This is a genomic window from Methylomonas defluvii (assembly GCF_033949435.1).
In the GTDB taxonomy this organism is placed as follows: domain Bacteria; phylum Pseudomonadota; class Gammaproteobacteria; order Methylococcales; family Methylomonadaceae; genus Methylomonas; species Methylomonas defluvii.
Genome location: NZ_JAXARY010000020.1, coordinates 57,672 through 103,745, shown reverse-complemented (window position 1 = coordinate 103,745; position 46,074 = coordinate 57,672). Strand labels below are relative to the sequence as shown.

37 protein-coding genes (1 of these 37 cut by a window edge) are annotated in these 46,074 nt (G+C 54.0%); 28 read left to right on the top strand and 9 right to left on the bottom strand.

Going from position 1 to position 46,074, the window contains the following annotated elements; all coding sequences use genetic code 11:
- Window positions 1–220: 220 nt before the first annotated feature.
- On the bottom strand, window positions 221–1,186 hold the full coding sequence (locus tag QLH52_RS19075) for an MlaA family lipoprotein (RefSeq protein WP_319962604.1): 966 nt from the start codon (window positions 1,184–1,186) through the stop codon (window positions 221–223).
- 233 nt (window positions 1,187–1,419) lie between these two features.
- On the opposite strand from QLH52_RS19075, the gene tfpB reads away from it, so the two are divergent.
- A complete protein-coding gene (gene tfpB / locus QLH52_RS19070; RefSeq protein WP_319962603.1) occupies window positions 1,420–3,201 on the top strand; it encodes a type IV pilus assembly ATPase TfpB in 1,782 nt (593 codons plus the stop codon).
- 151 nt (window positions 3,202–3,352) lie between these two features.
- Here the strand turns inward: tfpB and QLH52_RS19065 are convergent, their stop codons facing one another.
- The 5 genes from QLH52_RS19065 to QLH52_RS19045 all read right to left on the bottom strand — a co-directional run bounded on the left by QLH52_RS19065 (window position 3,353) and on the right by QLH52_RS19045 (window position 11,225).
- Window positions 3,353–3,508, bottom strand: a complete 156-nt coding sequence (locus QLH52_RS19065; RefSeq protein ID WP_165786410.1) for a hypothetical protein — start codon at window positions 3,506–3,508, stop codon at window positions 3,353–3,355.
- 204 nt (window positions 3,509–3,712) lie between these two features.
- Window positions 3,713–4,429 (bottom strand): YebC/PmpR family DNA-binding transcriptional regulator, encoded by a 717-nt coding sequence (locus QLH52_RS19060; protein ID WP_319962602.1) that lies wholly within the window; start codon window positions 4,427–4,429, stop codon window positions 3,713–3,715.
- A 190-nt stretch (window positions 4,430–4,619) separates the two neighbouring features.
- A complete protein-coding gene (locus QLH52_RS19055) occupies window positions 4,620–7,868 on the bottom strand; it encodes a bifunctional diguanylate cyclase/phosphodiesterase (protein ID WP_205450704.1) in 3,249 nt (1,082 codons plus the stop codon).
- A gap of 24 nt (window positions 7,869–7,892) precedes the next feature.
- A complete protein-coding gene (locus tag QLH52_RS19050) occupies window positions 7,893–8,522 on the bottom strand; it encodes a biliverdin-producing heme oxygenase (RefSeq protein ID WP_165786408.1) in 630 nt (209 codons plus the stop codon).
- Window positions 8,523–8,639: 117 nt separating this feature from the next.
- Complete coding sequence (locus QLH52_RS19045) at window positions 8,640–11,225, bottom strand: EAL domain-containing protein (RefSeq protein ID WP_319962601.1); 2,586 nt, start codon at window positions 11,223–11,225, stop codon at window positions 8,640–8,642.
- A gap of 547 nt (window positions 11,226–11,772) precedes the next feature.
- Here QLH52_RS19045 and QLH52_RS19040 point away from each other — a divergent pair.
- The gene (locus tag QLH52_RS19040) at window positions 11,773–12,420 is read left to right on the top strand and encodes a DUF2076 domain-containing protein (protein ID WP_319962600.1); all 648 of its coding nucleotides are present in this window, start codon (window positions 11,773–11,775) and stop codon (window positions 12,418–12,420) included.
- Between the two features lie 313 nt (window positions 12,421–12,733).
- Here the strand turns inward: QLH52_RS19040 and katG are convergent, their stop codons facing one another.
- Window positions 12,734–14,956, bottom strand: coding sequence for a catalase/peroxidase HPI (katG, locus tag QLH52_RS19035; RefSeq protein WP_319962599.1), 2,223 nt, complete (start codon window positions 14,954–14,956; stop codon window positions 12,734–12,736).
- Between the two features lie 284 nt (window positions 14,957–15,240).
- On the opposite strand from katG, the gene QLH52_RS19030 reads away from it, so the two are divergent.
- From QLH52_RS19030 to QLH52_RS18910, 25 genes are all read left to right on the top strand, one after another.
- Complete coding sequence (locus QLH52_RS19030) at window positions 15,241–16,116, top strand: LysR substrate-binding domain-containing protein (protein ID WP_033155321.1); 876 nt, start codon at window positions 15,241–15,243, stop codon at window positions 16,114–16,116.
- Window positions 16,117–16,436: 320 nt separating this feature from the next.
- Window positions 16,437–16,718: a hypothetical protein gene (locus QLH52_RS19025; RefSeq protein ID WP_240348006.1), complete on the top strand. Its 282-nt coding sequence runs from the start codon at window positions 16,437–16,439 to the stop codon at window positions 16,716–16,718.
- Between the two features lie 37 nt (window positions 16,719–16,755).
- A complete protein-coding gene (hemP, locus tag QLH52_RS19020; protein WP_033155322.1) occupies window positions 16,756–16,947 on the top strand; it encodes a hemin uptake protein HemP in 192 nt (63 codons plus the stop codon).
- Window positions 16,948–17,029: 82 nt separating this feature from the next.
- Window positions 17,030–17,815, top strand: coding sequence for an energy transducer TonB (locus QLH52_RS19015; RefSeq protein ID WP_319962597.1), 786 nt, complete (start codon window positions 17,030–17,032; stop codon window positions 17,813–17,815).
- 3 nt (window positions 17,816–17,818) lie between these two features.
- On the top strand, window positions 17,819–18,559 hold the full coding sequence (locus tag QLH52_RS19010) for a MotA/TolQ/ExbB proton channel family protein (protein WP_319962596.1): 741 nt from the start codon (window positions 17,819–17,821) through the stop codon (window positions 18,557–18,559).
- The gene (locus QLH52_RS19005; RefSeq protein ID WP_319962595.1) at window positions 18,559–18,990 is read left to right on the top strand and encodes an ExbD/TolR family protein; all 432 of its coding nucleotides are present in this window, start codon (window positions 18,559–18,561) and stop codon (window positions 18,988–18,990) included. The genes QLH52_RS19010 and QLH52_RS19005 overlap by 1 nt, the downstream gene beginning before the upstream one ends.
- Before the next feature lie 27 nt (window positions 18,991–19,017).
- Entirely contained in the window at window positions 19,018–21,234 is a 2,217-nt protein-coding gene (locus QLH52_RS19000; protein WP_319962594.1) for a TonB-dependent receptor, read from the top strand.
- A 19-nt stretch (window positions 21,235–21,253) separates the two neighbouring features.
- The gene (locus tag QLH52_RS18995; RefSeq protein WP_319962593.1) at window positions 21,254–21,985 is read left to right on the top strand and encodes a PepSY domain-containing protein; all 732 of its coding nucleotides are present in this window, start codon (window positions 21,254–21,256) and stop codon (window positions 21,983–21,985) included.
- 4 nt (window positions 21,986–21,989) lie between these two features.
- The gene (locus tag QLH52_RS18990) at window positions 21,990–23,105 is read left to right on the top strand and encodes an iron-sulfur cluster-binding domain-containing protein (protein ID WP_319962592.1); all 1,116 of its coding nucleotides are present in this window, start codon (window positions 21,990–21,992) and stop codon (window positions 23,103–23,105) included.
- 130 nt (window positions 23,106–23,235) lie between these two features.
- Window positions 23,236–23,553: a hypothetical protein gene (locus tag QLH52_RS18985; protein ID WP_319962591.1), complete on the top strand. Its 318-nt coding sequence runs from the start codon at window positions 23,236–23,238 to the stop codon at window positions 23,551–23,553.
- A gap of 84 nt (window positions 23,554–23,637) precedes the next feature.
- Entirely contained in the window at window positions 23,638–26,073 is a 2,436-nt protein-coding gene (locus QLH52_RS18980; RefSeq protein ID WP_319962590.1) for a TonB-dependent hemoglobin/transferrin/lactoferrin family receptor, read from the top strand.
- Between the two features lie 14 nt (window positions 26,074–26,087).
- Entirely contained in the window at window positions 26,088–26,333 is a 246-nt protein-coding gene (locus tag QLH52_RS18975) for a hypothetical protein (protein WP_319962589.1), read from the top strand.
- Between the two features lie 215 nt (window positions 26,334–26,548).
- Window positions 26,549–27,211, top strand: coding sequence for a VPLPA-CTERM sorting domain-containing protein (locus QLH52_RS18970; RefSeq protein WP_319962588.1), 663 nt, complete (start codon window positions 26,549–26,551; stop codon window positions 27,209–27,211).
- Window positions 27,212–27,333: 122 nt separating this feature from the next.
- On the top strand, window positions 27,334–28,335 hold the full coding sequence (locus QLH52_RS18965) for a ChuX/HutX family heme-like substrate-binding protein (protein ID WP_319962587.1): 1,002 nt from the start codon (window positions 27,334–27,336) through the stop codon (window positions 28,333–28,335).
- An 82-nt stretch (window positions 28,336–28,417) separates the two neighbouring features.
- Complete coding sequence (locus QLH52_RS18960) at window positions 28,418–28,963, top strand: HugZ family pyridoxamine 5'-phosphate oxidase (protein ID WP_319962586.1); 546 nt, start codon at window positions 28,418–28,420, stop codon at window positions 28,961–28,963.
- Window positions 28,964–29,065: 102 nt separating this feature from the next.
- The gene (locus QLH52_RS18955) at window positions 29,066–29,965 is read left to right on the top strand and encodes a heme/hemin ABC transporter substrate-binding protein (RefSeq protein ID WP_319962585.1); all 900 of its coding nucleotides are present in this window, start codon (window positions 29,066–29,068) and stop codon (window positions 29,963–29,965) included.
- Window positions 29,962–31,056 carry a FecCD family ABC transporter permease gene (locus QLH52_RS18950; RefSeq protein ID WP_319962584.1) on the top strand — a complete coding sequence of 365 codons (1,095 nt, stop codon included), beginning with the start codon at window positions 29,962–29,964 and terminating at the stop codon, window positions 31,054–31,056. Before QLH52_RS18955 ends, QLH52_RS18950 begins: the two co-directional genes overlap by 4 nt.
- 1 nt (window position 31,057) lies before the next feature.
- Entirely contained in the window at window positions 31,058–31,879 is an 822-nt protein-coding gene (locus tag QLH52_RS18945; protein WP_319962583.1) for a heme ABC transporter ATP-binding protein, read from the top strand.
- Between the two features lie 347 nt (window positions 31,880–32,226).
- Window positions 32,227–33,465 carry a hypothetical protein gene (locus QLH52_RS18940; RefSeq protein WP_319962582.1) on the top strand — a complete coding sequence of 413 codons (1,239 nt, stop codon included), beginning with the start codon at window positions 32,227–32,229 and terminating at the stop codon, window positions 33,463–33,465.
- Window positions 33,466–34,119: 654 nt separating this feature from the next.
- Window positions 34,120–35,364: an HlyD family secretion protein gene (locus QLH52_RS18935; RefSeq protein ID WP_319962581.1), complete on the top strand. Its 1,245-nt coding sequence runs from the start codon at window positions 34,120–34,122 to the stop codon at window positions 35,362–35,364.
- 8 nt (window positions 35,365–35,372) lie between these two features.
- Window positions 35,373–36,521, top strand: a complete 1,149-nt coding sequence (locus tag QLH52_RS18930) for a cupin domain-containing protein (RefSeq protein ID WP_319962580.1) — start codon at window positions 35,373–35,375, stop codon at window positions 36,519–36,521.
- A gap of 50 nt (window positions 36,522–36,571) precedes the next feature.
- On the top strand, window positions 36,572–36,817 hold the full coding sequence (locus QLH52_RS18925) for a hypothetical protein (RefSeq protein ID WP_319962579.1): 246 nt from the start codon (window positions 36,572–36,574) through the stop codon (window positions 36,815–36,817).
- A 430-nt stretch (window positions 36,818–37,247) separates the two neighbouring features.
- Window positions 37,248–37,541: a hypothetical protein gene (locus tag QLH52_RS18920; protein WP_033155337.1), complete on the top strand. Its 294-nt coding sequence runs from the start codon at window positions 37,248–37,250 to the stop codon at window positions 37,539–37,541.
- Between the two features lie 970 nt (window positions 37,542–38,511).
- On the top strand, window positions 38,512–41,295 hold the full coding sequence (locus QLH52_RS18915; RefSeq protein WP_319962578.1) for a M16 family metallopeptidase: 2,784 nt from the start codon (window positions 38,512–38,514) through the stop codon (window positions 41,293–41,295).
- Entirely contained in the window at window positions 41,282–43,390 is a 2,109-nt protein-coding gene (locus tag QLH52_RS18910; RefSeq protein ID WP_319962577.1) for a peptidase domain-containing ABC transporter, read from the top strand. The genes QLH52_RS18915 and QLH52_RS18910 overlap by 14 nt, the downstream gene beginning before the upstream one ends.
- Window positions 43,391–43,456: 66 nt before the next feature.
- Here QLH52_RS18910 and QLH52_RS18905 read toward each other — a convergent pair whose 3' ends face one another.
- A complete protein-coding gene (locus QLH52_RS18905) occupies window positions 43,457–43,702 on the bottom strand; it encodes a hypothetical protein (protein ID WP_033155341.1) in 246 nt (81 codons plus the stop codon).
- A gap of 53 nt (window positions 43,703–43,755) precedes the next feature.
- Window positions 43,756–43,965: a hypothetical protein gene (locus QLH52_RS18900; protein ID WP_319962576.1), complete on the bottom strand. Its 210-nt coding sequence runs from the start codon at window positions 43,963–43,965 to the stop codon at window positions 43,756–43,758.
- Between the two features lie 435 nt (window positions 43,966–44,400).
- On the opposite strand from QLH52_RS18900, the gene QLH52_RS18895 reads away from it, so the two are divergent.
- Window positions 44,401–46,074, top strand: the 5' portion of a protein-coding gene (locus QLH52_RS18895; RefSeq protein ID WP_319962575.1) for a TonB-dependent receptor. It continues 519 nt past the right edge of the window; the window shows 1,674 of its 2,193 coding nt (coding positions 1–1,674); its start codon is at window positions 44,401–44,403; its stop codon lies beyond the right edge, outside the window.

The window sequence follows — 46,074 nt, the reverse complement described above, 5'->3', positions numbered from 1 at the left end:
GCGCTGCAGATTTCATTGAAAACATGCGGATCGTTTTCGACGAACATCTACCGCGCTGGAACTATCGGGCTATTCCTCAAACCAACTAATTTCAGGAAGTTATTTTTGGCGGAATCCTTAGTACATCCTGGAAAAAAGGCCCTCTCCAATACGTTAACTAAACAGTCAAAAGAGCTTACCTGGATAAGACCGCGTAGCGGGCCTTATCCAGGTCTTTATCTCACCTTCTACGTCTGTGCTTACTCAGTTTATCGAGCTTGTTTGAAGCTTCCTCAAACGATTGCAGCATGTTGTCAAAGGCCTTGGTATCAGCAGTAGCGCCGACAGCAGACTGAGTGGACGGCGACCCACTCTGTTCAGTCTTGTTTGTGGTGTCTAGCGATGGCTTGAGAACTTCCGAGCTGCCGGGCTTGGGTTCAGACGCAGCGTCAACGGTGGGATCAATATCGAGATCATAGTTCGCGCTGTCGCTTTTTCCGTCATTGACCAAATTGCGCCGATATTGCAGGAAGGATTCCCGAGTAAACACATAAGGGTCTAAAGCAGCCTCATTGATAAAGTTCAACGCCCCTTCGGCATTTGCCCGATCATTAATCCCCTCGAGAATACCGGTACCCGGCACGTAGGTACCTGGGTTGGCGGCTCTATCGAGGATGCCCGCGCCGCCATCGCGGATAGTGGTGGGCCCAAAAACCGGCAGCACCAAATACGCACCTTGCCCGACTCCCCACACGGCCAAAGTTTGCCCAAAATCTTCAACATTGTTTTTTAAACCGACTTCGCTGGCGACGTCTATTAATCCACCCACGCCGATGGTGGTATTGGTTAAAAAGCGTCCGGCGTCCGAAGCGCTCTGTTGGAATTTACCCTGAAGGACATCGTTGAGCACCACGTTAATACCCTTCAAGTTGGTGAAGAAATTATTGACGCCAGTTTCCATGAAATCAGGTGTAATAAATTTATAACCATCGGAAACCGGCTTAAAAAAATATTTGTCCAGTGTCATATTAAAACCGTACATGGACCGGTTAAATCCCTCGTACGGATCAGCATGGCCCGCTTCATTAACGGAAAGCTCGTCACGCTTTTCCGTACTCGCGCATCCGGGCAGCAGCAGTGCACTGGTCAATAAACACACTTCTATCAAAAGTGCCCGGTTCTTGCCTGGATGCAATTGGGTAAACATCGCTTAAAAATCCTGAAAGTAGTTTGTTTCTGGAAGCTTTAATTGTAGGGTTAAGACTTAAACCACTCCATATTAAAGAATCGATTCGCTATTATAGCTCTTGTCGTCGTCTCACTTTGCCTTTTTGCAGTGTTCCATGCTCTGCCTGAAAATTCCACCGCCAAGCTTTAAATCTACACAGCGTCCTGCATATTTGGCTAGACTAAACCTTTATATCATAGCAAACCAGGCGTATGCGGGAAGAACACAAATCCGAAGACAGAAAGCTGGACATCAACCAGATCGTGAAGTGGCTGGAAGAAGACGGCATGTTATCCGCCAAGGATGTCGAAAAATGCCGGCAATACGCAGCCGCCAAAATCAATCTCAACAAGCATCCGTTAAAGGTCTTAGCAGAGTGCGAACTCGCCGACCAAAGCCAGCTCGGCACGCCGTTGACGCAAGAAGACTTGACCCAATGGCTGGCGAAAAAGCTGGCTATGCCTTATTACTATTTCGACCCGCTAAAAATCGACGTACCTACGGTCACTGCCTTGTTCAGCAAGGCTTACGCCGGCAATTATAATATTTTGCCGATCAAGATCGACGCCGATGAAATCGTGGTAGCCACCGCCGAACCCTTCATCCGTGCCTGGCAACTCGACCTGGCGAAGATGCACCACGGCAAGATTCGCTGCGTGTTTGCCAATCCGGACGAGATCAAACGCTATCTGGACGAGTTTTATAACTTTTCCAAATCGCTGAAAGGCGCGCAAACCCACAATGATGGCCGCACTGCGGAAGGCCAGAACTTCGAACAGTTGGTCGAGCTGAGTAAAAGCGCCGATTTGGACGTGAACAATCAGCATGTGGTGAATCTGGTCAACTGGTTGCTGCAATATGCCTTCGACCAGCGCGCCAGCGATATTCACATCGAGCCGCGCCGTCAGCAAGGCAATGTGCGATTCAGGATCGACGGCATTCTGCACAAGGTTTATCAACTACCGATGCCGATTATGAATGCGGTCTTAAGCCGCTTGAAGATTCTAGGCCGGATGAATATCGCCGAGAAACGCCTGCCGCAAGACGGCCGGATCAAGACCCAAAATAGCAACGACAAAGAGATAGAACTAAGGCTTTCCACCATGCCGACTGCGTTTGGCGAGAAGCTGGTGATGCGAATTTTCGACCCGGAAGTGCTGCTGCGCGATTACGAGCAGTTGGGCTTTAATAAACAGGAGCTGGGGATTTGGAACCGGATGACCAGCCAGACCCACGGCATTATTCTGGTGACAGGCCCGACTGGCTCCGGCAAAACCACTACCTTATATTCCACGCTGAAGCGTTTGGCCACCTCGGAAATCAATCTATGCACCGTGGAAGACCCCATCGAGCAAATAGAGCCGGCTTTCAATCAAATGCAGACTCAGGCCAATATCGGCTTGGATTTCGCCAGTGGGATTCGCACCCTACTTCGGCAAGATCCCGACATTATTATGGTCGGGGAGATTCGCGATTTGGAGACGGCGGAAATGGCCGTGCAAGCTTCGCTGACCGGACATTTAGTGATTTCCACCCTCCATACCAATAGCGCACCAGCTGCGGTGACACGTTTGTTAAATCTTGGCTTGCCAGGCTATCTGATTCAGCAAACCATTTTGGGGGTAATGGCTCAACGCTTGATAAGGGTGCTATGTGGGCAATGCAAAACCGCGACAACCGTAGACCAAGCTCAGTGGCAGGCATTGGTGGCGCCGTTTAAAGTCGCTACCCCTAAACACATTTATAAAGCTGTTGGTTGCAAGACCTGCCGCAATACCGGCTTTGCCGGCCGTATCGGCATCTACGAAATTTTCGAAAACCAGCCGACCCTGCAAAAATTGATCGTGGAAGGCTGCGACACACTGTTGCTGCAACGCCAAGCGATCAGAGAAGGTATGCGCCCGTTGCGACTAAGTGGCGCGGAAAAAGTTGCCGCCGGCATTACCACCATTGAGGAAGTGTTGCGGGTGGCGCCGGAGCGGATAGATTTTTAAATCTGTCGACCAAATGCAAATTTATTGATCGCCTAGATTAGGATAAAGCCGAGAAGAGACAGCAGACTCCGGAAAAACCCGGCCTAAGCCGATGCCTTATTTCCCTGCTAAAACGATATAGGCCAATATAACCGCCCTATAGTAAGCCAGCTTAATCCTGGCGCTTTTTCCGATTTGCGTTGATGTTGCTCGCAACAGTCGTTGAAGCAAATAGTGCCGATGAAAGAATAAATTCGCCTGACATAAAACCGATCACGCCGGTGATAAAAGCCAAACCGTTCAAAATATCTTTTTGTAAGTCATTCATTTTTGTTACTCCGTAATAAACACGCTTACACTATAAGATAGATATAATTTATCAACAATGCCCTCTAATACATATTGTTTGTTTTACAAAAAGAAACAATAGCCGCGTTATCACGCTAAAACAAGCAATGGCAATGCACTTTAGTGGATCAGGAACGCTGAGGTTCCTGAATGCAATATCTCAAATTACCGAACGGTTTTGCCCTTAATATTCGGCATCATGGAAAACATTTTGCACGTCATCCAGGTCGTTCAACATATCCAAAAACTTTTCGAACATCACCACATCGCCGCCGCTGATAGGGGTAACACTTCTAGGCATAAACTGAATTTCATCCACTTCAAAATCGATCTCGCCCAACAAATCCGTCAAGGCCTGCTTGGCTTTCGCGTAGTCGGCATGAGGGGTAAACACGGTCAACTTGCCGTCCTCGTTTTCGATGTCGGACACATCCACATCCGCACTGAGCAGGGCTTCCAACACGGCATCCTCGTCGTTGTGTTTAAACGCCAGAATTGCCGAATGATCGAACATATGGCTGACAGCACCTTGCGTACCGATCTTGCATTTGGTTTTGGTAAAACACAGCCGTACATCGCCAAACGTGCGATTCGGATTGTCGGTCAAGCAATCGACAATCACCATACAACCGCCAGGTCCAAAGCCTTCATAGCGGGCAGGCGCAAAATCTTCCCCGCCGCCGCCCTTGGCTTTATCGATGGCTTTTTCGATGACATGCGTAGGCACTTGGTCTTTTTTGGCTCTATCGATCAACCCCCGCAAAGTCAAGTTGCCGGATGGATCGATACCACCGGATTTGGCGGCCATATAGATTTCCCGACCATATTTGCTGTAAACCTTGGCCTTGGCGTCAGCCGTCTTGGCCATGGAAACTTTACGGTTTTGATACGCTCTACCCATTCGACTTTTGCTCCCCGGATCGCTTGGCAAAAAAACCGCGATTCTACAGATAAGTATTTGCCGTGGGAATTTTTTGACCTGTATATGCCAGGTCGGGCTCTGCGAATGATGCTTGGACTCGCTCCAAAACTAATCGAGCAAGCTCTAAGGAGGCTCTTATCAAATCCGTCCTCAACTAGTTAATAACCCCCTAGGGTAACAAGCGTTCAAAGCTATCTAACGGTAAGGGTTTACTGTAGAGATAGCCTTGAAATGTATGGCAGCCATGGTTTTCCAGAAAACTACGTTGCTCTTCGGTTTCCACCCCTTCGGCTATCACGTCCAACCCCAAATTATTGGCCATGGCAATAATCGTTTGGACGATCACGGTATCGTCCGGATCGACAGAAATATCTCTTACAAAGCTTTGATCAATCTTCAATTGATCGATAGGCAGTTTTCTAAGATTAGATAACGAGGAATTCCCGGTGCCGAAATCATCCATTGAAAAACGCACGCCAATTTCCCTTAACGCATGCATTTTGCGGATGGTCTCATCAATATCGTCGAGCACCAGACTTTCAGTTAACTCCAACTTCAAGCGATTGGGATTGATATCGCTCTCTCGAATGATTTGCCGCACCACGTCGACGAAATCAGTTTGCCTAAACTGCCGCGCACTGACATTTGCAGCCAGTTGCAAATGTTGAGTATGTGTGCTGCTTTCCCAAATCTTCAGTTGTCGGCAAACGGTTTCCAGTACCCAACGCCCTATCGGCACAATCAAACCAATATCCTCGGCCAAAGGTATAAACTCAGCCGGTGAAATCAAGCCGCGTTCGGGATGTTGAAAACGGATTAAGACTTCAGCACCGATAATATCCAAACCCTGCGAGACTTGCGGCTGATAATACAGTTGGAATTGCTTATCCGCTAAAGCACCGTGTAAATCCGCCTCCAATTTGACCCGAGCATTGATACTGGCCTGCATCGCAGGGTCGAAGAAACGTATGGTATTCCGCCCGGCTTTTTTGGCCTGGTACATGGCAATATCGGCTTGTTTCAGCAAGCTTTCTATGTCCGAATCATGGTCGTTGAATAACACCGCGCCGATACTGGGCGAATTGCGATATTCGTGGTCGGCAAGCCGGTAGGTTTGCGTCAAGGCAGTAAGGATTTTATTCGCTATCACTTCGGTCTGCGCGCCGGCATCCAGCATTTCATCGCTCAGATCCGTCAACATCACCACAAATTCGTCCCCGCCCAGGCGCGAAACCGTGTCGCCTTCGCGCACGCAAGCCACCAAACGTTGTGCCACCAATTGCAACAATAAATCACCCATGTCGTGACCGAGGGTGTCGTTTAAGGTCTTGAAATTGTCCAAATCGATAAACAGGATGGCCCCCTCCCGCCCGCTACGCGCACTGGCAATCAGCGCTCGTTTCAAACGATCTTGCAGTAATCGGCGATTCGGCAAACCGGTCAACGGGTCATAAAACGCCAAGCGCTCAATTTCCTCGGCAGCGGCTTTAATCGAGGTAATATCTACAAACGTGGCCACATAATTTTTGATGCAACCCGTCGGGTCTTTCACCGTACTGACGGCCAAATGCATGGGAAACACCGCACCGTCCTTGCGTTTACTAGAAATCTCACCTTCCCAGACCCCTGAGTTATTGACCCTTTCCCACATCTCCTCGTAATAGACCAGACCCTGCAAATCCAATTCCAATACCCGCGGATTCTTGCCTACTACTTCCTCGCTGAGGTAACCGGTAATACGGGTAAACGCCTGGTTTACCCGCAGTATCAAGCGATTCTCGTCCAAAACCACGATGCCTTCCTGCGACTCGAAAGCGGTAGCGGCAATCCGCAGCTCCGCGTCCAATAACTGTTGCTGTCTCAGCGCGTGCTCCAACCGGCTTTTTTGTGCCAAGCCCTCGGGTAAGGTCATCGCCAACATCCGGGCAATATCAATTTGTACAGGCGACCAAGGTTCGCTGCGACCCCGCCATAATTCCGTCCACATTTCAAATGACTTACGCGGTGTCAGTTGGTAGTTTCCGCTTTTGTCCATCACCAAGCCTTTCTCGGCCTTGCCCGCCCAGCTTACGGTGCGCGGCTTTTCCTGTCTGAACCAAACTATGACATTGCGCATATCGCCGGGCAGCGGTGTGGTCAATATCCCTGAGGCTATTTCCTGGTATTTTTCTGCCGGTAAAAAATCATTGGCAAGATGATCAGAACTAAATATCTGGCCGCTGGCTTGTTTGCCCAGCCAGAGCAATAATGCCCCTAGATCTGCAGGTTTCAACACCTCGCCGTAAACATGCCGCTTACCTTCCACCACAGCTAATATCCCGGTTGCATCCAGCAACGCCATCAATGGCGGTAGTAACCTTTGCAAGACCCGTTGCTCGTGATCGGTAAAAATATAATTCAGCAACTCACCGATCACATGGTTAGCGCTGGCAACGCAGTTGTACTGCTCCAAGGCCTCAATCGAGGATAATTTCGACGACACCATCCGGCTTATAAACGTCACCGCTTCGCGTTGAGCAATCGACACACGTTTTGCCGTGAAGTGATGACAAGCTATCAATCCCCACAATCGGCCGTTTTGCAGCAAAGAAATCACCATTGAGCCCTGCACACCGATATTGCGCAAATACTGGATATGTATCGGCGACAGGCAACGCAACGCCGAGTAACTCATATCCAAGGGCCTTTCGGTTACGGGATTGAGGCCAGGTAAAATGGGCACCGGCTCGGCATCAATATCGGCAACCAAGCGTACCAGATTACTCGTGTAAAGGCGCCGCGCTTGTGGCGGAATGTCACTGGCCGGAAAGTGCAACCCAAGGTAGGATGGCGCATGATCCACGCTATTTTGGCTGATCACTTGACCGTTCCAATTAGAGTCAAACCGATAGATCATCACGCTATCGTAGCCGCTCATCCGCCGCACCAACAGCGCGACATCATCGAAATAGCGCGAGAAATCGCTATTCGCGTCGTATCTCAGCAATGATTCCTGCATTTCCATTAGCAATTCGGACAATCGCCCTTCCTGGTCGGCGTCGTGATCAGGCACGAGTTCCAGCACAAATAGCCCGTCACTCAAATAAGCATGGGCCTGTAGATCAAAAGGGCCCTGGCGCTGGGGAATGCTGAGTTTCCCGGCGGCAGTGTTTTTACTCTGCGCCGATTGAAACATTTGCTCGATTTGCCCGGCAATTTTTTCGCCGACCAACTCCTGAAGCGGTTTACCGTAAACATCGCCGGTCAATTCGCTGAAAAATTCGCTAATATTGGCGCTCGCCTGCAATACCGTGTAAGGACGATCAGCGCTTAAAACCAACAAGGCGCCATGCGGCTGAATCTGCCCGATTTGTTGAATGGGCTCTGCCGCGCACTTTTCCAGGGCTTGTTGCAACGCCTGTTGATCAATATCATCCATTAGACCGGGCGGAGAACGTGTAACTTACGAATAGGCATAATCATCCAGTACTTGAATAAAAAATTGAAAAGTTTGGCAGGCCGCGTGCTCGGCAGCCGAACGCTGGTCATCGTCACCGGCTAGGTTTTCCGCAAACCGCAGAAAATCTTGCCACATAGGCCCGGTGTTCTGACCATAACCGCGGAAAAAGCAAGCGCCGGCTTCGCCATTTAAACCGTGGTAGGCCTCAAGGCTACGCGAAATAAGCTGTCCACCCAACATCGATCCCTCTATCACGTATAAAACCCCGGTATATTCACCCATGCTGGCTACCTGCGGTGCCGGCAGGTTTTGCGCCATGTTGTATTCCCTAAGCGGGTCTATCCCCAAAAACGCCAGATCGCGGCAAATCCAAGGCAACTTAAGGCGTTGAGAATAGTCGAATTGACAGTCTTGAGAAGACTGAAAGGCAATTAACCGCTGTTCCAAAGCCTGATAGAGATGGTAGTAAGCGGACAGCAGCTTTCGGTATTTAGCCAGCGAATAGTCTGGTTGGGTGATTCCGACCAGCAAACTATGCTGATTTAACCGGTTGTGATAGTCATTGCTTGCTGCCTTCAAAGCCTCGCGGACTGCCAGCCGGGAATTGTGCGGATGTGTATCGGACGATTTCATTCGGAGCCCCGGCAAACCCAATTTAGTAAAAACGGCAGTAAACAGGAATATACCAACAATTCCGCGAAAGGCCAGGTGCATGCCTGATAGCCGGAGCGGCTACATTAACAGGCTGGGTCAGCACTTGGGCAAACGCCGACTCCAGGCCATAAATTCGTCTATCGGCACCGGCTTGCTGAACAAAAACCCCTGACAGGCGTGGCAGCCGTGCTGTTCCAGAAACAAGCGCTGCGCTTCGGTTTCGACGCCTTCGGCAATGACTTCTATCTCCAGATTGTGGGCCATGCCGATGATGGTTTGCACGATCACCGCATCGCTGGTTTTGATACCGATGTTATGCACAAAGGAGCGGTCTATTTTTAACTGGTCGAACGGCAACTGCGTCAGATAGGAAAACGACGAGTATCCGGTCCCAAAGTCGTCCAACGAAAAGCGCACGCCCATCTCTCGGAGCGCGTGCATTTTAGAGATGGTGTCGTTGATATTCTCAAGGACCAGACTTTCGGTCAGTTCCAGTTCCAGCAAGTCCGGGTTAACGCCATGGCTATCCAGCGTCCGCCGCACCTGCTCGACAAAATCCGCCGCTCTAAACTGGCGCGCACTGACATTAACGGCTAGCCGAAATTGCCGCGAACGCGCATGCTGCTCCCACTGCTTCAGTTGCGTGCAAGCGGCTTCCAACACGCATTGGCCAATCGGCAAAATCAAACTGGTTTTTTCCGCCAAGGCAATAAACTCCAACGGCGATACCAAGCCGCGTTGCGGATGCTGCCAACGCAACAGCGCCTCGGCGCCCACTACTTGGTGGTTTCGGTAGATCTGCGCTTGAAAATACAGCTTGAACTGATTTTGAGACAGCGCAAGGCGCAAATCTTTTTCCAAATCGGCGCGAGCAGTCGCCAGCGCCTGCATGCTCGGGTCGAAGAAACGCACAGCATTACGCCCGGCCATTTTGGCTTGATACATAGCAAGATCGGCGTGCCGGAGTAGCTCCTCCGCAAGCTCGTGATCACGGTACAAGCGAATGCCGATACTGGCCGAACAATGGAACTCATAGCCGTTTATGTCATAAGGATGAGCCAACGCATCCAGCAATTTTTCGCCGACTTGCTTGGTTTGCATGGCGGCAAGCTCGACATCGGCGCTCAAATCTGAGAGCAACACCAAAAACTCATCCCCACCCAGACGGCCGACGATGTCGCATTCGCGCACGCTAGTACGTAAGCGCCGCGCCACCTCTATCAATAATTGGTCACCGGCCTCATGGCCGCGCGTGTCGTTAAGCGTCTTGAAATTATCCAGGTCCAAGAACAGGATAGCGCCATACAAGCCGTTGCGGGCGCCGGCAACCAACTCCTGGCCCAAGCGGTCTTGCAGCAAACGCCGGTTAGGCAAATGGGTTAAAGGATCGTAATAGGCCAATCGGTGGATTTCCGCCACCGCGTCCTTGTTCTCGGTAATATCCGAAAATGTACCGACGTAATGGGTAATGCGGCCATCGGGCGCGACTACGGCGGCAATGGTCAGCCATTGCGCAACAATCAGGCCATTCTTATGCCGATTCCAGATTTCACCTTGCCAGTGGCCGGTTTCCTGTAATGAAGTCCACATGGCGGTAAAAAATCCCTTGTCGTGCCGACCGGAGTTGAGCATCTGCGGCGTTTGCCCCATTACTTCTTGCGCTTCGTAGCCGGTCAGCGCGGTAAAAGCTCGATTCACCCGCAGGATTATCGCGTCCGGGGAGGTGACGATCATCGCCGCCTGCGATTCGAAGGCGATGGCGCTGATACGCAGCATTTCTTCCGCCTGCTTACGCTCGCTGATGTCCCGAATAATCGCAATACCGCCAACAATCTTGCCGGCGCCGTCGCGGGACGGCGCGCAGCTCATGTCTATCACTATGCCGGCGGCATCCGGCGCCGGCCTGAAATTGCCTTCATAACTCACCTTTTCACCGTTCAACGCCTGATGCAAAGCGGCAAGTATTGAACCGTCGTTAAAACCCTTAATATCCAATCCGACCACGTTATCGACGCTATTCTGCAAAATAGCGGCAAACGGTTCGTTGCAATAAGTGACGATCAGGTCGGTGTCGTAATGAAAAATTCCGATGGGCGAATGTTTCAGCAACAAGCGATAGCGCTGCTCGCTGATACGCATGGCCTCTTCTCTTTCCGCGGCGTCGAGATGCAAGACAATATTCTCGGTGATGCTTCGATTGATACGACGCAAGCTGATCACCATGAAGCACAGGTATAAAAACCCTGCCACGCTCATCGCCACAAACAACCCATTGCCGGACATGAACAAGCGGACAATGATGGGCAGCAGCGAGCTCAAAGAAAATAGCACCGCACTAAGCAGATCGGCGGAAAAAGCCACCACGCCGCCGGCGGACAAGCCTGCCAGCATGAAAACCAAAAAGAGTTGGTGCTGCGAACTGTTGGTCGGGAACATTAGAAAACCGGCCGCTCCCCACACCAAGCCCACGGCAAGCACCCCAATCCGAAACCTTTTCATCCAGAACAGAGTGCTTTCGCCCACTTCCGGCGCGGCGGACCGATAAGCCTTGACCAGCAAAGTGCGGGAAACCGCCACCAACACGATCAGCGTCAACCAACTGAGCACCACATGAGCCGCAATCATGTCGCGCTGCATATAAGCCAGAATCGCCGCCAGTAGCGTACTGCTGATCAATGACACATTGCTTGCTGCAAACAGTTGTCGAAGCTGTGCCGCTTGAATTGCTGCTTGTTTGTTCGAGTTACTGATCACGTATGATTTAGCGGCCGGCTACTAACTAACGACTGAAATGGGTTTGAAACGACTAGCGAAGCACTCTGGATTGTACGCTAACCGGACTAACAGGCAATGCTGTTTTTGGCTGGCTGCTTTAACCGCGACCTAGCCACTGCCCTTACAATTTTGGTTTTATGATGCCCTACCCCCGACCATTTCCCGGAAAGTGCGAGAACCCATATTCCGAAATTTGCAATGCCAAAGATAAAGCAGCAATTGCAGCACCAGGCGCCGAAGCATAGTCTATCGCGCCGTTGGAACAGGACCGGCAGTGATTGAATACGTTGCCCTTTGCTGCTAGAAAGAAGCAATTTACGCCATCAACTATTTCACCCGGACTATTGAAACTTCCTAAACCACACCCAACTGTTAAAGAAACTTTGCAGCGATTTTGCAGTCTTTGCCCATGCCGGCGTTTAGCCGGGTTATATCTCACGATAGGAGTTATTGAATGAATTCACAGGAACGCAACCAGCTCAGCCAGTTTCTGAATCAACTGAACGAAGTAAAGCTCGCCCAAAAAGACGCCGAGGCCGAAGCCTTGATTAGAGATGCGGTGGCCAAACAACCCGATGCCGCTTATCTGCTGGTGCAACGCGCCTTGTTGCAGGATCAAGCTTTGACTGCGGCTAAAGCACAAATCGCCGAGTTGCAAAATCAATTGCAAGCCGGTGCAAGCCCACAACGTGGCGGGTTCCTGGGGAACGATCCGTGGGCTCAACCTGCCAACAATAGCGGAGCGGTGCCCGGTGCCGGTAATTATCAAATGCCGCGCGGCGCCGCTCCCGCGCAAGCGCCCGGCTTCTTCGGTGGTGGTGGCGGTAGTTTTTTAGGTAATGTCGCAACCACGGCAGCGGGCGTCGTCGCCGGTTCGTTTTTGTTCCAAGGCATCGAAAGTCTAATGGGTCATCACGGCTCCAGCGCCTGGGGCCAGCAAGCAATGGGCGAACACAGCGGCCTTCAGGAACAGACAGTAGTCAACAACTATTACGGCGACGATGCCATCCAGCAAGCCAACTTGGATAATAGTGACGATTTTTCACTTAGCGACGCAGACTACAGCGTGCCGGACGACAGCAACGATTCCGACTGGATTTGATTCACCTTGAGTTCTCCCTCTTTGGGCAGTCTTTGCACTGCCCTTTTTTTTGACTTTTCTCTGTGAGGGACCCTGGCACCACTGGGCACAAACTGAGGTGTTTGCGGCTTGCCACCAGCCTGGTATTAACCCGACGCAGAAAACCGTTCTCCCCATCGAAGAACACAGCAGCCACGGCTTTGACGGGCTCAGCCCAAACAGCATGCCCGTGACAACTAGGACCGGGTTAATAAGTTGACGATGAAAGGCATTTTTGCGCAAGGCAGCCAACTTGACCCAGTTTCGGCCAAATTGGCTGCCTCGCAAGCCAAGCTTAGCGCTTATCGAATCGATCCAGTTCCATCACTTTGGCCCAGGCATTGGCAAAATCCTGCACGAACTTTTCCTTGCCGTCTGCCGAGGCATAGACTTCCGATACTGCCCTTAACTCGGAGTGGGAACCGAAGATCAAATCCACTGGTGTGGCAGTCCATTTAACTTGATCGCTGGCCCGGTCCCGTCCTTCGTAAATGCCTTCAGTAGCTGACTTGGTCCATTTCGTGGACATATCGAGCAGATTAACGAAGAAATCGTTACTGAGCGTGCCCGGACGACTGGTGAACACCCCGTGTTTGGCATGGCCGGCGTTCGCATCCAAAGCCCGCATGCCGCCCACCAGCACCGTCATTTCCGGCACGCTCAAGGTCAGAAAATTCGCGCGTTCGACCAGCATTTCCGCAGGCGAATGCGCATTATCTTTGCCAAAGTAATTTCGGAAACCGTCAGCTTTGGGCTCCAGCACCGCGACAGAATTGACGTCGGTTTGCTCTTGCGCCGCATCCATCCGCCCCGGTTTGAACGGCACTTGCACCTTATAACCGGCTTTTTTGGCCGCCTCCTCCACCGCTGCCGAACCGCCCAGCACGATCACATCGGCCAGCGACACTTTTTTGCCGCCTTTCAAGGAGCGGTTGAATTCGGTTTGGACGGCTTCCAGTTTTGCCAGCACTTTGCCCAGTTCGGCGGGATCATTGACCTCCCAGTCTTTTTGCGGTGCTAACCGAATCCGCGCACCATTGGCTCCGCCGCGCATGTCGGTGCCACGGAACGTGACTGCCGAGGCCCAGGCCGTTTTCACCAACTCGGGAATCGTCAGATCCGCAGCCAAGATGGCTGATTTCAATTTGCCAACATCCTTGGCGTCAATCAATTTGTGATCAACTTTGGGAATAGGGTCCTGCCAGACGAAGTCTTCGGCCGGTACTTCCGCACCGATATAGCGGGCTTTGGGCCCCATGTCGCGGTGGGTCAGCTTGAACCAGGCCTTGGCGAAGGCCGCCTCGAATTCTTTTGGATTATCCAAAAAGCGTTTGGAAATTTTTTGGTAATCCGGGTCCATCTTCAAAGCAATATCGGTGGTGAACATGATCGGCGGATGACGTTTACTCTGGTCGTGGGCATCCGGTACAAAATTATCGCCCTTGCCGTCTTTAGGTATCCATTGCGTCGCACCGGCCGGGCTTTTGGTTTGTTGCCAATCGAAAGTGTATAGCCAGGTCAGATAGTCGTGGGTCCAGCGCGTAGGGTTGGTCGACCAAGCGCCTTCCAGGCCGCTACTGACGGTATCGACGCCGTTGCCGGCACCGCATTTATTCGCCCAGCCCAAACCTTGTTCTTCAATACCGGCAGCGGCCGGTTCCTTGCCCACGCATTCGTCGGGTTTATGCGCACCGTGCGCCTTGCCGAAGGTATGGCCGCCGGCGATCAGCGCCACGGTTTCCTCGTCGTTCATCGCCATCCGGCCGAAGGCTTCGCGGATATGTTTGGCCGCGGCCAAGGGGTCAGGATTACCGCCAGGGCCTTCCGGGTTGACGTAAATCAAGCCCATTTGCACCGCCGCCAAGGGCTTCGCCAACTCACCTTTACCGTCGTGGCGCTCATCGGCCAGAAATTTCTTTTCCGTGCCCCAATTGACCACTTCAGCTTCCCAATCATCGGCGCGGCCACCGGCAAACCCCAGAGTTTTGAAGCCCATATCTTCCAAGGCCACATTACCTGCCAGCACCATCAGGTCAGCCCAGGATAGTTTGGCGCCGTACTTTTGTTTGACCGGCCACAATAGGCGGCGGGCTTTGTCCAGATTGACGTTGTCCGGCCAGCTGTTGAGCGGCTCAAAGCGTTGTTGACCGCCGGACGCACCGCCGCGACCGTCGAAGATGCGATATACGCCGGCACTATGCCAGGCCATGCGAATGAAAAACGGCCCGTAGTTACCATAATCAGCCGGCCACCAAGGTTGGGAGGTGTGCAGCACGCCGGCGATGTCTGCTTTCACGGTTTTCAAGTCCAGGGTTTTGAATTGCTCGGCATAATTGAAGGCTTTGCCCAAGGGGTTGGATTCGGCGGCGTTCTGGCGCAACGGTTGCAGATTCAGTTGCTCCGGCCACCAGAAGCTGTTCATGGTCGGTTCCGGCTCGGCCTGCACCGGTGTGGCGGTCAATGCCGCTGATATGGCTAGTGCCAATGTGGAAGCCAGGAAAATTTGCTTGCTTGTCATGGTGCACCTCTGTTCCTTGTTGTGATTTAAGATAAAAACCAGCCGTTGTTTTTTTCGTTTTAAAGACCGCACGGGATTAACTGTAGCGGCATTTAGTTGTAACGGCACCCTATCCCTTCAGAAAACGGGTTCGGTAGACATATTCAACGGGAGATTGGCCGCAAACTGAAATTGATTTCTTCGATGGACCGATAGGCCAAGTCAATAATAGGCGCTTCCGAGCTGGTATGATTCCGGTCCGGGTGCGCTTTCGGAATACTTAACTCAACAGCGGATAACAGTCGATGAACTTGCGGGATTTAAGCTACCTAGTGGCCGTAGCGGAATTGAAAAACTTCAGCCAAGCGGCTGAGCATTGTTCGATTAGCCAGCCGACGTTGAGCACGCAGATTAAGAAACTTGAGGATTATTTAGGCGTGGATTTATTCCTGCGCGAAAAAAATGCGGTAGAAACCACCGACACTTGCCGGGAAATTTTACCGCTCGCCCGCCGTATACTTGACGATGCCCGCTCCATTCGCCAAATCGCCGCCCACGCCAGTGATCGACACCGCAACATGTTGTCGTTGGGGGCTTTTCCTTCACTAGCAAGCTACGTATTGCCGGAATACGTATTTCGCATCAAGCAGCATTACCCCGAGCTGAAACTCCAACTGGTCGAGGAAAAAACCAACGCTCTTGTAGCCTTACTGCTCGACAAAAAGCTGGATGCTGCCTTGCTGGCCTTGCCTGTCGAACAGGCGAACCTGGAATCGCGAACCCTATTCGAAGACCCTTTCACCCTGGCGGTGTGCGCCGACCATCCACTTGCCGAGCAGGCGGAAATTGACCTGAACACGGTGGCCAAAGAAAATCTGCTGTTGCTGGACGAGGGCCATTGTTTGCGGGATCAGGCGCTAAAATTATGCCATCCGTCGCGCTTCGTGGAGCACGACTTCCGGGCATCCAGCCTGGAAACCTTGCGTTTCATGGTCAAAAACGGCGTCGGCGTGACGCTGATGCCTTCGGTCGCCGTGCAGCCGGACGATCATGACATTCGTTATATCACCATACGCCAGCGGCCCAGCCGGCAAATCGCGCTGGTCTGGATCAAAAATCATCCCCGCAGCGAACTCCTGGAAACGCTGGCCGGACTGCTGGCTTATAAACCGCTGCCCTAAAACTAAAAAAAGCCGAAGCCGCGCTATAAGCCTGACCAAGGGTGGCGACTTCCGCTGCGATTTGCAGCCATATTCTCAAATCATTTACCACAAACAAAACACCTCTATCGTCTTCCCCACCCCGTTGGCCCTGCCAATTGCTTCCCGACAAATTCCCAAACCACCCACAGCAAAATACTTTTTCTTGACATATAGATGATAATCATTATCATTTGTATCCGACAGTCATCTCTCGTGCTGTCATTGCCGCACCTGCACAGCCTCCTAAGTTATCCAGTGTGCGGCAATTTAACTTATAACTTATGCAACCCGAGGTCATCATGTTTGAAGACAAATCTATCGGCGCGCCGAGAAGCCGCGATGTGGCGCAAATTCATGCCGCGACCTGCGTGTTAATGACCCAATTCATCAACGGCCATCACAACCCCAAGTTGGCACATCTCATCGTGCAGCAATTGGGGCGCCTGCTAAGCCACCCGGAACTGGCACATAGCGCCTCCAGCCGCGATATGTACCTGCAATTGCTGGAACACTGGCAAACCGTTACCAACCTGTTATTAGAGCGAAAAGCGGCTCGCCAGCAACCGGCAACAGCGCATTGAGCGGGTTTGGCATTTATTCGTCACCATTTTTAGTCCCATGAAAAATCCGTCTAACCCAGTGCGACTTAGCCCGTCAACCGCCGACACGCCGCCGGAAATACCGCAAGCCAGGCAGCGGGTGAATAGCCGTTTATTGTTCGGCACCCAAAACGAAATTGTCATCGAACATCAAGGCGACGAGTACCGCCTGCGTATTACCAGCAACGGTAAATTAATTTTGACCAAGTAAACCGTAACACCCGACAACACCAGCCAGCCAACCCCAGGGTAGCCAGCCAATCGTTTTCAGCTCAGTTAATCGAGAGGCCTGTATGTTACCGACCGCCAGTTTCCGCCAGCTTGCCTGTCTGGCCCCCATGCGCCTCGTAGCCAGCGAAGAGCCGTATAAATCGATAGCCACAATCCAAAAAGCCGAATATAACGAACGTGGCCTGGGCTTGCTCATCGCGCTCGGCTTGCATTTGGCCTGGTTCGGCCTGATGCCGAACAGCGAGAAACCGCAGCCCGTCACGCCGCCGCAACCTATCATGGTGCAGTGGATCGGCGACGCGCAAACTCAGCAGGCACCCGCCAAACCGCCGGTGCAGCAAGCCCAGCAACCGGTTGAAAAAGCCGTCAGCAAACCCAAAACGCCGCCCAAACCGGTTAAAAAACCGAATCTCGTATCGACCGCCAGCCAAGCGCCGGCGGCAATGGCGGCGCCCGAACCGACGCCGGAACCACCGCGCGCCGAACCTACACCAACGGCCGCTGCGGCGGCGCCTGCTCCGGCACCCAGTTCTACCAGTACCAGCGAAGCGTCGTCGGCGCCGATGACCTTGCCCAACCTGAACGCCGATTATTTGAACAACCCGGCCCCGGCCTATCCCAGCGCATCGCGGCAACTCGGCGAACAAGGCAAGGTATTGCTGCGGGTACTGGTCAATACCGACGGTGCGGTCGAACAAGTCACGCTACGTAAATCCAGCGGCTACGAACGCCTCGACCAAGCCGCCCAGGAAACCGTCCAAAAATGGCGTTTCGTCCCCGCCCGCCGCGGCGAACAGGTGGTTTCCGCCTGGGTCGTGGTTCCCGTTTCATTCTCTCTCGAAGGATAAATCATGGCACTCAATCAAAGTCTCGACCATTTCCTGGCGCAAACCGACAGTGTCGGCGCCTTCCTGTTTAGCTTACTGCTGATTATGTCGGTAGCCAGCTGGTATTTCATCGTCGTCAAAGCTTGGCACGCCATCCAGGTCCGCCGTCGCGCCGAGCTGTTTTTACAAAAATTTTGGGCCAGCGATACGCTGAGCGAGGTAGCCGGACACCTACCCGATGGCTCCCAAACCGACCCTTTCTCGAATCTGACCCGCCACGCCTTAGCCGCCTCGCAACATCATGCCCGCCACGGTAGCCATGGTCTGCAACAGGCCGGCTCGACTGCCGAGTTTCTGACCCGCTCGATGCGCAGGGTCATCGACGAGGAAACCGCGCAACTGGAGTGGGGCTTGACCGCGCTGGCTTCCATCGCCAGCACCGCGCCCTTTATCGGCTTGTTCGGCACGGTCTGGGGGGTTTACCACGCCCTGGTCAATATTGGTCAAGGCGGATTGGGCGGTTTGGATCAAATCGCCGGACCGGTCGGCGAAGCGTTGATCATGACCGGCTTAGGTCTCGCTGTCGCAATTCCGGCGGTACTAGCCTATAACGATTGCGTGCGCAGCAACCGCTTGTTGTTAGCCCGCTTGGACGGCTTCGCCCACGATTTGTTTGCGTTCCTGACCACCGGCGCCACCATCGCCAGCGCGCCAGCCGCCGCAATCGCCGGCGTCGAACTTGCCTACGCCAACGGAGAACACTAATGGCATTCGGCGGCTTCGATCAAAACAAGGCCGGTGGCCACACCGTCGCCGAAATCAACATGATTCCGTTAATCGACGTCATGCTGGTGCTGTTGGTCATTTTTATGATCACCGCCCCGCTGATGACGCATGCGGTGAAAATCGACCTACCCAAGGCCAGCAGCGTACCGCAACCACCCAGCGACGATCCGGTGGCGCTGTCGGTGGATGGCGAAGGTAAATTGTTCTGGAACCGGGAGCAAATCGACCGCGCGGTCTTGAATCAAAGGCTGGCGGACATCGCCCAAGCGCCGCAGCAGCCGGAACTGCATATCCGCGCCGATCAAAACGTGCCGTACCACTTCGTCGCCGAAACGCTGGCGGATGCGGCCAAGGCCGGGGTCAGTAAAATCGGTTTCGTCTCGGAGCCGGAAGCCGGCGCCAAGCACTAGTCCTTACCTACATATTCAACAAATGTTATGACACGACCCTACTCATCCCTGTATTGGCCCAGCTGCGCACTATTACCGATCGGCATCGTTTTGGCCGCACCGGCCGGCGCCGAAACCCTGGCGCCCGGCAAGGCCGAAGTCGAGCTTCGCGAGGCGGAATTGGAAGACGACAAGGAACAAGTGCTGGCCGAGACCAAAGTCAAATCGACCGCCGTCCCACAAAATCCGCGCCTGGCCGATCCTGTACCGAAAACTGGCGTCAGCCGCGACGAATTCGCCAATCGCAATAACCGCCGTACCGGCGAAATCGTCAAACGCATGAGCGGTAGCGTGGTCGACGATCCCGGCGAAAGCAAGGACATCAAATTGCGCGGTCTGGATAAGGAATACACCCGGGTGCAAGTCGACGGCGTGCAATTACCCAACGGCGGCGAAAAGCGCGAATTTCAAGTTAACCAGCTGCCATCGTTCATGGTCGGCCAGGTCAACGTACTGCGTAACTCCAGCGCCGAATACGAAAACGACGGCATCGCCGGCCGGGTGGAGATCAAAACCAGGGAAATACCCACCGAACCGAAACTGGAAGCCCGCTTCGGTTACGGCGGCCGTAACAATATGGACGGCGATCTGCTGCACGGCCAGTTCGGCTTCGGCTACAAGCCGGTGGACTGGTTCGGCGGCATGGGCGCCTTCGACCACCTGGACAATCTGATCGACCGCACCCGCGACAAGCGGTTTTCCACTCGCAAGCGCGAACTGGAACACGAAACCGAACGCAGCCATTCCGACAACGTGTTCTCTGATTTGGCCCTGTTTTACGACGGCGGCGAATTTCATGCCAAACCAATGCTGCTGAATCTGGACAAACTCAAAGTCAAAACCAAATTGACCACCGAACCGGCCAAAGCCGGCTCCGGGGAAACCGAAACCGAAGACGCAGTGGTCAGTACCTCTGGCGCTACCTTCACCCACCGCCACAATTTTAGTGGCGGCCCGGTATGGGAGTCCTTGTTCGCTTACCACTCGTCCACCGAAGATAAAGACAAAAACAAGGTCGCCACCAAGGAATCGGCAGTCGGCAGCGGCCGCTTCAATCTCGACAAAACCACACTGGAGCGAGAAAACAAGGAAGACGAAACCTGGACGCTGAACAGCGCCTTGCGAGTCCCGTTCACGCTGGGCCTGCGTCAGGAACTCAAGTTCGGCGGCGCGGTGCGGGAGCGGGTGCGCTTCCGCGATAAAAACGCCCGTGAAATCAGTAAAACCGGCGTGGTCCGCAGCACTACCACGGCAAAAGACAACTACTACATGACCGAAAACTATTACGCCGGATTCGTGCAGGACAATGTTTGGTTGAACGAAGCCTTCAGCGTGATGCCGGGTGTGCGCGCGGAACACGTCGATCTGCAATCCAGAACCGGCGACGGCAGCCAAGCCGACAAGACAGTCACCGATTTGAACCCGTCGTTTCATGCCCTGTACCGGGTACGCGACGACTTGAGCCTCAGGTTTGCGTTTTCCAAATCGGTCAACCGGCCGAAGTTCGACGAACTGTCGCCCTTCGCCGTCGATAACGGTACCACAATCGTCATAGGCAGTCCGCAGTTGGACCCGGCCAGAGCCTTGAATTACGACCTTGGCGGCGAATACGCCAGCGGCAATCTGTTTTTGGCCTTGAACCTGTTTCATAAAGCCATCACCGACATCATCGAAGAAGTCGATACGGGTGTGGACCAGGGCGGCAAAGACGTCTATCAGGTCCAAAACGTCGGCGACGGCTGGACCCACGGCATCGAACTGGAACAGCGCCTGAGCCTGGCCGGCCTCGGCATCCCGGCCCTGCAAGGCGCACAACTATGGGCCAACCAGACCTTGCTGGATTCCAAGGTACGCGATTTCGCAGGCAACAACCGCCGCTTCAAACAACAACCCAGTTTCACCGCCAATGTCGGCATCGACTTTTCTTACGCGCCGACCGGCACCATCGTTACCGCCGCACTGAACTATCTGGCCGACCGTCCGGAATATAAAGCCAACGGCGACGTGACGATGATCGAGTCGTCGCTGACCTTGGATTTATCGGCTCGCCAACAGCTATATAAGGGTTTGTCGCTGTTCGGCGAAGTCGATAACGTCACCAACCGCGAACGGGTGGACGTCGAAAATCTGGCCAACGGCACCAACACTCGTAAAGTGGAAAACTACGGCCGCACCTTCATGGCCGGCTTGACGCTGCAGTTTTGAACGTGACCGGGAGCAAACCATGAAAAAAATAGATTGGCGCCACTGGCACGCATGGCTAAGTGTTCTGTTAAGCATCCCCGCATTTTTGGTGGGCATGACCGCAATTCTGATTGCACACAACAAAACCCTGGGCTTGAACGGCGTCTCGGTCGATGTCGGCTGGCTGCCGGGTTTGACGCCGAACGCGCAAGCGGCCCCGGATATCAGAAGCACACTGTCGTTGGCCGACGGCCGTCGATTTATCGGCGGCAAAGCTGGGCTATTTGTATTGGAAAACAATAAGCTAACAGCCGTATCCGAGTTGGCGGGTTATGAAATCCGCAGCTTGGCTGCTAATCCAAATAACGTTGCCGCGGCCGGAAATCGCGGTGTCTGGCTAAACAGCGGGGGCAATTGGCGGCAAATTTACCGCCAAGCCGCACATAGCGTACAAATAGGCGACGATGGAATAATTCGAATCGCCACACAAAATAGCGGCCTGTTATTCAGCGATAACAGCGGCGCCAATTGGCGGCCCGACGCCGCGACTTTGAAGGCGTTCGAGCAATTGCCGGCCGAGGCTTTGCGCGAGGATTACAGTGTGGGTAAGCTGATTCTGGACGTACATACCGGTAAAGCCTTTCTCGGCAAACATTGGGAATGGTTATGGATAGACCTATTGGGTGGCCTGCTGGTGTTTTTATGCTTGAGCGGCGTCTATTTGTGGTGGCGCGGCCAACAACGCAAAGCCGCATTGCTGGGAAAGGGCTGACAAGATGTTTTTGTCAATCTTGGCCGGCATAGTGGTTTTTGGGCTGGGCACGTTGGCGCTCTGGCTTTGCGACGGCCTGCGCCTGGCTTGGCATTGCCGGATCACCCGCAATAGAGCGAGCAGCACCACCCCGCTGCAGGTCGTGATCGAGAGCCGCGAAGATTACACCGCCGATTTATTCGGCTTGGTACTGCGACCTCTCGGCGGCGGTCAACTCCCGGCATTTCAGGCCGGCCAGTACCTGACCGTCAATCTGCCGCGAGCCGGGCTGCCACCGTCACGCCGCTGCTACTCGCTGGCGGCCTGGCAAACGCAGCCTCGGCACTATCAGCTCGGCATTCGCCGCGTGGCCGGCGGCGGCGTATCGGAACATCTGTACCAATTCGCCCAACCCGGCACCCGTTTGGAAATCCTGCCGCCGCGCGGCGGGTTTACGCTGCAAACTTCCGGCGGCGTCAAAGTGTTGATTGGCGGCGGCATCGGCGTCACGCCGTTGCGGGCCATGCTGCACACTTTGTTAAACGATCGCGACAACCCTGGAAGCACCGTGTATCTGTTCCATGCGGTGCGGCATGCCGAAGAGCTGTGCTATCACGCCGAATTTATCGGCTTTCAAAATCGCCATTCCCGGTTTCGCTATCGGCCTATTGTCTCCCGGCCCAACGCATCTTGGCCGGGAGAAACCGGCCGGCTGAACGGTAAACGCATTGTCGATGCATTGGACGCTGTGGCAAACGCTGAATTTTATTTGTGCGCCAACATCGAAATGACCGCGATGTTACGGGCCGATTTAACCGATTTGGGCATCCCCCCCGACCGCATTTTCAGCGAAGGGTTCGGCGGCTTGGTGCCATCGACGGATGATGCGGTTTACCAGATCAACATCGTCGGCAAAACCGCGTTCGATTTCCAAGGCCGGCCGACATTAATGCATGGCCTGGAGAGTGCCGGCATTGCTATCGATAGCGATTGTCGAGCGGGGCATTGCGGCGCTTGCCGGGTGATAGCGGATAGCGGTGACTATCGCTGGTTGCTGCCTCCGTCGATGGCGCTCGGCGAGCGGGAAATTTTAGCCTGCTGTACGCTTCCGCTCAGCGACATGACCTTGAGCAGGGTTTGAACGGTAGCGGCAAATGCCATACCCGGCTCGGCGTAATCCGGACAAAAAATTAAATTACTGATAGACCGCCACCCAGCCTCCCGCCAGGTAGCCATGACTTAACCGACATCGCTAACCCAACGGAGCAAGCATGCCCCAACCGAATTTACGCCGCCGCTCCAATCCGGCGGCTACCCGAGCATTGATGGCGATAATGCCGCTGGCCGTTGCGCTGATCTGCCTTAGCGCCTGCCGCAGCAAAGGATACCGACAAGGATTCGTCGGCCGACAAGGACGTCACCCTTTCCACCGTCGCAGTAAAAAACAAAGCGCACGCTGCGACCTTGGCTTTGTGGCGACTGCCAACAACAAAGGTGCGCAATTGGAAGCGCGACAAACGTATCAGACCACTTTTTTTAAGCCATTACCCAAAATACAAATCTCAGCGACCGGCGCTTACTCGGTATAGAAACACCAGCTAACAACTGATAGCAATAACCCGCCAGCCCCCCTAGCCATCGCGCCAGGCAGCCAGCAGTAACTACTGTATGCCATGGCAATTAAACCGACTGATTTAGTACCCACTCTGCACAGCCGCCCCAAGGCGACCTGCTTCGGAATTTCAGGTGACTGCCGGCGCGCCCTGCTTGGCGCGCTGCTGTGTGTGCTGGCCGGCACGGCCTTGGCTGCCGAACCCGAGGAGCTTGAAATGCCCGAGGACCTGGAACTTGAAACCGTCACGGTCAAAGCTCAAGCCGACAAACCGGCCGCCGCACCGCCCGGCACTCAATCGACGATAGACGACAAAACCCTAGAGCAACGCATGGTGCGCAACATCAAGGATTTGACCCGCTACGAACCCGGTGTCAATGTCGGTAACGACCCGCAGCGCTTCGGTGCCGGCGGCTTTACCATACGCGGTCTGGGCGGCAATCGGGTGTTGATGCAGATCGACGGCGTGCGCCTGCCGGAAGCCTTCCGCATCGGCTCGTTTGCCAGCGCCAACCGCAATGCGGTGGACATGGACGCCTTAAAAGCCGTGGAAATCGTCCGTGGTTCGGGGTCGGCCTATTACGGCGGCGATGCGATGGGCGGTACCGTCAACTTCGTCACCAAGGACCCGCGCGATTACTTGAACGTATTCGGCAAGGATTACTACACCGGCCTGAAACTGAACTACAACACTACCGACAACGGCTTCGTGCAAACCGCAACCTTGGCGGGTGCCTGGGGCGGCTGGGAAAGCATGGCGCTATTCACCCACAATCAAAGCAACGAAACCGATAACAAGGGCACGGCGGATTTTGCCGACGGCCGCCGCACCACGCCCAGTCCGCAAGAAAACGGCAGCTACAATCTGCTGGCCAAACTGCTGTATCGCTTTAACGACGACAACGTGTTGCGTCTGACCGGCGAATGGCTGGACAGTCGAGCCGATATTGACGCCCTATACCTGCGCGGTGCCGACATCAGCCTGCGCAACGTCAACAGCATGCTCACCACCGATACCCAATCGCGCTGGCGGCTGACGCTGGACCACACCCTAAAGCATCTGGATACGCCGCTGTTCGACGCAGTGCTCTGGAAGTTTTACACGCAAAAATCCGCTACCGGGCAAGTCACTTTGCAAGATCGCACCACCAACGTGGACGGCAACACACTCACCGAGCGGATTTTCGATTTTGCCAACGACGACTTCGGCGGCGAACTGCAACTGGGAAAGGACTTTGTTTTAGGCGAGACGGCGCATGCGCTGAAATACGGCGGCCAGATCAGTAAAAACAGCATAGCCCAACAACGCGACGGCAGCTACACCTGCGTCAGCGGTTCCGTCAATCCGCGCACCGGACGGCCCAATAACATTTGTCCCAAAGGCCGGATCAACAAGACCGTGACGCCGGATGAGTTTCCGGTCCGCGACTTCCCGCTCTCCACCGTCACCAAGGCCGGCGCTTACCTTGAGGATAGTATTGGCCTGTTTGATAAACGCATCGAGCTGATCCCCGGCGGCCGTTGGGAATATTTCCGCTTATTGCCCAAGCCTGATTATTTGTTCGATAAAGCCTCCGCGGCAGCGGTTGCGGAAGGCGCCAATCCGGTAATACCCATCATCATCGACGCCAACGCCTTTTTACCCAGATTTGGCGCCTTACTGCACCTCAACGAGATATTCACGGTGCACGGCCAGTATGCGCATGGCTTTCGCGGCCCCAACTTCAGCGAGAGCAATCTCGGTTTTACCAATATCACCGGCGGATACACCAACCTGCCCAATTACAACATTCAGCCGGAAACCAGCGTTGGCGCGGAAGTGGGTTTGCGCGGCCAGGGCGCCGCCGGGAGTTTCGACATAAGCCTGTTTCGTAACGATTACGACCACTTCATCTATAACGCGGTGATTTGCAACCCGGCGACCGCCGCCTGTCCGCCGTTGGGTTTTACCACCTATCAAAACATCAATAGCCCTGACCCGATCCGTATTCAGGGTATCGAAATCAAAAGCCGGTTTTATCTGGACTGGCTAAATCCCTATTTACAGGGCGCCAGCCTGCTGTTCAGCGGTGCCTTTACTGAAGGCATGAATCTAAAAACCCAACGCAATGACGACGACGCCCTAAGACAAATCAGCCCGATGAAAGCCGTCGTCGGCCTGCGCTACGACCAAGCCAGCGGCGACTGGGGCACGGAATTAAACCTGACCTTGGTCGGCGCCAAACAAGCCAATACCGCCCCGGCTGACGCCCTATTTCTGCCCAGCGGTTACGGCGTCATCGATTTCAATGCCTACTACAACGCCGGCAAGCATCTCTCGTTCAATGTCGGGGTATTCAACCTGCTGGATAAGAAATATATCGACTGGGAAGACATCAACACCCGCGCTGGCGATCCGCATACCACGCTGGGCAATTTCGCCGACGCCCGCTACTGGGCCGACCGCTATTCGCGGCCCGGACGCAATCTCGGCGTCACGGTAAAACTGGCTTTTTGACGGAGAACAATCTGATGACCAAGGGCTACAGGGCCAAGAAAGAGGCCCGGAAAAAACTTGAAACGCTGTTCGACGAATTGCTGGAACACGAGGGCTTCGGCGAATTGCGGATGGAAATGCGCTTGTTAAAACGCGGGCAAAAGGAAGTGATCATCCATTGCGGCAAACAGTACCGCTACGTGCTGGACTTTCAGGTGCAAGGCACGCTGAACGGCAATCGCGATGGCAACGCACTTCCGGAATGCCGCGAGCCGCACTGAGTTTTAAATCTCCGCCACCGCAAAGGCCAAAGGCCTGCGCGGATAGCCGGCATGGGGCCGAAGCGGCGGACGCTATTTTAGACCAAAGCAACGGATCGTCTTCGCGGTGAAGAGATGCGTCAATTTATTTACATAGGAAACCAACCAAGAAAACTGCACAAAAACTGACTTTAATCGCCGGCCTGTTAGCCGTTTCCGGCAGCGCTTCGGCTGACTTGACCAATGGTCCCGACCCTTACGCAGCCGGCTATGGCTTCGACACCCCAAGCGAAGCCAGTTGGGGCAACTGGAACCGGGGCGATGCCGGTACGCTGTATGCGGAATGGGACAGCTTCGTGGATAACTCTTATCCGGGCATCCGTACCGCAGCCCCGGATGTGGGCAGCGCCGGCACCACCGACGCCAATATCGGCTGGAACGCCGGCACATTCGCGGCCGGATCGGGAAATTTGTACAGCTTCAGCGTCGTCGAGAATTTCACGGCCTCACTGAGCGGTGCTACCGACAACCAACCCTTAAGAGCAGCTTTGCAATTCGAAACCTGGGGCGTGCAAATGGACTACACCAGCCTGTTACTGAATGGCGTAGCGCCTACCTTTACGACGCAAACTTTCTACGATGGCAACTACGAAAGCTCATTCGGCCCGGTCGAGCTGGTGCAATACCTGGCTTATTGGGATTTATCCGGACCGGCTAGCAATTATTTGTTCTCGTTTGGCAGCGCCGAACATAGCTTGAGTTTGGGTCAAGTAGCTATCGACATCGGTCCCGCCGCCACTCCCGTAACCAGCGTGCCGCTGCCCGCGGCGGTATGGCTGTTCGGCGCCGGCTTCATGGGCTTGCTGGGTTTAAATCGTAAAAAAGGCCTGGCGGCATAAGCGCCGGCCTTTAACCGCTTTGCAGCCCGGCCGCGTGGCCCGGCTGCAAAGTCCCTTACCTGCGCTTCCCTGGAGATTCGCAGCACATTCACTTAACGGAGCTCAGCGTAATGGCAAAATCCATGACTAAACATCCCGTATCGATTGCGGACACTTTGAAACAAGCGTGGCAAGACCTGCTCGCCGATCACCCGCATATGCGGATTCGCGATGCGGCAGCCACTTTGGGCGTCAGCGAAGCCGAACTACTGGCAACCGACTGCGGCAACCGCGTCACCCGATTGCGGGAACACTGGCCCGCGCTGCTGAGCGCGGTCGGCAAGCTGGGGCCGGTGATGGCCTTAACCCGCAACGCTTTCGCGGTACATGAAAGCACCGGGCTCTACGAGGATATACGCCCTTGCGGCGACGCCATTCTGATAGCCGGACACCATATCGCCTTTTGCCTATTGGTCGGTATTTGGCATTCGGGTTTCGCCGTGACCGAAGAATCGCATCGCGGCCCGCGCCACAGCCTGCAATTTTTCGACACAGGCGGCGAGGCCGTGCACAAAATCTATTTGACCGAACATGCCGATGCCGGCCTGTACCGGCGCTTGGTCGACATCTTTCGGGCCGACGATCAGTCGCCCAATCCGGTATTGCCCGCGCATGGCCCTAATTCGCCGCTTGGCGACCTTAAACAATGCGCGAAGTTGCCGGAATCCTGGCGACGCCTGCTACTGGCCGACACTTCCGAGGCTGCCGTCACCGGCCGGATCGGCATGCCGGCGCTACGCGCGCTCATGCAGCAACTGGCGGAACTGATGTTGCCGATACAAGTGCTGGTCGGCAATCCCGGCGCCATGCAACTGCACGACGGCCCTATTCAAAACCTGAAGATTACCGGACCCTGGTTCAATATCCTGGATCAGCGTTTTAATCTGCACCTTAACGAAATGGCCGTGGCCGGCGCGGACATCGTCCAACTTAGATACCGGCAACACGCTTTAACCGGCCTGCTGGTGCGCGGCCAAAACCAGCAGAGCATCTTGACCATTGCCGGCCAATTCGACGAAGCCGCCGGCGAAAGTGCTTTGTGGCGCGACTTGCTATTAGCCCTACCGGTTATAGGGCGTGTTTAGCGTAAAGACGCAAAATTTTGCGTCTTTACCTAGGGCCATAAGCCACTGATTTTTATTTATACCCTCAAAACAGGAAACCCGCATGAACGACAAGACCATCGATCTCGAACAAGTCAGAGCCGCTTATACCGCTCTGCCGCAAACATTTTCCTCCGCGCTAATGGCTACGGTCAGCGCCTCCGGCGAACCCGAAGCCAGTTACGCCGCCTATGTAAGGCACGACGGTCATTATTACGTGTATGTCAGCGAACTATCGGCGCACACCCAAAACCTGTTGCACAACGGCCGGGTTTGTCTGTTGTTCGTCGAGGACGAGGACAAAGCCGCGCATTTGTTCGCCCGGCAACGGGTTACCTATCGCTGCTCGGCCGGCGAAATCGACCGCGATACCGACGCTTTCGAATACATCATGGGCTTATTCGAGGAAAAATTCGGCGCGTTCATGAAACAGTTACAAAACATGCAGGACTTTCATCTGTTTTGCATCCGTCCGCAACGCGGCAGTTTCGTGCAAGGCTTTGCCAAGGCATTTTCGATTGAAGGCGACGATCTAGCGCAAATCCGCCACGTCAACGATGTCGGCCATAAACAGCGGAAAGCCGAAGCGGAAGCCGATGCCCCGGCTTAATTGCAAAACCAGGTAATGCACGGAGGCTAGGCATTCGGTAGGAAGCGCTTGGTCGCGACCCGTGCCGACTTTTGATTTGTAGAGAGCATCTAAAACCCCAACATGAAACAGACCACATCCCTAAGCCATAAACTTGCGCAAGCTGCATGTGCGGCCGTCCTCTGGCTATCGGCCGTCGTGCCGGCCGCCGCCGGGCCGGGCCGCATCGTCTCGGTCGGCGGCGCGCTGACCGAAATCGTTTACTCGCTGGGCGGCGCCGAGCGCCTGGTCGGCGTCGACAGCACCAGCCTGATGCCGGCCGCCGCCCAGGCGCTGCCGCAAGTCGGCTACATGCGCACACTGTCGGCCGAAGGCTTACTGTCGCTGCGTCCCGACCTGCTGCTGTCCAGCGCCCACGCCGGGCCGCCGGCGGTGCTGGAACAATTGCGCGCGGCCGGCGTGCGCATCGAAACACTACCCGAAGACTATTCCGCCGCCGGCATTGCCGCCAAAATCGGCACTATCGCCGCCTTGCTGGATAAGCCCGAGCAAGGCCGGGAACTGGCCGGCCAAGTGCAAGCCGACTTCGACCGGCTAGCGCAATGGCGTGCTCAACAGGACGAGCAACCCAAGGTGCTGTTTTTAATGGCAGTCGCCCACGGCGCGCCGCTGGCTTCAGGACACGGCACCGCCGCCGACGCGGTGTTAACGCTGGCCGGCGCCGCCAATGCCGCCGGAGAACTGCAAGGCAACAAACCCATCAGTACCGAGGCGATGGTCGCCGCCGCGCCGGACGTGATTTTGTTAACCGACGTCGCCACTAACGCCATCGGCGGTCTGGAGGCGTTCTACCGACAACCCGGCATCGCCCAAACCCCAGCCGGCCGGCAGCGTAAAGTCTTGGTGGTCGATACCCTGGCCTTGCTCGGCTTTGGCTTGCACAGCGGCCAGGCCTTGCTGGAACTGGCCAAACGGCTGCACGGCGAACCGGCAGTTGCCGCCGACGCGGGGGCCGGGCGATGACGGTCCATGCCGCGACCGCGACAGCCGGACCACGATTTCGGCTGAAACCGGCCTTGAGCCGCGCCGGCCTGTGCTGGCTGCTGGCACTGCTGCTGGCCGTCGCAACCTTGGCTGCGCTGGGCAGCGGCGCGGTCGCGATCTCGGCCGGTCAGGCCGCCGCCATCGTCGCCGACCGCTTCGGTATCGCCCTGCCCTGGCCGTTCGGCGGCGACCAGCAAGCGGTGTTGCTGGCGATTCGCGCGCCGCGCCTGGTGCTTGGCTTATTGGTCGGCGGGGCCTTGGCCGCGTCCGGCGCGGCGATGCAGGGTTTGTTCCGCAATCCGCTGGCCGATCCGGCCTTGATCGGCGTTTCCAGCGGCGCGGCGCTGGCCGCGGTGGCGGTCATCGTGCTGCGTGACAGCCTGTTCGGCGCCGTGGCCGGCGCATTCGGCGCCTATTTATTGCCGGTCGCGGCCATACTCGGCGGTTTTGGGGTCAGTTGGTTGGTGTACCGGCTGGCCGACAGCGGCGACCGGCTGGACGTGGCCTCGCTGCTGTTGTCCGGCATCGCCATCAATGCGCTGGCCGGCTCGGCCACCGGCTTGCTGGTCTATCTAGCCGACGACGATCAATTGCGCAGCTTAACCTTCTGGAGCCTGGGCAGCCTGAACGGCGCCGGCTGGGACGGCGTCGCCATCGGCGCGCCGTTTTTACTCGCCAATCTGCTGCTGTTGCCGTGGCTGGCCGATGCCTTGAACGCCTTGCTGCTCGGCGAAGCCGAAGCCGGCCACCTGGGATTTCCGGTCGAACGCATCAAAACCGGCGTGGTGGCACTGGTCGCGCTCGGCGTCGGCGCGGCGGTGGCCTTGTCCGGCGTGATCGGCTTCGTCGGCCTGGTGGTGCCGCATCTATTGCGGCTGGCGCTGGGGCCGGACCACCGCTGGCTATTGCTGGCGTCGGCGCTGCTCGGCGCCTTATTGCTGATCTGCGCCGATTACCTGGCCCGCAGTTTGGCGGCGCTGGCCGAAATCCCGATCGGCATCGTCACCGGCCTGCTCGGCAGTCCGTTTTTTCTGTGGCTGCTGTTCCGGCAAAAACTGATGGGCCATTAACATGCTGCAAACCATCGACCTGAGCCTGCGCGCCGGCGCGAAAATCTTGCTGGACGGCGTGACGCTGGAGCTGCGCCCCGGCGAAGTACTGGCCGTGGCCGGCCCGAACGGCGCCGGCAAATCCAGCCTGTTGCGGGCCATCAGCGGCGAGCTGGCGCCTTTCGCCGGCCAGGTGACGATGAACGGCCGGCCGCTGGCGGAATGGCCGCCACAACAGGCGGCCTTGCTGCGCGGCGTGTTGCCGCAAAGTTCCGGACTGGCGTTCCGTTTTACGGTGCGCGACGTGGCCCTGATGGGCCGCAGCCCGCAGCGCAAAACCCACAGTGCTGCGCAAAACCGGGCCATCGCCGAACACGCGCTGGCAATGACCGATACCGGCCATCTGGCCGAACGCATCTACACCACGCTGTCCGGCGGCGAACGCCAACGGGTGCAACTGGCGCGGGTGCTGGCGCAAATCTGGGAACCGCAAGACCCACTACACCGCTATCTGTTGCTGGACGAACCGACCTCGGCGCTGGACCTGGCCCACCAGCATGCGGTACTGGCCATCGCCCGCCGCTTTGCCGACGAACAACAGGCCGGGGTCCTGGCGGTGTTGCACGACCTGAATCTGGCCGCGTTGTACGCCGACCGCATCGCCCTGCTGTACCAAGGCCGGCTGGCCGCCATCGGCACCTCCGCAAAAACCCTGAGCAGCGAGCTGATCCGGCAAGTGTTCGCGTACCCGGTCAGCATCACCAGCCATCCGCAAATCCCGGACGCGCCGTTGGTGATTCCGCGGCGGCAAGTAGCGCCGGGGCATGACGGCGCAATGAGTTAGTCGGCCATGCGGCAGGCATTCGATTACCCCGGAATACCCGGTTTAGCGAGTTCGGAGGGATGCGTTAACAAAAGCCACCAGGGAGGGCGGCACCTTACACAGATTTTCCGGCATGGCGATGGTGTTGTTGGGAGAAAAATCGAATAAACTGGCTGCAGACACTAGCCCGGCTGCAATTGGTCGATCCAGTGATTCAATGACGCCGATTACTCTTTTACCGGTCATTAGTTTTGATTGCCGAATGGTATACAGACAGGAAAATTCCATGCTAACCAATCAGTTACTCCAAAAATGAGTATTAGCTTGGTGATATACGGAAACCGCTTAATAACTAGTTAGGCATTCCTATGGGCGAAGAGAACCTTTCCATGCTCCGCTACTACAAGCGGCATGTGATTCAACTGAAAAAGATGCTCAATGAGTTGAAGCCTGAAGTTACTGACCTTCGCCCTTTGGCTCAGATTCAGGACTATCTCATTAATCGCGTTGTCGACACCGAGGGCAAAATTTCAAAACAGCAAGTGTTGCGAAAGTCTCTGAAATCGGAACTCAGGAAGAAGGGATCGACCAAGGAACAGTCAGCGAAAATTAAAGAGCAAATTGCTTCTTGCGACGCAAAAGTCTCAGGGTACAAGTTTCTTCTCTACGTTTGGCGTTGCTTTGGAGATGGCATTGCAAACAAATACGTCAGCAAGTGGAACTTGAAGCGCTTGTTTTACGCGCATGATTCCGCCGAAATGAAGCAGGCTCCAGGTCATCTTGGCGGAAAAAAGGGGATTCGCTCTGAAATGCATCTGATGCATGAAGCTCTCTCTCACAATGTGCCTGCGCTATTGTGTGACCTGACAAATATCATCAGGCACGGGGATGTCTGTCTGCTCGGCGCATCAGATCCGTTCGTAATTGAAGTCAAATCGAGCACTAATCGAAATAAGCGTATCGAGCGACAAATGCTGGCGATCCGCACCATCCATGAATACCTTGAGAACGATGTGGGTAACGTTGGTGGCTTTCCAGACATGCAGAGGCAGGCGCTGCCGATTAAGGAAAGACACTATAACTCGGTAATAAATCATGTTGCTGTGGAGGCCGTCAATGGTCGGCCATCACGAATCTCTCCCGAAGAGGGTCTCTTTTACATCGGCGTGCCGACACAGGACGGCGCCGATTATGATGAACTCTTTGAAGGAATCGAAGAGCCGATTGTTTTTATGCTCAATCATGAAAAGACGGAACAGCTCTGGGGGAATTATTATCCTTTCACGCTCTCGCTTCTCGAGCCGGAAACGCTATATGCATTCCTTAATGGGGAAATATTTCTATTAGTTATTATTAGCCAATCTTCATTGCGTCTACGCGCGAATGCTGCAGATTTCGACCTCAATGTGGTTATGGCAAATAACGTCGGTTTTGAGTTGTTTAATCGCGACTCATCATTCAATAACGAGGTTCCGTACGTTGTTTCTGAGCATTTTTTGGGTAGGTTGGCGTTTGAATTTCTCTCACTAGAATGGTTCTTCGAGTTTGAAAGGCTCATGATCAATGACGTGGAAGAGCAGATAAAGCGAGACTGCAAGAATGCCTAACAAGGCAAATCAACTCGGACGCAACATATGAAGGTCGGCTTAATGCCTATTGCGGGAAATTTTACTTTTGCAAGTAAAGCCCTCGTAACGGGGTTTGATAACGTGATTCTTTCATTCAATAATCCAGTATGAGAATCAACGCTAACCAGCGGGTCAACTTGACAGGCAAAAGCTACGCGCCTATCGTTCCTACCGGGCTACACAAAAGATGAGTTGACAAACAACAGCGTTTTTTTTAAAGTCCACTCAGCCTTCGTGCAGAAGGCGTATCGCCAGCCATGTCTCCTGACTAGCCAGCCCTCACGGTGCTAATCAATTCATCCAGGGGACCTTATGACCAAATCATTTTTCGCTAGCCGCCATTTCGTTTCCGGCGTTATCACTACAGCCGCAAAGTCCATCCAACAGCTGATTTTTAGCTCGACGTTATTAACCCAGCCCTTAAACACCGTTAGCCTCAATGCCTTTGAGGGTACTGAGCCTGTCGAAGGGCCAACCAACTCAGGCTTCGGCCCGCTCAGCCCGAACCGGGCACCAAGGATAAATAGGACCGGGTTAATAGCCTAAGCGGCCCAACGAAACGCTTCGCTGTCAAACATCGAAATCCGATAGGCAGGACGCATGTTCTCGACGAATCTTTATCGCGCAGAAGCCATGGCAGCGCAGACCGGACGCTTGGAAGGCGACATCCTGCTGGCGAGATCCTGGTCGTCGTGGCTGGTATTCGCGATTGTGTTGACGCTGGTCGCCGCAACCGTTTTATTTATCAGCTTTGCGTCTTATACCAAACGAACCAACGCTGCCGGCATGTTGGTCCCGAATGGCGGTGCGATCATTATTGCCACGCCCGCGCCAGGGCTTATTTCGGCCGTTCATGTTGAAGAAGGTCAAACGGTTCATGCCGGAGACACCTTATTTACGTTAAGAGACGAACGCCATCTTGCTTCATTCACAAACCGGTCGGACGCCAGCGGCGCTCGATTCGCCGATCAGCTTGAAGCGGCACTACTCGCGGAAGAAGAAGCCAATCTCCGGGAAAAACGCCAATTAAGCACCCTGCAGGACAAAAATAATTTGGCACTATCCAGACAGTTGGCGGCAATACAAGTATCGATTGCCGACGCCAAACAACAGATAAATCAGCATCAGGAAAGATTGCTCTTGGCGGAGCAGCGCCTGAATAAGCATCGCGGTCTGGCGACATCCGGCTTTATTGCGAAAGACAAATTGGACGAGGAGCTGGACAACCTGACGCTATTACGTGCTCAAGCATCGGATTTAAAGCGGGATTACGACGAACTCGAGCGAAAAAAATTGGAGCTGGAGGACGAAAAACGCATCGCACCGGAAAAAACCCAAATCAGCATCGCCAATATCGACCAAGACTTAAGCATACTCCGCCAAAAAATCCAGGAAACCCATATTCAAAGCCAATTGGCTATCGTCGCCCCGATTGACGGCATGGTCACCGGTATTAGCGTGCACCCCGGCCAAATTTCGGATAAGGATACCTTGGCAACCTTGCTTGGCGATGGTGCGGAACTGACCGCGCAATTGTACGTGACCACGCGCGGCATCGGCTTTGTCGAATCCGGCCAGAAAGTACGCTTGCGTTACCAAGCCTACCCCTATCAAAAGTTCGGCCAGTATTCCGGAACAGTCGCAACCGTCTCGAAAAATCCGGTTTCATCGAAGACCTTACCGAATTTATTCGCCAATTCCCCACCGGACGATTATTACCGCGTCACCGTAAAACTCGATTCCCAATTTGCCTCGGTGTACGGCGAACCGAAACGGCTGGTATCCGGCATGATCGTGGAGGCGGACATCGAACAAGATACGCGGCGCTTAATCGAGTGGATGATAGAACCGCTTTACGGCTTAACCAAATATAACTAGGGAACGCTATGTCATTGCTTCATTTCGGCATCGATAGAACACAATTTTTCGATGCGCATTACCAAAGCCGGTGGTGGCTGAAGCGCCAGATGCTGTCCGAGAACAATTTAAACTGGAAGCATATCGATCAGGCGCTTTACGCCATGGAAAACGCCAATACGCAAATTAAGTTATTTAAAGACGGACCGGTCGAGCCAGGCCGCTATACCGAGCCCTATTGGGAACTGGGCGAACAACGCACACGTATCGTCAAAGACGTTTTGTACCGCTATTTAACGGACGGTGCGACCTTGGTACTAAACAAACTACAGCTCTACCTCCCGGAAATTAACGACTATTGCATGGACGTGGCGCAATTCGTCGGCGAAAAGACCAACGCCAATGCTTATGCGGCATTCGGCGGCGACGGTTCGTTTGGCAAACATTGGGATACCCACGATGTGTTCGCCTTGCAACTGATCGGACGCAAAAGATGGCGCCTCTATCAACCCACATTCGAATTACCTTTAAACCATCAAACCAGCCTAAACCATAAAGCGGAATGCCCGGCGGAACCGGTGCTGGATACGGTATTGGCGGCCGGGGATTTGCTGTATATCCCAAGAGGCTGGTGGCACGAGGCCCTGCCTATCGCCGACGACGAGACGTTTCATATCGCCATAGGCACCTTCCCGCCTAAATTATTGGATTATCTGCTTTGGCTATGCGGCAATCGACTGCCGGACCGGATTGAAAGCAGGAGTTCTATTAACGCTTATCTCAACACGACGGACCTTGTTGAAAGTTTTATCCCGCTATTACAAAGCACGCTAGCCGAACCGGAAAATCTCCATAATTTTTACATCGCTTTTACGGAACAACAAAGAGTTAAATCGCGATTTAATATTGGCAGTTTGTCTCCAACCGGCATATCGGATAACACCGCCCTTCTGGGCAATAAAATTCGAATAAACTCGTTCCTACCAATATCCAACGATCAGAAAACTTTATTAGCCAACGGCTTCAAGATAAATCTCGACACCGAAAGCGCCGATTTTCTTGCCGGCATCATTTCAGCCGATAACTTGCAAGCCAATAAAAATGCTAAGCAATTATCCGATAAGGAGAATCAACTGTTGAAACAATTATTGATACTCGACCTTATTGAGCGGTTTTAGATAATTCGATAAAAAATGATTTTATAATCTTTATTCAAGGAGATAAATATATGCGTGAATTAACTATTACGGAAATGGAGATTGTCAGCGGAGGGGTTGACTGGGATGAAGTTAGCGGTGGTTTAGCATTTGTAGGAACCGGCATCGCATTAGTTGCGGCCCTACCTGAAGTGGGCGCTGTAGTCGTTGCAACCGGGGCGGCGGCCGTAATCTTAGGTGGGTTTGCCATAGGAGACGGCTTGGTTGAAGGCGGTGCTTTGAGCAGCGGTGGAGGGGAAGATGGCGATGGAAGCTAAACATCATACTCTCCCCCATTTATCAACTTAACATGGCGACATTGCGATATGAACGAGACACAGACTTATTTATTGGTATTCGGCATTATCCTTGTGATGATTACAACCATTATAGGAAAATCAAGATTTATTAAACCCAGCTCAGAAACAATAAGAAAGAGAGTGCTTTGGATTAGTCTATCAATTATTTATATAAACGCCTTGACTCATTTTACCATTAAACTTTTATCGTAAATATATTACCTAACCCTATAAAATTCGCTATTCCAAAATACTAGGCATTGCTTATAAGGCTGAGCCTATTGATTATTTAAACTATCAGAACTGCGAACCATTATCGCAATCCACTTTGAATCAACAACAAAAGCATTGAGAATCGGTGGCCAGTAAAAACAAATATACCTATTAATTAAAAGATAAGGAGATAGAAATGCGTGAATTGACAATTACTGAAATGGTACTCGTCGGTGGCGGCTTATCGGAAGCAGATACTCTAGCAATTGCCGGCGCTTTAGGTGCCGGTGTGGGTATGGGCATGGCGCAATGGGCCGGGTTGACAACAGCACAGCAAATCGCCGCCGCCGGATATTTTGGCGTGGCCGCTTCCGCAGTAACCGCTGCCGGACTAGCGGGCTGGACTATTGGTGAATATCTGAACCAACACACGCCGATTCAAAGCGTATTGAGTAATTTGCTAGGTGGAGAGGATGGGGACGGTAGTTAATGTATTCGACAAAGGGATACCAAAAGAAAGGCTCTCTCGCCATATTGAGTCTTTCTTACCGGTGCAGTATTAAATTAATCTATCGGTACTACTCATGAGATATAACCCGTTTCTGATTATCATCGCGTCGGTTTTCGCCCTATTATCGACGCTTGCGGTATTAATATTCGTGTTTCCAAAGGCAACTACGGATATCGCCTCTCATCTCGATGGCGAGGAATCGATTGTGTTGTACATCGCTTTATGTTCAATATTTCTGGCAGGTTTTTTTTATTTTAAAAAAAACCAAAATCATATCGAAATACTATTCTCGGGAAGACAAACCGCCGAATTCGTGTATAGACGCGATATAACCACTTACTTAGTGACGGGATTTATTTGTGCCGGCGCGGCTTCAGAGTTAGTGACACAAGACAAAGCACTGCACGACAATATTGTTCTGATCTCGGGGATATTTTTATTACTGAGCATTATCTCTGTTATTTATCGGATATTTTGGCCATCAAATAAATCGTTTCGACGAAATATCAATTGAACATCTCGGAAAAAACCGTAGACCGGATTTGTAAAACTTAATTGGACGAAATTGAGGCCTCCATTCCTCGTAATCGCTTCTCCATTCGAAACGACCAGGAATATACGATTTATCGTTTTAGGGTTAATAAAATGATTTACCTAATTGTTAGCTTATATTTTTCTGTGATGGCACTCTGTATTTCTTTAGAGATGTTGGTTAAAAATACCTTGGGCAAGTCCGAAGACAAAATTAACAGAATGCAGCTTTTGCTTCATGCGCTTAATTCCACGACAATTCTCTTAGTTGCATGGTCTTATTTTAAAAATTGAGTTTTTTAGTTCCGTCCGATTATAGAAACAAAATCTGACGAATTTTTAATTATCATGCCCGCACACTTTCCAAAAATGATGAGCGCTTAATCCATTTATCCAACCCTAGAAAGGAATCTTACCCATGAACCCTACCCTCTCGACCTTAATAGCATGTTTAATACTAACTTTCGTCAACGTTATTACCGGGCACGCCACGGAAAATAATACAAACAGCGCCGCCGCCGAGAAATACGGCGCGATCGAACGGCGATTCGAGAACGGTTTCCGGGCCTTGTTGGTTCCCGATAGTAAGGCCGAGCAGACGGCAGTGACGCTGGTGTATTTCAGCGGTTCGCTCGCCGATCCCGTGGGAAAGTCGGGCCTCGCACATTTGCTGGAGCATTTGCTGTTTAACGCACCCACGACAGAGGGCAATCATGCGCTGGTCAGCGAGCTGGCGCGCCGCAACATTGCCTATAACGGCAATACCCATTTCGACCGCACTATCTACCACACGGCCTTTTCCAGCGACCAGCCCACGCTGAACTGGCTACTGCAACAAGAAGCTTTGCGCATGCATAAACTGACGATTACGGAAACGGATATTGCCAGGGAATTGCCCGTGGTATTGCGGGAAAAAGAGCTTGGCGATAGCAATCATCGGCAAAAATTAGCGCAACAAATACTGCCGGTTGTTACTCGCTTTGCCCCCTATGTACGCCCGCCGATAGGTAACGAAACCGAATTACGCGGTATCGCCATCGACGACGCCCAGGCTTTTTATCGGACCCACTATCGTCCCGACAATGCGCTGTTGATCGTTACCGGTCGATTTGACGCGGCCGCAACCTGGAAGCAATTGGACACCCACTTTGGTGAGATTAAATCGCCCAAAATCGGGCAGCCACCCGTATTCAAAGCGGCATCCGGGCGGGAGAGCGGCGACCCGCAAACGAGTTTTCGCGGCGACGGCGATGTTTCTTCCGTGTCGTTATTTTATCCGTTACCGGATTCGGTCGATGCCAAGCATGTAGCGGCGATGGGCCTACTGAGCGGGTTGCTGACCGGTTCACCCGCCAGTCGCTTACATGAATCGCTGGTTAGCGACGGACAGGCAGCCTCTGTCTCGGCCATGCCGTTGCTATTGCGCAATGCGGGTGCATTCGAAGTAACCGCGCTGCCGCTGACAGCCGATAGCGAAGCGTTGGAACAACTTCAACACACCTTAGCAGAACAAGTGCATTCGCTGGGCGATACCGCGTTCACGGAAAAAGAACTGGAACGCACCAAAAATTTGATACGCAACGAGGCTTTACACGTGCAATCTCAAGCCGCCGCTTTTGGCTACCGTTTGGCTGAATTTGCCTCCCTCGGCGACTGGCGGCTGTGGTTCGAGAGCATTGACGCGGCCCAAGAAATGACTTTGCCGGAGATTCAACAAACCGCCAAAACGCTTTTCCAGCAAGGTCTCCCGGTTGCCCAGTTGATGAGCAGTCGGCATGCGGCAAGTGTCACGGCGCGGAAAGAAGCCCTCGTACCGCAGGCGACAAGCGCCGAACCATCCCCCGCGTCCACGCCTGCGCACCTGCCGGAAACCGTGACCCCGGCGGCTAACGATGCGACGGCGGCTAACGATGCGACGGCGGCGGCTATAGATGCGCAAATCGAGCGCTTTAGCATTAACGAGTCGCTGGCGGTTGCGCTCTGGCCCAAGTCCATACCGACCGGCCGGGTGCAAGGACAGTGGAATCTGCGCATGGGCACGACGGACAGCATGCTTGGCAAACGTATGTTGGCGGACCTTACCGGCAGCCTGTTGGCGCACGGTTCGGCCAGTTTAGATCGGCAACAACTGTTTGATCGCTTGGTGGGTTTGGATGCCCACTTGTCGATGACGCCGATGGAGGACCGTTTGGCGATTCGTTTCGATCTGCCCGCGAAATCGTTGCCGGAATTTCTGGACGTTCTAATCGATGTTCTTCGTCATCCGGCACTGCCGGAGCAGGGATTCAAGGAAATCGGCAATCAGTTGCGCGTCGCCTACCAAGGCCTGGGCACAAAACCGCAAGTCGTCGCGGAACAAGCCGTGACCGCACTCACCAGCCCATACCCTGTCGGCGACATCCGCCGCGAGCCCGGCATGGCGGAAGCGCTCGCTGCGTTGGAACGTATCGAATTGAACGATGTAAAAGCCTTCCATACCGATTATTACGGCGCGAATGGAGAGTTGCTGCTGTCCGGGGAGTTTGATGCCAACGCGACGCGCCGGCAATTGGAAAGCCTGTTAGGTCCCTGGCGCAGCAAGCAGCCCTACCAGCGGCCGCCCCTGCCTTACACCACTTTGGCACCCGGCCGGCATGTCATGACCGTGGCCGATGGCGCGCACGGCATTTACACAGCACAGCTTAGACAGCCCTTGCAAGCGGACGAGACGGACGCCCTGGCTTTAATGCTGGCGAATGTCGCGCTGGGCGAGGATGCGCTGCAATCCCGCCTCGGTCGCCGCCTGCGTCAACAAGAGGGGATTTCCTACGGTGTGGCCAGCAAGATCAGCGCTTCCGCCTTTGAACCACGCGCCACCCTGACCATCAGCGCAAGTTATGCGCTGGCCCTGCGGCAACAACTCTCCAAAGCCGTGCACGAGGAACTGGCGCTGCTGGTTAAAGATGGCCTCAGCGCTGCGGAATTCGACAGTGCAAAACAGAACTGGCGCCATCGCAACGATCTGAGCAAACTAGATCATGACAAGCTGTTCGGCAAGCTGAATCTGCTATTACGCTTACGGCGCGACATGCGCTACTACGCCGACATCAATGCCCGCGTTGAAGCCTTGACGCTGGCCCAGGTGAATACGGCGATTGCCCGCCACATCAATCCCGATCAGTTGCTGGAAGTGTTTGTCGATACCAACAATGAAGCACCTTAAGCACTCGCACCATTCGTCGTACTTGCAAACCACCGCGGCCGAATGCGGCTTGGCCTGCGTAGGCTATGTCGCCGCCTGCCACGGTGCCGCACACAGCATGAGCGACTTACGCGCCAAGTATGCGGTGTCGCTACGCGGCTCCACGCTGATGGATTTGGTCGGTATCGGCGCGGCGCTCGGGTTCTCGTGCAGACCGCTACGCCTGGAATTGGTGGAACTCGACCAACTCAGTCTCCCTTGTATTTTGCATTGGCAAATGAGCCATTTTGTCGTGCTAAAAAAAGTGGGGCGCGGCCGGGTGCTGGTCCACGACCCGGCCAAGGGCGAAAGGGAGCTGGCTATAGCCGAAGTCAACACCCTGTTTACCGGCGTGGCCTTGGAACTGACGCCTGCGCCGGCGTTCGAGCGTATTACGCCGAGGTCGCGTATTCCTCTCGCTAAACTGGTCGGTAAAGTCGACGGCCTGATCCGGAGCTTGACGCAAATCGCGGTATTGGCCGTTGCCATGCAATTATTCGCCTTGCTGACACCAATCGTTGCCCAATGGATAGTAGACGGTGCGATTGTGTCCGGCGACCGGGATTTCCTGTTGGTGTTAGCCTTGGCCTATGCCTTGATTGCCGTGATTAAAATCGTGTTGGAAGCCGTTAGAAGCTGGCTGGCCATCGTGCTGGCGACACAATTCAATCTGCAATGGGCCGGCCGCATTATCGGCCATTTGTTAAGGCTGCCCGTGCATTGGTTCGAACTACGGCATACCGGCGACATCGTATCCCGGTTTCAATCGATGCAAGCCATTCAACAGACGCTGACCGGCAAATTAGTCGAAGTAGTCCTGGACGGCGGATTCGGTTTAATTGTCCTGGCGGTGATGTTGTTGTACAGCCCCACACTAAGCGCTTTCGCCGTCGCCGCCGTATTGGCCTATCTGCTGATCCGCGTTTTGCCCCATGGAATCTATCATCGCTTAACCGATGAAGCACTGGCGCACGAGGCCAAGGCGCAAAGCCATTTTCTGGAAAGCATTCGCGCCGTGCACACCACAAAGTTGGCGGGTTTGGAAGAGCAGCGCCGGGCACGCTGGCTGAATTTGTTCGTCGCCGGCGTGAATAAACGCATCGGCGCGCAAAAAATGTCGCTGGGATTTTCGCTGGGCTATAGCGCGGTGTTTGCCGCCGAAGCCATCGCCGTGCTGGCGGTCGGCGCGACCATGGTCATGGACAACGCTTTGACCGTCGGCATGCTGATGGCGTTTATTTCTTACAAAGACGACTTTACATCGCGGATGCAACGGCTGATCGACAACCTGATGTCGATGCTCATGGTCAGCCTGCATGTGGAGCGTTTGTCCGATATTGTCTTGGCGGAAAAAGAACAGACTGACGGCTGCGCCGCAGACAAAGTCATCAACCGAAAGGATTTCAGCCCCACCATCGAGTTTAAAAACCTGGGCTTTCGCTACGGCGCGAATATGCCCTGGATATTTCGCAATTTGCATCTGTCCATCCAACCCGGCGAACACATCGCCATCGTCGGCGCGTCCGGATGCGGAAAAAGCACCTTGGTCAAACTCTGCTTGGGCCTGCTGGAACCGACCGAGGGTGTCATCGAAATCGACGGCATGCCTTTAAGCCAATTCGGATTGGCCAATTGGCGCCGGCTGGTGGGCGCGGTATTGCAGGAAGACCAGTTATTCTCCGGGAGCCTTCAGGAAAATATTTCCGGCTTCGACTTACAAACCAATTTCGAGCTGCTGAAACAAAGCGCTCAACTCGCCGGCATCGACGATGAAATCGAGGCTCTGCCCATGCGTTATCTGTCCCAGGTTGGCGATATGGGCAGCAGTTTTTCCGGCGGGCAAAAGCAACGGCTCATCATTGCGCGGGCGCTCTACAAAGTGCCGTCGGTACTGGTCCTGGACGAAGCGACCAGCCACTTGGATGTCGAAACAGAGCGGAAGGTGAATTTGGCAATCAATTCGTTAAGCATCACCCGCTTAACTATCGCCCATCGGCCGGAAACCATAGGCATGGCGGACAGAGTCGTGTCTCTGGATGCCAGCATACACAGCGAAAGCAGAATGGGTAGTTTCTGAAGGTTATTCCGCCATCCCGCTATCTTAGGCAAACCTCCGGGGAATTTTCCGGCAAGTGCGGTTTCGCTAATTGAGTCTGGTGCTGGATTTAACCACCGTAAAGCCGGCGCGTTTGCTTTTGTCTTTTTGACCGGCTCTGGCCTGGTGCGCGGCTTCGGCCATGGTGTCGGCAAAGCTCAGAAAATCCGCCACTTCCAGGCGCAATGACATGTTCTGCAGATGCAGGTGGACGACGCCGCATTCGCGGCAAATCAATACCTTGCTTAAGGCCGTCGCCGCCAAACATTCGTGGGTACAGGGTTTGTTGCTCATAGGTTTACTCCTTCAAAAATCGTCAGGGATTGGGTAAATAACTTTTAAGCGGACTAACGCTCGGGATTCGCTAAACCACGATTGAGCTTGGCTTTTGCCTGAGACAGGAACATTTTCCAAACGATTTGTTTCGACCCTAAATCAAGACATCGGAAATCCGTGGCATGGATTTCGCCTTTTTCGACCAACGCCGCCAAAACTTCCGGAGCGATTGCCAAGCGCACAGCCTCAGGTTCACTAAATAAGGGGAATAATCTTTTCACGTCGCGGCAGCTGATTTTTAATCTGACTCAAATGATAATTATTCTCATTTGAAAAGTAAAGTATTTCTTCCTCCTTGAAATTTCAGCCATTAACTCGCCGTTGGTTTTGCAGCCTAAAGGCTAATTTCCGCAAGCCTTTAGGCTGTCGAGCGCCCGAAACGGCTGGAATACGCTGAAAGATTTAAGCCTTTCCAAGCTTTGATTTCGAATTGGGAAACAGTCTGCACGCAAATTCCGGAGTTGACATTAGTCTCAAAAAAAATAAAATGAGAATCGTTATTATTTGAGAATGATCTTATTTCTTGGCTTTTTGGAGCCGCATATCTCGAATAGCGATCAATAACCGACGGACAATAACTGTCGGTTCGTAAAATCTTAGCCACCCAGCATTCCCAGCCAGGCAGCCAGCACTATTTATTCAGTTACGGGAATACTATGTCTGCAAACCATTCGACCACGAAAAAAAACACCCCTGCCAAGTGGCGCTTGGGGGCTTTATTGCCGCTGGGCGCGGCGCTGAGCGGAGCGGCATTCGCCGCTGACCCGGCCGCCGACGTAGCGGCCAACAATGATCAAGAAGTGGTTTTGGAAGACGTCAAGGTCAAAGCCAACCGCGAACAACAAGCCATTCGCTTCAAAGCCGACACCTCGACCACCGGCAGCAAAACCGAGATGGCGCTGCGCGACATTCCGCAATCGGTCAGCGTGGTAAAAAAAGAACTGATCGAGTCGCAAAACGCCTTCAACCTGCGCGATGCCTTACGCAATGTCAGCGGCCTGACCATTGCCGCCGGCGAAGGCGGCCGTACCGGCGATTCCATTACCTTGCGCGGCTTCGCGGCCAGCTCCGACCAATATCTGGACGGGGTCAAAGACAACGGCCAGTACACTCGCGACACCTTTTTCATCGAAAGAGCCGAAGTGCTGAAAGGCGCATCGTCAATTTTATTCGGTCGCGGCGCCACCGGCGGCGTGATCAATCAAGTAGCAAAGAAGCCGACCGGCAAAACCGGAATTAACGGCAGCTTTACTTATGGCTTGTACGACTTCAAACGCACCGCCATCGACGCCGAAACCCAATATCAAGATTTATCGGCCCGGCTGAATGTGATGTACCAGGATGCCGATTCCTATCGCGACTACAACTACAGCAATCGCTGGGGTATTGCGCCTTCGTTCAAATGGGACATCAGCGCCGATACCGATTTGACGCTAAATCTGTTGCACCAGCAGGATGAAGGCGTGTTCGATTACGGCGTGCCTATGTATCGAGGCCGGCCGGCCGGCGTGCCTATCAACACCTTTTACGGCTTCACCGATAACCGGATGATGGACACCGATGTCAATGTGGCCACCGTGGCGTTAACCCACCGTTTCAACCAGGATTTCTCGGTTAAAAACACGGTCCGCTACGGCGACTACGAGCGTAAATACCTGACCCATCTGTATTCCGGCGCGGCGACATACACCGGAGCCGATGCCGGCACTATCGCCCGCTCGCAAGCCTTGCGCTTGAACACCCAGGAAAACATCTACAACCAAACCGACTTTGTCTACAAAAAGCCCTTGTTTGGCTTTAACAATACCTTGATGTTCGGTAGCGAATTCGGTTGGGAAGATTACGACTTCAAATCGAAAAACTCCTCCGGCGTTAGCCGGGTGTCGATATTCAATCCACGCCTTGCCGCTAGCGTCACCGGCTTGGCGTACGACTTCAGCGGCACGCTGGACACCAGCCGTCTGACCCAAGCCCAAACCTACGCGGGTTATGTGTTGGACCAATTCGAGATCAATCCGGAATGGAAATTACTGGCCGGCACCCGCTACGATGTGTTCGAGGCGCAACAGACAGATCGGATAGGCAGCGCCGACTTCAATAGCAGCGTCGATCAATGGAGCCCGCGCGGCGGCATCGTCTGGCAGCCCAGCAAAGCTCAGTCTTACTATTTCAGCTACGGCAAGTCGTTTAATCCGTCTGCGGAAAGCCTGAGTTTGTCGGCCAACAACGCCAACCTGCCACCGGAGCAGAATCATAACTATGAGATCGGCGGCAAATGGGAACTGTTCGACGGCAAATTATCGGCCACCGCCGCCCTGTTCCGCCTGGAA

Bases quoted from the DNA above. Each gene is read 5' to 3' on its own strand.
- QLH52_RS19075 (WP_319962604.1), bottom strand. From the start codon at position 1,186: ATGTTTACCCAATTGCATCCAGGCAAGAACCGGGCACTTTTGATAGAA.
- tfpB (WP_319962603.1), top strand. From the start codon at position 1,420: ATGCGGGAAGAACACAAATCCGAAGACAGAAAGCTGGACATCAACCAG.
- QLH52_RS19065 (WP_165786410.1), bottom strand. From the start codon at position 3,508: ATGAATGACTTACAAAAAGATATTTTGAACGGTTTGGCTTTTATCACC.
- QLH52_RS19060 (WP_319962602.1), bottom strand. From the start codon at position 4,429: ATGGGTAGAGCGTATCAAAACCGTAAAGTTTCCATGGCCAAGACGGCT.
- QLH52_RS19055 (WP_205450704.1), bottom strand. From the start codon at position 7,868: ATGGATGATATTGATCAACAGGCGTTGCAACAAGCCCTGGAAAAGTGC.
- QLH52_RS19050 (WP_165786408.1), bottom strand. From the start codon at position 8,522: ATGAAATCGTCCGATACACATCCGCACAATTCCCGGCTGGCAGTCCGC.
- QLH52_RS19040 (WP_319962600.1), top strand. From the start codon at position 11,773: ATGAATTCACAGGAACGCAACCAGCTCAGCCAGTTTCTGAATCAACTG.
- katG (WP_319962599.1), bottom strand. From the start codon at position 14,956: ATGACAAGCAAGCAAATTTTCCTGGCTTCCACATTGGCACTAGCCATA.
- QLH52_RS19030 (WP_033155321.1), top strand. From the start codon at position 15,241: ATGAACTTGCGGGATTTAAGCTACCTAGTGGCCGTAGCGGAATTGAAA.
- QLH52_RS19025 (WP_240348006.1), top strand. From the start codon at position 16,437: ATGTTTGAAGACAAATCTATCGGCGCGCCGAGAAGCCGCGATGTGGCG.
- hemP (WP_033155322.1), top strand. From the start codon at position 16,756: ATGAAAAATCCGTCTAACCCAGTGCGACTTAGCCCGTCAACCGCCGAC.
- QLH52_RS19015 (WP_319962597.1), top strand. From the start codon at position 17,030: ATGTTACCGACCGCCAGTTTCCGCCAGCTTGCCTGTCTGGCCCCCATG.
- QLH52_RS19010 (WP_319962596.1), top strand. From the start codon at position 17,819: ATGGCACTCAATCAAAGTCTCGACCATTTCCTGGCGCAAACCGACAGT.
- QLH52_RS19005 (WP_319962595.1), top strand. From the start codon at position 18,559: ATGGCATTCGGCGGCTTCGATCAAAACAAGGCCGGTGGCCACACCGTC.
- QLH52_RS19000 (WP_319962594.1), top strand. From the start codon at position 19,018: ATGACACGACCCTACTCATCCCTGTATTGGCCCAGCTGCGCACTATTA.
- QLH52_RS18995 (WP_319962593.1), top strand. From the start codon at position 21,254: ATGAAAAAAATAGATTGGCGCCACTGGCACGCATGGCTAAGTGTTCTG.
- QLH52_RS18990 (WP_319962592.1), top strand. From the start codon at position 21,990: ATGTTTTTGTCAATCTTGGCCGGCATAGTGGTTTTTGGGCTGGGCACG.
- QLH52_RS18985 (WP_319962591.1), top strand. From the start codon at position 23,236: ATGCCCCAACCGAATTTACGCCGCCGCTCCAATCCGGCGGCTACCCGA.
- QLH52_RS18980 (WP_319962590.1), top strand. From the start codon at position 23,638: ATGGCAATTAAACCGACTGATTTAGTACCCACTCTGCACAGCCGCCCC.
- QLH52_RS18975 (WP_319962589.1), top strand. From the start codon at position 26,088: ATGACCAAGGGCTACAGGGCCAAGAAAGAGGCCCGGAAAAAACTTGAA.
- QLH52_RS18965 (WP_319962587.1), top strand. From the start codon at position 27,334: ATGACTAAACATCCCGTATCGATTGCGGACACTTTGAAACAAGCGTGG.
- QLH52_RS18960 (WP_319962586.1), top strand. From the start codon at position 28,418: ATGAACGACAAGACCATCGATCTCGAACAAGTCAGAGCCGCTTATACC.
- QLH52_RS18955 (WP_319962585.1), top strand. From the start codon at position 29,066: ATGAAACAGACCACATCCCTAAGCCATAAACTTGCGCAAGCTGCATGT.
- QLH52_RS18950 (WP_319962584.1), top strand. From the start codon at position 29,962: ATGACGGTCCATGCCGCGACCGCGACAGCCGGACCACGATTTCGGCTG.
- QLH52_RS18945 (WP_319962583.1), top strand. From the start codon at position 31,058: ATGCTGCAAACCATCGACCTGAGCCTGCGCGCCGGCGCGAAAATCTTG.
- QLH52_RS18940 (WP_319962582.1), top strand. From the start codon at position 32,227: ATGGGCGAAGAGAACCTTTCCATGCTCCGCTACTACAAGCGGCATGTG.
- QLH52_RS18935 (WP_319962581.1), top strand. From the start codon at position 34,120: ATGGCAGCGCAGACCGGACGCTTGGAAGGCGACATCCTGCTGGCGAGA.
- QLH52_RS18930 (WP_319962580.1), top strand. From the start codon at position 35,373: ATGTCATTGCTTCATTTCGGCATCGATAGAACACAATTTTTCGATGCG.
- QLH52_RS18925 (WP_319962579.1), top strand. From the start codon at position 36,572: ATGCGTGAATTAACTATTACGGAAATGGAGATTGTCAGCGGAGGGGTT.
- QLH52_RS18920 (WP_033155337.1), top strand. From the start codon at position 37,248: ATGCGTGAATTGACAATTACTGAAATGGTACTCGTCGGTGGCGGCTTA.
- QLH52_RS18915 (WP_319962578.1), top strand. From the start codon at position 38,512: ATGAACCCTACCCTCTCGACCTTAATAGCATGTTTAATACTAACTTTC.
- QLH52_RS18910 (WP_319962577.1), top strand. From the start codon at position 41,282: ATGAAGCACCTTAAGCACTCGCACCATTCGTCGTACTTGCAAACCACC.
- QLH52_RS18905 (WP_033155341.1), bottom strand. From the start codon at position 43,702: ATGAGCAACAAACCCTGTACCCACGAATGTTTGGCGGCGACGGCCTTA.